The organism is Bradyrhizobium sp. HKCCYLS3070, from assembly GCF_051167575.1.
GTDB lineage: Bacteria > Pseudomonadota > Alphaproteobacteria > Rhizobiales > Xanthobacteraceae > Bradyrhizobium.
In genome coordinates this window covers 1,806,406-1,862,680 of the sequence record NZ_JBNPTI010000001.1, presented here as the reverse complement: position 1 = coordinate 1,862,680, position 56,275 = coordinate 1,806,406, and the positions used below count along the sequence as shown (strand labels likewise).

Below are 56,275 nucleotides of genomic sequence, written 5' to 3'. Positions count from 1 at the left end.
GTTCATGTCGACCACGCCGTAGAGCGAGGCAGGACCGTCACAGATCTTGCAAGGCACGGGCGCGTTCGTGACCGGTCGGAGCCCGAGTTGGGTAGAGAGCATGGTGGATCCCGTCAGTGGGGCAGTGGCGCCCGTCGCCGATGGGCCGCCTCGAGGAGGCGGGCCGCGAATCGGCAGGGACGAGCTTTCGCAATGATGAAGCGGTATCGGAGGATTTCCAGCATCTCTATGCGGCACCGCCACATGGGCAAGTCGCACTTGCAAGTAAGTTGCATTAAACGTCGGTTTCGTCCAGGATAGCGCCATGGACGCAAAATCGTCAGACCTTTCGCAGCTGCACGCCATGGTTCCGCCGAGCGACCGCCTGAACGGAGGCTGGCGCGGTGAGCGCGGCGATCCGTCTCTCGGCGACATGTTCGCGACGGTACGAACCGCGACAAAAGGGTCGCTCTGGCGCAAGCTGCTGGCCTTTCTCGGACCCGGTTACCTCGTCGCCGTCGGCTATATGGACCCCGGCAATTGGGCAACGTCGCTGGCCGGCGGTGCCAAGTTCGGCTACGTCCTGCTCTCGGTCGCGCTGCTGTCCAACCTGATGGCGATCGTGCTGCAGTCGCTGTGCACACGGCTCGGCGTCGCCACCGGCCGCGACCTCGCCCAGGCCTGTCGCGACTCTACCCCGCGCTGGGTCTCGGTGCCGCTTTGGCTGTCGGCGGAGATCGCGATCACGGCCACCGACCTCGCGGAAGTGATCGGTACTGCGATCGGTCTCAGCCTGCTGTTCGGGCTGCCGCTGTCGATCGGCGTCTGCGTCACCGCACTCGATGTCTTCCTGATCCTGGCGCTGCAGGCGTTCGGCTTCCGCTGGATCGAGGCGTTCGTGGTCGCGCTGCTCGGCATCATCGCGCTGTGCTTCGCGATCCAGATCGCGATGGCGCAGCCGGACTGGGCCGAGGTGGTGAAGGGCTTCGTTCCCAGCGGACAGCTGATCGCCAATCCGGAGATGCTCTATCTGGCGCTCGGCATTCTCGGCGCCACCGTGATGCCGCACAATTTGTATCTCCACTCGGGCCTGGTCCAGACTCGCGGCTACGGCGACAGCCCAGAGGACAAGCGCGAGGCGATCACGCTCTCCACGATCGATTCCACCATCGCGCTGTGCCTGGCGCTGACCATCAACGCCTCGATCCTGATCCTGGCGGCGGCGACGTTCCACCGCACCGGACAACGCGACGTCGCCGAGCTTGACCAGGCGTATTCCTTCCTGGCGCCGCTGCTCGGGTCGACGCTGGCGCCGACGCTGTTTGCGATCGCGCTGTTGTGCTGCGGCCTGAATTCGACGATCACCGCGACACTGTCCGGCCAGATCGTGATGGAGGGCTTTCTTCACTGGCGGATCGCGCCCTGGCTGCGCCGGCTGATCACCCGCATGATCGCAATCGTGCCGGCCGTGGTGGTGACGATCTGGGCCGGCGAGAAGGCGACCGGGCAGCTCCTGATCCTCAGTCAGGTCGTGCTCAGCCTGCAACTGCCGTTCGCCATCGTGCCGCTGGTGCTGCTCACCGCGAGCCGGGCCAAGATGGGGCAGTTCGTGGCGCCGCGCTGGCTGACGGCGATTGCGACCTTGATCGCGGTGGTGATCATCGCGCTCAATGCCAAGCTGGTGTGGGATCTGGCCACGGGATAGGGATGGCGCGCAGGGAGCAGCGAACCAGGGGATGTCGAAAGACCTCTACTCCCCCTCGCTATTGCCTCCCTCTAGTCCTGCGGCTCGGGCGCGATGTCGCCTTCGGCATCCACGCGCAGCCAGCCGGCAGCCGCGAGCCGTTGTTGCGGCAGATAGCGGCTCTTGTAGTCCATCTTCTTCGAACCCTCGATCCAATAGCCGAGATAGACGTAGGGCAGGCCCTGGCGCCGCGCCCGGGCGATGTGGTCGAGGATCATGAAGGTGCCGAGCGAGCGCGTGGTCTCCGACGGGTCGAAGAACGAGTACACCATCGACAGGCCATCGCTGAGCACGTCGGTCAGGGCGACCGCGACCAACTCGCCGCCCCTGGCGTTCGGACCGTTGCTCAGATTGCGGCGGCGGTACTCGATGATTCTCGTCTCGACATGGCTGTCCTCGACCATCATGGCGTAATCGAGCACCGTCATGTCGGCCATGCCGCCATGGCGATGGCGCTGATCGAGATAGCCGCGGAAGATCGAATATTGCTCGGAGGTCGGCACGGCGCTGCGCTGCTCGCCGACCAGATCGGAGTTGCGCGCGAGCACCTTCCGGAAGTTGCGCGAGGGGCGGAATTCGTTGGCGATCACGCGGACGGACACGCAAGCGCGGCACTGGTCGCAGGCCGGCCGGTAAGCGATCGACTGGCTGCGACGGAAGCCGCCATGGGTGAGAAGGTCGTTGAGATCGGTCGCCTTGTCGCCGACCAGATGCGTGAACACCTTGCGTTCCTGCCGGCCCGGCAGATACGGGCAGGGCGAGGGCGCGGTCAGGTAGAATTGCGGGGTGTCACGCGAATGCTGGGTCAAGGAACGTCGTGAGCCTCCGAGGCGATCATCAACAGAATTGCGCTCCGGAGGCGGCCGGTCAATCGCTTTTGCTGTGCCACCGGACGTCTCATCAGGTACGAGCCGGTTCAGTCAGTTGCGAGCGCACAGACGTGTTGATCACGACGGTGCCGAGCACGAAATCGTGCAGCAGCCGGCGGCGGCTGTTGAACAGTCCGACCAGCAGCACGAGCGGCGACAACACCGAGACCGAGATCCAGAAGCAGACTGCATGCACGGCACCGAGCACAAAGTAGCCCGGCGCGCCGTACCAGGTCCGCACCTCCAGATCCATCACCCGCATGCCGATCGTCGCCGAGTTCGGCCCGCCGATCGTTGCGCCGTAGTAGACGATGGCCCAGATCACTGAAGCCGGCGACACCAGCCAGAACAACGCCCAGCCGAGACCCAGCGTGACCACGCCGAATACGGCAATGAAGATCACCGCCAGGATCACCGGGACCGAGAGCACCAGGAGATCGATCAGGAATGCGATCATCCGCCGCGTCAGCACGCCGCGAAACAATTCCGGCTGCTGATAGGGATCGTAGGCGTGCGGCCGAGCACCGGGACCGTCATTGCTATCGCCTGAGCCCATATACGCCATGAATAAGCCCTCCGGATTGGCACCCAGCACATGGGAACCCGACTTGCGCTTGCAAGGGCCGTTCTTGCAGGAGGCGCGGCAAATTTCCGGCCATTTCGCGACTTCTGAGCCCTTTCCGCGACCCGGCGGTTCGCGCACGCGAAAGGATCGGCGTGCTCAAAGACCGGCGGGTCCCGAAAGATCCCAGCGCCTCCTCAACGCTGCTGCCGCAGCCGTTCGGCGGCTTGCGGGGCGAAATAGGTGAGCACACCGTCGGCGCCGGCGCGCTTGAAGGCCAGCAGGCTCTCCATCATCGCCCGATCGCCGTCGATCCAGCCATTGTTGGCGGCCGCCGCGATCATCGCGTATTCGCCCGACACCTGATAGGCGAAGGTCGGCATGCTGAACGTGTCCTTCACGCGCCTGACGACGTCGAGATAGGGCATGCCCGGCTTGACCATCACCATGTCGGCGCCCTCGGCGATGTCGAGCTCGACCTCGCGCAGGGCCTCGTCGCTATTGGCGCTGTCCATCTGGTAGGTGCGCTTGTCGCCGGTGAGCGTCTTGGCCGAGCCGATCGCGTCGCGGAACGGGCCGTAGAAGGCGGATGCATATTTGGCTGCATAGGCCATGATCTGCACGTCGAGGAAACCGGCTTGATCCAAAGCCTGGCGGATCGCGCCGACCCGGCCGTCCATCATGTCCGACGGCGCAATGATGTCGCAGCCGGCCTCGGCCTGGACCAGGGCCTGGCGCACCAGCACGGCGACGGTCTCGTCGTTGAGGATGCGGCCGTCCCGGATCAGGCCGTCATGACCGTGACTGGTGAAAGGGTCCAGCGCGACGTCGCAGAGCACGCCGATCTCCGGGAACTCCTTCTTGATCGCGCGCACCGCCTGGCAGACCAGGTTGTCCGGGTTGCAGGCCTCGGAGCCGTGCTCGTCGCGCAGTGACGGCTCGGTATAGGGGAACAGTGCGATGCAGGGGATGTCGAGCCTAACCGCGCGTTCGGCATCGCGGACGATCTCGTCGACGCTCAGCCGCTCCACGCCCGGCATCGAGGCGACGGTGCTGCGGGTCCGGTCGCCCTGCACCACAAACAGGGGCCAGATCAGATCGTCGGTGGTGAGCACGTTCTCGCGCACCAGCCGGCGCGCCCATTCGGCCTTGCGGTTGCGGCGGGGGCGGATGGTCAGCTCGAGCGCCGGTGTCGGTGCAGTGGCCGGGTTGCGCGCGGTGTCGCGCAGGTCGATCGGGCGGCCGAATTTGATCGCCATGGGGTGCTGGCTCCTTGAGCTGGCCGGCGAGCCGGATTTGATTTGTTGTAATTCCAACAATCTGTAGCACTTCGGCCGTCGCCCGTCACTTGACCTGACGCAAGCGGCCCGGTTGATTTCCTACCCGGTTGCTTTCACGGTGCCGGCCGGCCAAGAATCGCCATGCTCCTGGTCTTGAGAGGCCCCAATGACGACCATCCTGTTCTGCTCGAGCTGCCATGGCTGAGATTCCCTCGGCGCGAGATCTGGCACGTGACAACGCCGCCATGTCGATTGCCGCCATGTCCTCGGATCGGCGCGAGAGCGACGACAATGTCTGGACGCGGCGGCTCGTGCTGTTTTTGCGGGTCATGGCCATGCTCTCGATCGCCAAGGGCCTGTACCACTGGGCCCAGGTGACCGGCTTCATCGGCGGCGAGGACGACGCGTTCGAAAACCAGGCGATGGCCTGGCAGGCTGCGACGGTCTATTTCGCGGTCATCGAGCTCGTCGCCGCCGTGGGCCTGTGGCTGGCCACGCCGTGGGGCGCAGTGGTGTGGCTCACCACGGTGGTGTCGATGGCGGTGATCGAGCTGATGTTCCCGGGCATCTACGGCGGCAATCTGCTGGTGGTCGCGGGCGAGGCAATCATGCTCGCCGCCTACCTCGTGCTGGCCTGGATGGCGGCCCGGGAGCGGCCACCATAGGTCGTGCGGAAAATTCGTTGCACGCTGTAAATCTTTTCAGCGCCATGCAAGTAATGTTTCGAACACCTTAAGAGCGCCTGCCACAGCTGTTACAGAGACCTTAGCGGCGCTACCCAAGCGTGTTTTGGAATGCGACAGGTGGGTGAAACAGAGCGCGAACATCGCGCCTCGACCGTCAACGGACTATTGCAAAAGCCTCTGTAATTACTGAATTAAAAGAGGATTCACTCTCCGCGATTCATTCTCTCTTTATGCTCTTATTTAAGGCGATCTTCAAAGCACGCCCCTTAAGTTCGTTCTATCAGACGGGACAAAAGTTTCGTCGAATAAGTCGACAAAAACGACGACAGGGGAAGTGTCATGATGAAAGCCGTTGCGACGGCCGTGGAGACTGCTGCGCCGGGCCAGGGCGGCACCGTCCAGTCGCTCTATCTGGAAGCTCTGACGCTGGTGGAGCGGCTGCATCGCCGCCTGCTCGACGTCATCAAGGACGAGTTCGACCGCCGTGGTCGTTCCGACATCAATTCGGTCCAGGCGCTGCTGCTCTATAACATCGGCGACAAGGAGCTGACCGCGGGCGAGCTGCGCACGCGCGGCTACTATCTCGGCTCCAACGTCTCCTACAACCTGAAGAAGCTGGTCGAGCTCGGCTTCCTCGATCACCAGCGCTCGCGCGTCGATCGCCGCTCGGTCCGCATCCGCCTGACCCCGCAGGGCCAGGAGATCCGCCGCATCGTCGACTCGCTGTATCAGAAGCACGTCAAGACCGTGGAGCAGGTCGGCGGCATTTCCAGCGAGGAGTTCTCGACGCTGAACAAGTCGCTGCATCGTCTCGAGCGGTTCTGGACCGATCAGATCCTCTATCGCCTCTGAGCAGGCCTCATCGTCTCGGTTGAGCCGGCTCCGACCTCGAGAGCCAAGACCGGACAGTCGTTGATCGTCTGGAAGTCGTTCTTGCGCCGGCCCCTTCGGCCGGCGCTTTTTCGTGTTCGTTTGGCAAAATCCCCGGTCCGAATTGGAACCAATCAAGGCTCCTGGGCTTATGTCCTTGGACCGGAGGTCGGACCATGCTGCACGATGCCGGAATGCAAGTCATGAACGTGGCGATGGTCGGCGATGCTTATGCCATCGCCTCCAACTATCTGCGTCTCTCTGGCGAGATGCCGGAGGAGTTCACGCCGAACGAAAGACTTGTCGACATCATCGTTCAACTGATTCACCGCGGAGAATTCAACAAGCTCAAGCTCGCCAACAAGGCGATTTCGATGTTCAAGTCTGCCTGACGGCTGACGTTCAAGAGGGGATGATATGGAAGCCGCCATCGATCGCATCATGCACACCTACGACCTGCTGGCGAACCGCACCGCTGCGGCGAGCGACGAGGCGCGTCGCAAGGTGAGCGCCTACATCCAGACGCTGTTCGAAGCCGGCGAGCGCGATCCGCATCGTCTCACGGTGTGCGGCCTGACCTATCTTCGCCAGCTCGACGGCCGCGTCGATCCGGTGAAGGCGGGCTACACCGGCCTCTGATGTGTTCGGCGCGACTTTGCTCGCGCGACGCTTGCCTCATAATACCCGACAACCTGGATGAGACCTTCCGGTTTCATGCGGGTTGTTTGTTCTTGGGGGATCGATGCATTTGGTGTCCCGAGTCATCGTCATCGCGGGATTCTTGGTCATCGCGGATTCTTGGCCGTCGCGTGCGGTGAGCTGAGCCTGCCCACGAGGAGTATGGTTGAGACGGTTTGGTCCCAGAAGGGACCGAACAGTCGAGAAGCACGGGCCAGAATAGGCGCCTGGCTTGAGCAGGGCTTGCCCCGGACCTCGTCCACCATATCTGGCGCAAATATCCGGTTTGACCCGCAACCGCTTGGTCTGTCCCTTGGCCTGCCGCCGCCCATATGGTAAGGGCAGGGGTCTTTTCCGACCGCCTTCACTGAACCGACCGCAGGCCACCTAAGGCCTTGCGGACGTGGAGATATTCCGCCGATGACCGCTTCCAGCGCCAAGCCCGCCTCGTCAGTCGATTCCTTCTTCTCCGCCACCCTGGCCGAGGCCGATCCCGAGATCGCCGCCGCCATCAAGGGTGAGCTCGGTCGGCAACGGCACGAAATCGAGCTGATCGCCTCGGAAAACATCGTCAGCCGCGCGGTCCTGGAGGCCCAAGGCTCGGTGATGACCAACAAGTACGCGGAAGGGTATCCGGGCGCGCGCTATTATGGCGGCTGCGAATGGGTCGACGTCGCCGAGAACCTCGCGATCGACCGCGCCAAGAAGCTGTTCGGCGCCAATTTCGCCAACGTCCAGCCGAACTCCGGCAGCCAGATGAATCAGGCGGTGTTCCTGGCGCTGCTGCAGCCCGGCGACACCTTCATGGGCCTCGACCTCGCCGCCGGCGGCCATCTCACCCACGGCTCGCCGGTCAACATGTCCGGCAAGTGGTTCAGGGCCGCGCATTACACCGTGCGCCGCGACGACCACCTGATCGACATGGATGCGGTGGCGAAGCAGGCTGAGGAAGTGAAGCCGAAGCTGATCATCGCCGGTGGCAGCGCCTATTCGCGCCCGTGGGACTTCAAGCGTTTCCGCGAGATCGCCGATAGCGTCGGTGCGTACCTGCTGGTCGACATGGCCCACTTCGCCGGCCTCGTCGCCGGCGGCGTCCATGCCTCGCCGGTGCCGTATGCCCACGTCACCACGACGACGACCCACAAGTCGCTGCGCGGCCCGCGCGGCGGCCTGATCCTGTGGAACGACGAGCAGTTCACCAAGAAGTTCAACTCGGCGATCTTCCCGGGCCTGCAGGGCGGCCCGCTGATGCACGTGATCGCGGCCAAGGCGGTGGCGTTCGCCGAGGCGCTGCGGCCGGAGTTCAAGACTTACGCGAAGGACATCGTCGAGAACGCGAAGGCGCTGGCGGAATCGCTGCGCGCCCACGGCTTCGACATCGTCTCCGGCGGCACCGACAACCATTTGATGCTGGTCGACCTCCGGCCCAAGGGGCTGAAGGGCAACATCTCGGAGAAGGCGCTGGTCCGCGCCGGCATCACCTGCAACAAGAACGGCATCCCGTTCGACCCCGAGAAGCCGTTCGTCACCTCGGGCCTGCGGCTCGGCACGCCGGCGGCAACGACCCGCGGCTTTGGTGTCGCCGAATTCCAGCAGGTCGGCAGCCTGATCGCCGAGGTGTTGAACGCGATCGCGCAGTCCTCCGAGGGCAGCGCGCCGCTGGTGGAAGCCGCGGTGAAGGAGAAGGTGAAGGCGCTGACCGACAGGTTTCCGATCTACCAGTAAGGCTTGAAGCCACAATGCGCTGCCCGAGCTGCAACAGCCTCGATACGCAGGTGAAGGACTCCCGCCCCACCGAGGATTCCTCGGTGATCCGGCGGCGGCGGGTCTGCGTCACCTGCAATTTCCGCTTCACGACCTTCGAGCGGGTGCAGCTGCGCGAACTGACCGTCATCAAGCGCAACGGCCGTCGCGTGCCGTTCGACCGCGACAAGCTGATGCGCTCGGTGCAGATATCGCTGCGCAAGCGCTCGGTCGATCCGGAGCGGGTCGAGAAGATGGTGTCGGCGATCGTGCGCGAGCTCGAGAGCGGCGGCGAGTCGGAGGTGTCCTCGGAGGCGATCGGCGAGATCGTGATGGAGCATCTGCGCGATCTCGACGACGTCGCCTATGTCCGCTTCGCCTCGGTCTACCGCAATTTCCGCGAGGCCAAGGATTTCGAGGCCGTGCTCGGCGAGCTCTCGGCCGAGGACGAAGCACCGCGCCTCGCGCCGGTCCGCAAATGATCTTCCGGGTTCTGGTCGATCAGGTCGGCGAGAAGCTGAAGGCGCAGAAGGACGCCGACCGCCGCTTCATGCAGCTCGCGCTGTCGCTCGGCCGTCGTGGGTTGGGGCGGACTTGGCCCAATCCCGCCGTCGGCGCCGTCGTGGTCAAGGACGGCGTGATCGTCGGCCGCGGCTGGACCCAGCCCGGTGGACGCCCTCATGGCGAGCCCGAGGCCTTGAAGCGCGCCGGCGAGGCCGCCAAGGGCGCCACCCTCTACGTGACGCTCGAGCCGTGCTCGCATTTCGGCAAGTCGCCGCCTTGCGTGGACGCGGTCATCGCCGCCGGAATCAACCGCGTCGTCTCGGCGATCGAGGACCCCAATCCCGAGGTCGCAGGGCAGGGGCATGCGAAGCTGCGCGCCGCGGGCATTCAGGTCGAGGTCGGCCTCTGCTCGGCGGACGCCAAGCGTGATCATGCCGGCCATTTCCGCCGCATCCGCGACGGACGGCCGCACGTGATCCTGAAGCTCGCGGTCTCCGCCGATGACAAGATCGCAGCCGCCGGCAACAAGCCGGTGGCCATTACCGGCGAGGCAGCGCGGACCCGCGTGCATCTGCTGCGGGCCCAGAGCGACGCCCTCCTGATCGGGGTGCGCACCGCGATCGCCGACGATCCGCTGCTGACCTGCCGGCTGCCGGGCATGGAGGCGCGCTCGCCGGTCCGGATCGTGCTCGATCCGATGCTCCGCCTTCCGGCTGCGAGCCGATTGATGCAGTCCGCGCGCACGACGCCGCTCTGGCTCGTCGCGTTCGAGGTGGCCGAGCCGGCTACCGCGACCCGGCTGGGCGCCGCCGGTGCGCAGGTGATCCGTGTCCCGCCGCAGGCCGACCCGTCGGCGCTGGAGCCGCCGGCCGTGCTCAAGGCGCTGGCGGAACGCGGCGTCACGCGTCTGATGATCGAAGGCGGCAGCCGCGTCGCATCATCTTTCATGGCAAGCGGCCTGGTCGATGAGATCTGGCTCCTGCGCGGCCCCGGCGAGATCGGAGCTGACGGGATTGCTGCGCTGGACGCATTGCCGCTGACCGCAATCACGCAGTCGCCGGCCTATCGCGTTCGTGCTAGCGAAACGCTCGATCAGGACAACCTTACGATTTACGAGCGCGCCTAATGTTCACAGGCATCGTCACCGACATCGGCGAGATCGTCAGCCTGACGCCGCGGACCGAAGGAAAGCTGCATCGGCTGCGCATTGCCTGCCACTATGATCAGGCCGGCATCGCCGATGGCGCGTCGATCGCCAACAATGGCGTCTGCCTCACTGTTGTGCAGTCAGGCGTGGCCGACGGAAAGACCTGGTTCGAGGTCGATGCCGCCGCGGAGACCCTGGCGCTGACCACCGCCAAGCACTGGCGCGTCGGCACCAAGCTCAATCTGGAGCGGGCGCTGAAGATCGGCGACGAGCTCGGCGGCCACATCGTCGCAGGCCATGTCGACGGCATTGCGACCATCGTCAGCCGGGACGACCTGCCGGACATGGCGCGGTTCGTTTTCAAGACAACGCGGGATCTGGCGCGCTTCATCGCCACCAAGGGCTCAGTCACCCTCGACGGCGTCTCGCTCACGGTCAACACCGTCGTCGACGAACTGGCCTTCTCGGTGCTGATCATTCCACATACGCTGTCGGTCACCACGCTGTCGTCCTGGCAGGCCGGCAGCGAAGTCAATCTCGAGGTCGACCTGATGGCGCGCTATGCCGCGCGCCTCACGGAAATGAAGTAGCCTCGAAGGGGGCTTTCCGTCTTGGCTTTGCGGGCGCTCGCGCCTACAAGGCCAGCCCTCATGGCGAGGAGGCGCCGATGTGTCGTCTCGCAGCATGAGGCCGATTTCATCTCGCCCTTCGCGACGCGGCCGGATGGCCGCTCCCTTGGGGCGAGGCACCTGAAGACAATGGAAACAGAACCATGGCAGACGCACGGCGCGCGCCGCTCAAAGACCAGACCGACATCACCGGCGCACGGGCGCTGATCGTCGAGGCCCGCTTCTACGACGACCTTCAGGACGCCCTGCTGGAGGGCGCCACCGCCGAGCTGAAGGCGGCGGGCGTGGGCTATGATGTTCTCACCGTCACCGGCTCGTTGGAGATTCCGGCGACTATTGCCATTGCGCTCGATGCTGCCGCCAAGAACGGCAAGCCTTATGATGCGGCGATCGCGCTCGGCTGCGTCATCCGTGGCGACACCATCCATTTCGAGATCGTGTCGCAGGAATCCTCGCGAGCCCTGATGGATCTGTCGGTGGCGCGCGGCCTGCCGCTCGGCAACGGCATCCTCACCGTCAATAATGAGGACCAGGCGTGGGCGCGCGCCCGCGTCTCCGAGATGAACAAGGGCGGCGATGCCGCCCGCGCCGCGCTCGCCGTGCTGCGCATCAAACGCCGTCTGGCGCGAGGCTGACATGGCCGAGAGCAGCAACAAGCCAATCAAGGGCCCGGTCCGTGCCGGCGACCGCAAGGCCAATCGCCGTGGCGCCGCCCGTCTCGCCGCCGTGCAGGCGCTCTACCAGATGGACATCGCAGGCGCCGGCATCAACGACGTCCTGGCCGAGTTCGAGAGCCACTGGCTCGGCAACGAGGTCGAGGGCGAGCAGTATCTGCCGGCCGAGGCTGCGTTCTTCCGCGACATCGTCTCCGGCGTGGTGCGCGACCAGACCAAGATCGATCCGGTGCTCGATACGGCGCTGGAGCGCGGCTGGCCGCTGCAGCGGATCGAGGCGATCCTGCGCGCGGTGCTGCGCGCCGGCGCCTATGAACTGGAGCGACGCAAGGACATTCCGGCGCGGGTCGTCGTGTCCGAATATGTCGACATCGCCCATGCCTTCGTCGAGCGCGACGAGACCGGCATGGTCAACGCGGTGCTGGAGCAACTCGCCCGGCAATACCGCGCCGACGAGATGGGGCCGAAGTAGCGATGGGCGGCGCCGGAGCACGATCGCTGCGAACCGGCGCGATGCCAGTCTCTTTCCTCGACTGTCATCACCCGCGACGGCGGGTGATCCCGTATTCCACAGACGTTCAAGGGATACGGAAGGGCCGCGGCGTACTGGATCGCCCGGTCGAGCCGGGCGATGACAGCAGAGTGTGGGGGACGAGCGCGTGACCCGCGAAGCCTCCGGCGAAGATTCCCTGATCGCCCGCTACTTCAAGCCGCTGGCGACCGACCCCGGCGCGTTCGGCCTCCTCGACGATGCCGCGATCATTCCGGCCAATGGTGACGACATCGTCGTCAAGACCGACGCCATCGTCGAAGGCGTCCATTATCTCGCCAACGATCCCCCCGACACCATCGCGCGCAAGGCGCTGCGGGTGAACCTGTCCGATCTCGCCGCCAAGGGTGCGGTGCCCGCCGGCTTCGTCCTGACGCTGGCGCTGCGCGAGAAGGACGACGCGTGGCTGTCGGAGTTCGCGCGCGGCCTCGGCGAGGACGCGGCGGCGTTCGGCTGTCCGCTGCTCGGCGGCGACACCGTGTCGACGCCCGGTCCCGTGATGATCTCGATCGCGGCTTGGGGGAGGGTGCCCAGGGGCCGGATGGTGCATCGCTTCGGCGCGCGTCCCGGCGACCGGGTGATGGTGACCGGGACCATCGGCGACGCCTTGCTCGGCCTGCGCATTCTGACGGGCACAGCCGACGCCACGGCGCTGGCCGACGATGCCGCCGCGCGGGATATGCTGATCGGCCGTTATCGCAAGCCGCAGCCGCGCAATGCACTGGCCGCGGCCGTGAGAGACTGCGCGACCGCCTCGATGGATGTCTCTGATGGCCTCGCAGGCGACCTGACCAAGCTCTGCGCCGCCTCTTCCGTGAGCGCCGACATCGCGCTGTCCGACATTCCTCGATCGCTGGCAGCGGCGAAGCTGCTTGCTGTCGGGGCCGCGCAGCTTGAAGGCATGATCTCCGGCGGCGACGATTACGAGATCCTCTGCACTGTTCCCGCAGCGCAATGCGCAGCGTTCCGTGCTGCAGCCGAGACGGCGGGCGTTGCCGTCACCGACATCGGCGCCATCGTCGAAGGGGCGCGAGCCCCGCGCTTCCTGGACGGGCAGGGCCGTCCCGTCACACTGACGCGGTTGTCCTTCAGCCACTTCTGACACCTATTTGCACCGCACAATGCGACCAAAGAAGCGTCTGAATTTGGAGCGGTTCAGGCGTCGCGGCGTTGCGTCATCATGGCGATTTTGGCAAGCTTCATATGTTCGAGGCGGCTCCGCCCGGAGCGGCCTGACAGGGGGCGTGCGTCGCACCATCGCGGCGTGACGTAGTTAGAAAAAGCAAAGAGCCGAGGAAACTAAATGTCAGCTTTATGGGTGATCGTGCTCTGCGGAGCGCTGTCGATCGTCTATGCGATCTGGGCCACACAATCGGTGCTCAGCGCGGACGCCGGCAATGCGCGCATGCAGGAAATCGCGGCGGCGGTGCGTGAGGGCGCGCAGGCCTATCTTCGCCGCCAATATACGACGATCGGAATCGTCGGCGTCGTGATCTTCGTGCTCCTTGCGTATTTCCTCGGCATGCTCGTCGCGATCGGCTTTGCGATCGGCGCGATCCTCTCCGGCGCGGCCGGCTTCATCGGCATGAACGTGTCGGTGCGCGCCAACGTCCGCACGGCACAGGCGGCCATCACCTCGCTCGCCGGCGGCCTCGAGCTCGCCTTCAAGGCCGGCGCCATCACCGGTCTGCTCGTGGCCGGTCTCGCGCTGCTCGGCGTCACCATCTACTTCGGCATCCTCACCGGCTTCATGAAGCTCGCGCCCGACAGCCGCACCGTGATCGATGCGCTGGTCGCGCTCGGCTTCGGCGCCTCGCTGATCTCGATCTTCGCCCGTCTCGGCGGCGGCATCTTCACCAAGGGCGCCGACGTCGGCGGCGACCTCGTCGGCAAGGTCGAAGCCGGCATTCCCGAGGACGATCCGCGCAACCCCGCGACCATCGCCGACAACGTCGGCGACAACGTCGGTGACTGCGCCGGCATGGCCGCCGACCTGTTCGAAACCTACGCGGTGACCGCTGTCGCCACCATGGTGCTGGCGGCCATCTTCTTCGCCAAGTCGTCGCTGCTGACCAACATGATGACCCTGCCGCTCGCCATCGGCGGCATCTGCATCATCACCTCGATCGCCGGCACCTTCTTCGTCAAGCTCGGCGCCAGCCAGTCGATCATGGGCGCGCTGTACAAGGGCCTGATCGCCACCGGCGTTCTCTCGCTCGGCGGCGTCGCGCTGGCGATCGGGTGGCTGATCGGCTTCGGCAAGCTCGACGGCGTCGACTACACGGGCACGGCGCTGTTCATGTGCGGCGTCGTCGGTCTCGTCGTCACCGGCCTGATCATCTGGATCACCGAATACTACACCGGCACCGACTTCCGCCCGGTGAAGTCGATCGCGGCCGCCTCGGTCACCGGTCACGGCACCAATGTGATCCAGGGCCTCGCCATCTCAATGGAGTCGACTGCGCTGCCCGCGATCGTCATCATCGCCGGCATCCTGGTCACCTACAGCCTCGCCGGCCTGTTCGGCATCGCGATCGCGACCACGACGATGCTGGCGCTGGCCGGCATGATCGTCGCGCTCGACGCCTTCGGCCCGGTGACGGACAACGCCGGCGGCATTGCCGAAATGGCCGGCCTGCCCAAGGAGGTCCGCAAGTCGACCGACGCGCTCGACGCAGTCGGCAACACCACCAAGGCGGTCACCAAGGGCTACGCGATCGGCTCCGCCGGTCTCGGCGCCCTGGTGCTGTTCGCGGCCTATAACCAGGACCTGCAGTTCTTCATCGCGGATTCGGCGCACCATCCCTATTTCGCGGGGATCAAGCAGGACTTCTCGCTGAACAACCCGTATGTCGTGGTCGGTCTGCTGTTCGGCGGCCTGCTGCCGTATCTGTTCGGCGCGATGGGCATGACCGCGGTCGGCCGTGCCGCCGGCGCGATCGTCGAGGAGGTGCGCCGCCAGTTCCGCGAGAAGCCCGGCATCATGCAGGGCACCGACAAGCCGGATTACGGCAAGGCCGTCGACCTGCTGACCAAGGCGGCGATCAAGGAGATGATCATTCCCTCGCTGCTGCCGGTGCTGTCGCCGATCGTCGTCTACTTCCTGATCTACGCGATCGCAGGCGGTGGCGCGGCCGGCAAGTCGGCAGCGTTCTCGGCCGTCGGCGCCATGCTGCTCGGCGTCATCGTCACCGGCCTGTTCGTCGCGATCTCGATGACCTCCGGCGGCGGCGCCTGGGACAACGCCAAGAAGTACATCGAGGACGGCCATTTCGGCGGCAAGGGCTCCGATGCTCATAAGGCTGCGGTCACCGGTGACACCGTCGGCGATCCCTACAAGGACACCGCGGGCCCCGCGGTGAACCCGATGATCAAGATCACCAACATCGTGGCCCTGCTGCTGCTGGCGATCCTCGCGCATTGAGGCGCGCCGACGCGTCTTGACGAGCGAAGACCCCGCGGCGCGAGCCGCGGGGTCTTTTCATGAGGCTGTGTTGTTTGGTTGTTTGCTACTCGGCCGCGCGCTGCCGCGTCCGATAGCTCTGCAACGCGCTCTGCGCGGTCCGCGGCTGCAGCTGCGAGAAGCTCGCCAGATGCTGGTCGAGCTGCGGGCGCGCGCTGCCGCTGGCGCTGGCCTGCATGAACAGCAGCGTCGTCGTCGTGACCCACGACAGATCGAGCGCCTTGGCGAGCACCAGGAGCTGGTCCGGCTGGTTGCGCACGAAGGCGCGTTCGATCACGTCGAGCGGCAGCTTGCACATCAATGACAGCGCCAGCGTCACCTTGTCGACACTGGCTTCCTTGGCGAAGCCGTGCAGTTGCGCCTCGTGGAGCTGGCCGGTCGCGTGCAGGAGCTCGACATAGTTCTTGGCGGTGACGAAATCGGCCGAGCGTGTCCGCGCGGCAGCCTGCAGATGGTCCGAAGCCCGCGCCACGGCGAGCTCGACGATCTCGGTCCGCGCCGCGTCGGCGCGGGCGAGCTGGCTGCGTACCGCGTCGGAGGCTTCGACGAACAGCCGGACCAGCACCTCGCGTGGGCTGTCGGGCCGGCTCCAGAGTTTCAAGGCGAGGCCGGGATCGTCGGCCGCCTTCGTCACCAGGCCGGAGAAGCCGTGATCGGAGAAGCGCGCGCCGCCATTGTTGGCGGTGTTCGAGACGACGGCCTGATTGCCGCGATCGACCAGAACGTCGGTGACGGATTGGGTGAGGATCTTGCGGTCGGAGATCGCGAGCAGATGCTCCTGGCCCCGGGTCTGCGCGGTCGCAACCAGGATCTCGTCGTCGAGCCGGTCGCTCCGGCGCAGCACGGGGCCTGCCACCGCAATCGTCTCGTCGCTGGCGAGCAGCCGGAGCAGCCGCGGAGGTGCATCAGGCAGGACCGCGAGCCGGCTGCCGAGCTGCGCCCGCGCCGCAATGGCGACGTTGTCGAGCAGCTTGGACAGCACGTGGTCGAACAGATCGACATGTTCTTCGGTGAACTTGCCCGAGCCCACCACGAACAGGTCGGTGACGCGCTCCAGGATCTCGGCGCGCCGGGAGACGTAGCGGCTGGCGAGAATGTCTTCGAGCTGATGGAGGACGCTGTTGGGCAAGGCACGGCTCACGCGATGGACGACGCCGACGCCTGCCCCTCGGACGATGATCGGACCGCATCCACGCGAGGTTGTCGGCCCGGCATCCGCCGACGGTATCTCGCAACCAGATCAAAGACACGCGGCCGCCATCTATCGCATCATCCCGCTTAAGGTGCCGTTACACCACGAACCCCCATTCCAATGCTCCGCCGAGACGCGGCGCCGCCGGGCCCAGGGCTATTTCACGTCCATCTGCAGGCCTTCCTTCTGGATGATCGACGCGAATTTGGCTGTCTCGGTTTGGACGAAGTCGCCGAACTGCTGCGGCGTGCCGTAATCGGCCCGCGCGCCCATCGCGGCGATATTCTTGCGGATGTCCTCGCGCTCCAGCATCGCCTTGACCTGCAGGTTGAGCGCGCTGACGATCTCGGGCGGGCAGGCCTTGGGCAGGAATACGCCGAACCAGGACGAGACGTCGAACTTGGCCAGCTCCGGCGCGCTTTCGCGCATCGTCGGCAGGTCAGGCGCATTGGCGCTGCGTTCCGGCGTGGTGACGCACAGGCCAGTCAGCTTGCCCTCCTGCACCTGCGGCAGCGATGGAAACAGATTATCGAACAGAATCTGAATGTCGCCGGCGAGGGCGGCCTGCAGCGCCGGGCCGGCGCCGCGGAACGGAATGTGCGTCATCTTCAGCCCGGTGAGCTGCAGGAACCAGGCGCCGGTCAGATGCGGGCTCTGGCCGACGCCGGACGAGGCGTAGTTCAGCTTGTCGGGATTGGCCTTCAGAAAAGCGATCAGCTCCGGGATCGACTTGAGGCCGGTCGAGGGATGCGCCGAGACGATGTTGGGGATGCGGATCATGTTGGAGACCGCCTGCAACTGATCCGGCTTGTAGGCGAGGTTGCGGAAGATCGAATAGGCGATCGCGTTGGGACCGGGGTTGCCGATCAGGACCGTATGGCCGTCGCCCTTGGTGTTGCGCGCGACCTCGGCGGCGCCGATCGTGCCGCCGCCGCCGGAGCGATTCTCGACCACCGCCGATTGTCCCCACGCCGTCTGCAGATGCGCGGCCAGCAAGCGTCCCATCACATCGGTGCTGCCGCCGGGCGCGGCGGGCACGATCAGCTTGACCGTCTCGGTCGGACGCCAGTCGGCGAGACTCGCGCGCGGCAGGATGGCGGCTGTGGACAGCGCGGCGGCTCCGGACAGCAGCTTGCGGCGCGACAGCGCGATACGAAGAGCCAATGATTCCTCCCTGCCTGTGTTTTGCGGCAGGGTAGGGAAGATTGCGGCGCCAGAGCAAGCAGGCGAATGGCGCACGAGCTGCGCCAATCAGCGCAGTTCACCGGCTTTGTGCCGTCACCCGGAAACATATTCCGGACCGCGGCGATCGGGCCCGGATCAGTTGAAGCTGAGCAGCTTGAACAGCGGCGTCAGGTAGCTGAGCTCCTGGCCGGAGGTCGGCGTCGTGCGGCTGACGAAGTCGAAGATCTTGCCGTCCTTCATGCCGTAATTGGCGAGGCGGCGGACCTGGCGGTTCTTGTCGAAATAGATCGCAATGACGCGCTGATCGACCACCTTCTGGTTCATGAAGGCAACCGGGCGCTCGGCTCGCTGGGAGATGTAGTAGAATACCTCGCCGTCGAGTGTCGCCACCGTCGAGGGCGTGCCCATCACGATCAGCACCTGGTCCTGGCTGGCGCCGATCGGGATCTGCTCCAGCGCGCCCGGCGGCATGATGTAGCCCTTCTGGAACTGCTCGCCGGTGCAGGCGCCGAGCGCCAGGCAGGTCAGCGCGATCGCACCAAGGGTGCGCAGACGGGAGCTCAAGCCACGGGAGAGCAGGCGGGCAGTCGTTCGCATTGTCTGGGTCATCTTCTTCAGATCGGATCCCGTCCCCTTGCGTCGGGCAGGGCGTTGACGTACCGGGCAAACTTGCGGATTGCAACATGCCCCTGAACAGGGTCAGGGAAACTCGACCGCGGAACCGTCATGCTCTGGCCATTCAACCATCTCAGGAAATCCCGACCGTCCCCGCGCGGGACCATCGAGCCGATCTATGGCACGATCGTGGCACAAACCCGAGACCCGTTGTTTTATAGACACTTGAATGTCCCTGACACGGTCGACGGGCGGTTCGATCTGCTGATTCTGCACCTCTGGCTGGTGCTGCGGCGGCTGCGCGGGGTGGGATCGGACCTGTCGCAGGCGCTGTTCGACCGGTTCTGCGACGACATGGACGACAATCTGCGCGAGATGGGGGTGGGGGATCTCACCGTGCCCAAGCGGATGCAGAAGTTCGGCGAGGCGTTCTATGGCCGCACCGCCGCCTATGACCTTGCCTGGTCCGAGAGCGAGGCCCGGCTGGCGGACGCATTGCAGAAGAATATCTTGAACGGGGAGCATCCGGACAGCGCGGCCGGACTTGCCGCCTATGCGGCGCGGGTGGCCGCGCACCTCGCCGCTCTCGACGACAACAGGCTGCTCGGCGCCGGCTGGAGCTTCCCGCGGCCGGTTCAGCAGGACTAGCGACATGACCAGAGACAGAGACACCTCGCGCGAAACGGCGCGAGACCCTTCCAAGGACCCCTGGCGGGCACCGCCGGTGATCGTGGCGCAGATTCCGGATGCCGGCCTGCATCGCGAGATCGAGGCCGACGAGGCCACGCGCAACGCGCTCGCCGCGGTTGCCGATCTGCGCGAGGTCATCTCGGCCCATGCCTCGTTCGACGTCGTCCAGAAGCGGGACGGCAAGGTGCATGTCGAGGGCCGTGTGCAGGCCCGGATCGGTCAGACCTGCGTCGTCACGCTGGATCCGATCGAGATCGAGATCGACGAGCCGATCGACCAGATGTTCGCCCCGCCGGAGCAGATTCCGGAGCTTGCCGATCTGGTCGAGGACGATCCCAACAGCGAGGTGGAGACGGCCGATCCGCCGGAGCCGATCATCGGCGGGCAGATCGATCTCGGCCGGCTCGCCGCCGACGCGCTGCTCCTGGGGATCGATCCCTATCCGCGCAAGCCGGGCGCCGTGTTCGAGCAGCCGGTGGCTGCGGCCGCCGAGCCGGAGGCCCATCCCTTCGCGGCGCTGAAGGCGCTGAAATCGGCAGATGCCGCCGGGCCGGGCGCGGTCAAAGCGAAGAAAACGGGTGAGGATTGACGCGCCGTTGGGCAGGCCGGAAACGATCGATCCTGTCACAAAGCCTCTCGAAATCCTCTCAAGCTGCTGATTTCGATGGCAAAGGCGGGTCCCTGCCGGCCCCGGCCCGGCGCGGCGGTTGCAAAATGCATCGCTCCCGGGAGGTTGTTTCGACACGGAGAGACGCTATTGTCGCGCCCGGGTCGGGGTGCGACGAAAAGGCCCGGACGGCCTCTGGCCCGTCCATCGGCCGCGCAATGCCTCTGAACGACCGCCAAACACGGCCAACCAAGTCACGGCCAAGACGAGACAAAGCTCGAGATCAGGTTTCCGGGACGTCATGCCTCAAAAGGTTCGAATCGCGCTGGACGCCATGGGCGGGGATTTCGGCGCGGCCGTCGTCATCCCCGGTGCCGCGATCGCGCTGAGCCGCCATCCGGATGCGGAGTTTCTGCTCTTCGGCGATAGCGCCAAGATCGTACCCGAACTCGACCGGCATCCGCGGCTGAAGGCGGTCTCGCGGGTCATCCACACCGACGTCGCCGTCAGCATGGAGGACAAGCCGAGCCAGGCGCTCCGGCGCGGCCGAAAGACCTCGTCGATGTGGCTCGCGCTCGAGGCGGTGAAGAAGGGAGAGGCCGACGTCGCCGTGTCCGCGGGCAATACCGGCGCGCTGGTGGCGATGGCGCGCTTCTGCCTGCGCACGCTGGACGGGATCGACCGGCCGGCTCTGGCCGCGATCTGGCCGACCGCGCGCGGCGAATCGGTGGTGCTCGACCTCGGGGCAACGATCGGCGGCGATGCCCACCACCTCGTCGCGCTGGCCGTGATGGGCGGCGCGCTGGCGAGCGTGCTGTTCAACAAGCCGAGGCCGACCGTCGGCCTTCTCAACATCGGTGTCGAGGAGATCAAGGGCCATGAGGAGATCCGCGAGGCGGCCGAGCAGCTGCGCGCGATGAACCTGCCGCAGCTCGACTATATCGGCTTCGTCGAGGGCGACGGCATCGGGAAGGGCGCCGCCGACGTGGTCGTGACCGAAGGCTTCAGTGGCAACATCGCTTTGAAGACGGCCGAGGGCACCGTCCGCCAGGTCACGGATTTCCTGCGCGGCGCGATCCAGGCGAGCTGGCTTGCCCGGATCGGCTATCTGTTGGCCCGCGGCGCCTTCGCCGCTTTGCGGGCCCGGCTCGATCCGCGCAAATCCAACGGCAGCGTGGTGCTCGGCCTCAAGGGCATGGTGGTCAAGAGCCACGGCGGAACCGATGCCGAGGGCTTTGCCTCGGCGGTCAGGGTTGGCTATGAGATGGCCCGCTACGATCTCCTGACCAAGATCAATCAAACACTCAATCCCGACGGCGGCGCGCCAGCGTCCGAACCCGTCGCCCAGGAGGCTGTCTCGTGACAATTCGTTCGGTCGTGCTCGGCTGTGGCTCGTACCTCCCGCAGCGGGTCGTGACCAATGCCGAGCTGGCAAGCCGCATCGAGACCTCGGACGAGTGGATCGTGCAGCGCACCGGCATCCGTGAGCGCCACGTCGCAGCCGACGGCGAGTTCACCTCGCATCTGGCGATCAACGCGGCTCGTGCCGCGTTGGCCGCGGCCGACGTCGATCCGCAGTCGATCGATCTGATCGTCTTGGGCACCTCGACCCCGGACAACACCTTTCCGGCGACTGCAGTGGCCGTGCAGAACGGCCTCGGCATCCATCATGGCGCGGCGTTCGACCTGCAGGCGGTGTGCTCGGGCTTCGTCTATGCGCTCGCGACCGCGGACAATTTCCTGCGCAGCCGCTCGTTCAAGCGCGCGCTGGTGATCGGCGCCGAGACCTTCTCGCGCATCCTCGACTGGAACGACCGCACCACCTGCGTGCTGTTCGGCGACGGCGCCGGAGCGCTGATCCTGGACGCTCAGGAGCAGGGCGGCACGGCAGCCGATCGCGGCGTATTGACCACGCATCTGCGCTCCGACGGCCGTCACAAGGCCAAGCTCTATGTCGACGGCGGTCCGTCCTCGACCCAGACCGTCGGGCATCTGAGGATGGAAGGCCGCGAGGTGTTCAAGCACGCCGTCGGCATGATCACCGACGTGATCGTCGACGCCTTCGATGCCACCGGCCTGTCGGCCGAGACCATCGACTGGTTCGTGCCGCACCAGGCCAACAAGCGAATCATCGACGCTTCGGCGCACAAGCTGCACATCGCGCCGGAGAAGGTGGTATTGACGGTCGATCGGCATGGAAATACCTCCGCTGCCTCGATCCCGCTGGCGCTCGACGTGGCCGTCAAGGACGGCCGCATCAAGAAGGGCGACGTGGTCTTGCTGGAGGCGATGGGCGGCGGCTTTACCTGGGGCTCGGCTTTGGTGCGCTGGTGAGCCTGCCGCGCGGCGGGATTACGCCTGAGATTGGCACTACGGCCTGTACTTCTATTCACGCTGCTGTTGACCACCGCCGCTTAACCTCTTAATTTCCGGAGCGAATTATTCGCCGTGAGTTTGGGGCAGGCGATGGCGGGAACCGGAAAAACAGTCACACGCGTCGATCTCTGCGAGGCAGTCTACCAGAAGGTGGGGCTGTCGCGGACGGAGTCGTCTGCGTTCGTCGAGCTGGTCTTGAAGGAGATCACCGACTGCCTCGAGCGCGGCGAGACGGTCAAGCTATCGTCCTTCGGGTCGTTCATGGTGCGCAAGAAGGGGCAGCGCATCGGACGAAACCCGAAGACCGGCACGGAAGTGCCGATCTCGCCGCGGCGGGTCATGGTGTTCAAGCCGTCCGCGATCCTGAAGCAGCGCATCAACGGCCAGCAGGGCAGCGGCAAGATGAACGGCGAGGCCAGTGCCGAGTTCGGCGCCGAGCCGGATTAGGGCCGAGGCCGTCGTCCCGCTGCTTTGCCGGCAGGGCCGTGTCGAACGCGTATCGTTCGTCCCGCGTATAGTTCGTCCAATCTTTTCAGCGTAGTCTCCCACTTTCTTGTCAGCACGGTCGAAGGGGAACGGGCATTTGGACAAGGCGCCGGATGCGTTTCGGACGATCAGCGAGGTCGCGCAGGAGCTCGACATTCCGCAGCACGTGCTGCGGTTTTGGGAGACCCGGTTCGCCCAGATCAAGCCGATGAAGCGGAGCGGCGGCCGGCGCTATTACCGGCCCGACGACGTCGACCTGCTCAAGGGCATCCGGCGTCTGCTCTATGGCGAAGGCTACACCATCAAGGGTGTGCAGCGCATCCTGAAGGAGCACGGCGTCAAATCGGTCCAGGGACTGGCCGACAGCTCGGCCGCGGTCTCGTTTGGCGCGATGGAGGAGACGCTCGGCCAGGCGATGATGGAAGAGGAGCCGATCGGCGAGGCCGAGGTCGAATCGGAGGACGAGGAGGAGGAGGCTTCCGACGAGGAGGGCATCGACTTCCGCTTCGTCGACACCGAGGACGACATTCTCGACACCTTTCGCGTCGGCCCACCGACCCGCGCCGGCATGAAGCCGGAGGAGCGGGAGAAGCTCCAGGGCGTGCTCAAGGAGCTGGTCGACTGCCGCGCGCTGCTCGACCGGGCGATGAGGGAAGTCTGAGGGCGGGGCTGGTCGTCAGAATGCGCCAGCATGGCGGCAGGTGTCCGTTGCATTGAGCCACGCCGAGCGCCGCGAGTCGGCTGTGCACTCTCCACCGTTCTGGAAGGGGGCGGAGGGCCACGATCTCCGCTCCATCCGATCACACTATGAAACCCTCCCGCCGCGCCTTGCATCCCGCCCCGATCACGGCTAGAGGAACGGCCATCGGAGCGTGGCGCAGCCCGGTTAGCGCACTAGTCTGGGGGACTAGGGGTCGTGGGTTCGAATCCCGCCGCTCCGACCATTTTTCTCAAATCGCTGTATTTGACGTCGGCCGATGCGGTTTTGCGCGCACCTGCCACGACCGCTTCGTCCGTGAGATTGGCTTTTCAAGCTGCAGACCGCCCCCTAAACTCCCCGAACTGGGCGCCGCTGGACACTGTTCGAGCCGGCTCGTTTCATTTGTGAACTTTGTTGCCGAGACTTCCCTCATGGACGCCGCCGTCGCCGACATCTCCTTTGGGCATTTCGAGAACGCCGAGCAGATCGCCTTCTGGAACGGTGCGGGCGGCGGGCGCTGGGTCGCGCGCCGCGCCGAGATCGATGCGCTGCTGGCGCCGGTGCAGGAGGCGCTGCTGGAGCGCGCGGCAATTCAGGCGGACGAACGGGTGCTCGACATCGGCTGCGGTTGCGGGGCGACCTTGATCGCGGCGGCCGAGAAGGTCGGCCCCGGCGGCAGCGTGCTCGGCCTCGACGTGTCCGCAGCCATGCTGACCGCGGCCCACGAGCTCGCCCCTGCCGATGCGCCGGTGAGCTTCGTGCAAGGCGACGCCATGGTGCACCACTTCAAGGCCGCGAGCGCCGATCTCGTGATCTCGCGCCTCGGCGTCATGTACTTCGCCAATCCGGTGCGCGCCGTGCTCAACATCCGCAATGCGCTGCATTCGGAGGGGCGCGTCGCGTTCGCCTGCTGGGGCGAGCTGCGCGACAACCCGTGGGCGCTGGAGCCGCTGCAGGCGGCCTATGACCACGTGCCGAAGCTGCCGGGCTTGCCGCCGCACGCGCCGGACGATTTCGCGTTCGGTGCTCCCGAGTGGATGGAGAAGGTGACGACCGATGCCGGGCTGCGGCGCATCCGGCTGGAGCGTCACGACGTCGCGCTCGACTTCGGCGCGGGCGCCGGCCTCGATAGCGCGGTGCAGACGGCTCTCGCGATCGGGCCCGCCGGCCGTGCCGTGGCCGGGCAGTCGTCCGAGGCGGTGGAGGCCGCGACGGCCGCCGTGAGGAAGGCGTTGGCGCGCTACGCCAAGGGCCCGGGCGTCATGGTGCCCGCTTCGTTCTGGACCGTGACGGCCGTCGATCCGTGAAAGTCGGTCTTGATCACTGCGTCCCGTGACAAAGTCGCAAGATCGGTCGAGCGCGTCATGTCCGCCTGCGCTTAGCTGCAGCCGCCACGGAGCACGGAACGATGAAGGCGGCGCTGCGAAACTACCATGCGCGGATGCAGCGGGTGCTGGATCATATCGACCGGCATCTGGAGGATGATCTCGATCTGGACGCGCTGAGCAGCATCGCGGCCTACTCGAAATATCATTTCCACCGGCAGTTCACGGCGACCTTCGGTCTGTCCGTGAATCGCTACATCCAGCTCGCCCGCATGAAGCGGGCGTCCTATCAGCTGGCCTACAGCGATGCCCAAAGCGTCACCGAGGTCGCGATGGAGGCCGGCTACGATGCGCCGGACGCCTTTGCCCGCGCCTTTCGGCAACGGTTCGGGCAATCGCCGTCATCGTTCCGGAAATCTCCCGACTGGGAGCCGTGGCTTGCGGCCTTCGGGCCTCTCGACGACGCAAGGAGCAAGCTGATGCGGACGACCTATACCCCTGACGACGTGACGATTCGCGAGGTGCCGACCACGCCGGTGGCGATCATGGAGCATCGCGGCGACCCGGCCACGCTCGGCGCCACGATCCAGCGCTTCATCGCCTGGCGCAAGGCCGCCGGCCTACATCCCCGAGCCAATCCAACCTTCACGGTCTGGCGCTCCGAGCGTCGCCCGGCCTCGCCTGCCGACTACAGCGTGGACCTTTGTGTCGGGACCGACCAGCCGGTCGAAACGCAGGACGCGACAATCAGGGCCGGCGTGATCCCCGGCGGACGCTGCGCGGTGCTGCGCGTCGTCGGCAACACCCACAATCTGGAGCCGGCCGCGCTGTTCCTCTATCGCGACTGGCTTCCGGCCAGCGGCGAGGAGGCGCGTGACTTCCCGATCTATTGCCAGCGGCTGAACTTCTTCCCGGAGGTTCCCGAGCACGAGATGGCTGCGGACCTGTTCCTGCCGCTGAAATAGCGCCTGACGGCCGGATCCATCCTGAAAACTTGCAGCCAGGAGCCTTCTCAACCTTCGAGCCCCGCAGAAGGCGGCTCTGAGGGGGAGAGGGGCCTACGTTGGAGCGGTTCCAGTTCCATTCGGGAACCGCGATCGGCCATCTCCGTTAACGATCGAGCAGCTCAATTGAGGCCCTACACCCTGACATTGAACCTTTGCGCGCACGCGCGCACCAAACCTGTGTTCGGCTCGTTGTGGAGCCAGTTCCAGGAAATTTCAGACTGACATCGGGGTTCACCCCGATGTGCTGTTCATTGTCGTTGAAGGAGGCGCGTATGGTCCTCAGGACTTTGAAAGTTTCGCTGTCCGTTTTCGCCGCTGCAACCTCGGTGGTATCGCTGTTTGCCGTCAGCTGGGTCGGTCTCGCATTGCTCGGCTACTGACAATTCACGCAACAAGGATCGAGGCGCATCTGTGCCTCGCGAGACGGAAAGCGCGCCCGGATCGAGACTGATCCGGGCGCGCTCGTTCTTGCCGATGCGAGAGGCGTTATGCGAAGGCCTTCTCCATCGTCTCGATCAGCACGCGGAACGACTTGTCGTGGCGCGTGATCGGCGGGATCGCCCGGGTGATGCCGAGCAGCTGATAGACCGCCATCTGCGCCGCGCGCACCGAGTATTCCACCGTGAACACGACGTCGTCGGGGATCTCGACGAACTGGCTGACGAAGGCGAGGTTCTTCGAGTTCGCCGGCACCGGCAGCGGCCGGTCCGCCTTGTTGCGCGGCATGAACATGCTGGTGATGTAGGGCAGGCGGCAGGGCACGCAGGTCGCCTGGTCGAACACCGAGAGGTCGAAGTTGAGGTGGCCGCAGAGCTCCTTGAGAATGTCGGCGCCGCCGCAATCGGCCATCGCCTTCGGCACAAAATTGCCGATGCGGTCGGGATGCAGCGCGTAGCCCCAGAACACCTGCGTGTCAGCAGGCTGACCGGCGAAATGCGGCTGGTGATACAGCACGACCGACATCAGCCAGTTGGATTCCGCGAAGGTGACGAGCCCGCCGGTGCCGGCGGCGTTGCCGCTGAACGCCTCCATCGCGTCGAAGAAGCGCCGATTGCGGCAGGTGACGGTGAACGATTCCCAACAGGATTCCGGGATCGATGAGTTGAACGCGGCGGGATTGCCAAACTCGGGGCGGCCCTTCGCGATCTTCTCCCACAGCGTCCAGCCCTGGCTGTCCTGCTTGGTGAGCCGCGGCGGCGGTGCATCCTGGGTGCCCAGGCTGGTCGCGTCCGTCATCGAGCCGTTCTGCAGGAAGACGAGATCGTCGCTCGACAGCGCGATCGTTTCCGGCTGGCCGCTGCGATCCAGCATCAGGCGCTTGACGACGTGCTTGCCGGCTTCCGTCGCGATCTCCATGTCGGTGACGTCGACGCCGCCGGCGAAATTCACGCCACGGCCCTCCAGCCATTTGACGAGCGGCACGACGATCGCGTCGTACTGATTGAACACGGTGCGCTTGACGCCAGCCAGCGTCTCGATGCGCGGAAACTCGTTCATGAAGCGATGCAGATAACGCTTGAACTCGACCGCGCTGTGCCAGGGCTGGAACGCGAACGTCGTCTGCCACATGAACCAGAAGTTCGTGGTGAAGAACGGCGGCGACAGCCAGTCGGTGATGCGGGAGTTGCCGAGCTTCTCCTCGGAGGCCTCGGTCAGCCGCACCAATTCGAGACGGTCCTGCATGGTGAAGCCCATGGTGGAGACGTCGACCTTGTGCCGGTTGCGGTCGACGAGGCGCGCCTGCGAATGCGCGACATGGACCTTGTTGAAGGCGATCGTCTCGTCGCGCACGGTGCGGTTGGGATCGCCGGCATCCGGGATGGTGGAGAGCAGGTCCCACGTGCACTCGTAGTGATCGGTCGTCAGCATGCGGCCGCCGCGCAGCGAATAGGAGCCGTCGGGCAGCCGCGCACCATCGAGGCTGCCGCCATAGGGCAGGTGCTTTTCGAAGATCGTGATGTCGCGGCCTTCGACGCCGCCGTCACGGATCAGGAATGCCGCGCCGGCCAATGCGCCGATGCCGCTGCCGATGAAATACGCCTTCATGATGGTCCACCCGGGATCGTGTGCTACGATCCGGGGCTTAGCCGCTGTGTTCCCTCGTGGAACTGATCCAGGTCAAGCGCTGCGACGCGCGGTGATCACGATCTCGCGTGGTCCGTCAGGCGAATGATTTCACCACCGACTGCAGCAGCACCTTCAGCGATTTGTCGTAGGGCGTCACGGGCGGAATGGCCCGGTCGATCTTCAAGAGCTGATAGACCGCATGCATGGCCGCGCGCACCGAATATTCGATCGTGAAAACGGCGTCCTCAGGCAGCTCGACATATTGGCCGATGAAGGCGAGATTCTGCGAGGTGAGCGGCACCGGTAGCGGCCGGTCGCCATAGCTGCGCGGCATGAACATGCTCATGATGTAGGGCATCCAGCACGGCACGCAGGTCGCCTCGTCGAACACGGCGAGCGGGAAGCGCAGATGCCCGCACAGCTCCTTCAGGATTTCGGCGCCGCTGCACTCGGACATCGGCTTCCCCACGAAATTGCCGACGCGATCGGGATAGAGCCCATAGCCCCAGAAGATCCTGATGTTGTCGGGTTGGTCCGGAAAGTATGGCTGGGTGTAGAGCACGATCGACATCCGCCAGTTCGAATCCTTGAACGTGACGAGCCCGCCGGTGCCGGCGACATTGCCGGTGAAAGTCTGCATCGCATCGAAGAAGCGCGCATTGCGGCAGGTCACCGTGAACGACTCGAAGCTCGATTCCGGAACCGATGAATTGAACGCGGCCGGATTGCCGAACTCGGGGCGGCCGTGTGCGAGCTTCTCCCACAGGGTCCAGCCGTGGCTGTCGTCCTTGGTGAGCTGTTGCGGCGGAGCCCCGTGGCTGCCGAGGCTGGTCGCATCCGTCATGGAGCCGGCCGTGTAGAACACCAGATCGTCGTCGGCGAGATCGATCGTGCGGCTCGCGCCGTCCTGCGTCAGAGCAAGCCTGACGGCGCGGTGCTTGCCGCTGATGGTGACGAGCTCGATATCGGTGACATCCGTGCCACCGACGAAGTTGACGCCGTGGCCTTCGAGCCAGCGGACCAGCGGCTTGACGATCGAGTCATTCTGGTTGTGCACCGTCCGCTTGACGCCGCCAAGCGTATCCATCATCGGGAATTCGTTCATGAAGCGGCGCAGATAGCGCCTGAACTCGACCGCGCTGTGCCAAGTCTGGAAGGCAAACGTCGTCTGCCACATGTACCAGAAATTGGTGGTGAAGAAAGGCGGCGACAGCCAGTCCGAGATCAAGGAATTGCCGAGCTTCTCCTCGGAGGCCTCGGTGAGCCTGGTCATCTCGATGCGGTCCTGCATCGAGAAGCCCATGGTGGAGACATCGACCTTGTGCCGGTTGCCGTCGACCAGCCGCGCCTGCGCGTGGGTGACGTGGAGCTTGTTGAACGCCACGGTCTCCTGGAGGATGGTCTCCTGAGCGTTGGTTTCGCAGGGAATGGTCGACAGCAGGTCCCAAGTGCATTCGTATTGCTCGGTCGTCAGCATCCGGCCGCCGCGCATCGAGTAGGAGCCGTCCGGAAGACGCGTGCCGTCGAGGCTGCCGCCATAGGGCAGGCGCTTCTCGAAGATGGTGATGTCCGATCCGGAGATGCCGCCGTCGCGGATCATGAATGCTGCGCCTGAGAGCGAACCGATGCCGCCGCCGATGAAATAGGCCTTCATGAAATCGACCTGCAATTTAAATGTTTGAGATGAAGGAAGAAAAATGTCGGCCGGGACGGCCAGGCGGCCGCAACCAGCACGCACTCGCGCGATGTTACCTCAGCGGGATGAATTAGTCGTCAACAGCCTGAAGTCGTTTATCCCCGGTTTGGTGCAATGTCCCGCGGAGCGGGCCCAACTCTCTCCACGGTCATTGCGAGCGCAGCGGCGCAGCGAAGCAATCCAGGGCCGAGCAAGGGCAGCCGGCTGGTTTCGTAGTCCGGTGCAGTCGACGTCGGCCTCAATGCCCGGCCATGTGCCGGCCGATCTCGGTGAGATCGGCACCGCTTGCCCGGGTCTCGTAGACCAGCTGGCCGTGGAACATCACCACGAGGCGGTCGGACAGTTCGAGCAGCTCGTCGAGGTCCTCGCTGACCAGGAGCACGGCTGCGCCGCGGTTGCGGGCGGCCATGATCTCGGCATGGATCTGCGCCACCGCCGCGAAGTCGAGGCCGAAGCAGGGATTGGCGGCGATCAGCACCTCGACGTCGTGGCCGAGCTCGCGCGCCAGCACGGCGCGCTGCACGTTGCCGCCTGAGAGTGCCGAGATCGGCGTGTCCGGCGTGCGGGTCTTGATCTTGTAGCGGTTGATCTTGGCGGTCGCGTCCTTTCGGAAGGCGGACTTGTTCAGCCAACAGCCGCCGCGCGCGAACGGAACGCGGTCGAACTCGCGGAGCGCGATGTTGTCTGCGACGCTCATGCCGCCGACGCAGGCGTTCCTCAGTGGCTCCTCGGGGAGCAGCGACATCTTGTGCCGGCGCATCTCGTCGCGCGTGGCGGAATAGGCTGCGCCGGAAACTCTGACAGCGCCGCTCTCGGCCTCGCGCTGGCCGGCGAGCACCTCGACCAGCTGGCGCTGGCCGTTGCCGGAGACGCCGGCGATGCCGACGATCTCGCCGGCGCGTACGGTCAGCGACAGGTCATGCACTGCCAGGCCTCCGGCGTCGTCGCGGGCGACCAGCTTGTCGATCGCGAGCCTGATCGCACCGGCCTCGCCGGTGCGCGCCGGCTGTACGGTGAGCTGCTCGGCGCCGATCATCATCCGCGCCATGTCGTCGGGGGTGAGCTCGCCGACCTTGCCGCGGCCGGCGAGCTTGCCGCGCCGGAGGATCGTTACCTCGTCGGCGAACGCCATGACCTCGCGGAATTTGTGGGTGATCATCAAAATGGTCAGCTCGCCGGCCTCGACCATCTTGCGCAGCATGCCCAGGACTTCATCCGCCTCGCCCGGCGTCAGCACCGAGGTCGGCTCGTCCAGGATCAGGAAGCGCCGCTTCAGATAGAGCTGCTTGAGGATCTCGCATTTCTGCCGCTCGCCGGCGGAGATGTCCGACACTTTGGCGTCGAGCGGCACGCGGAACGGCATGCGCGCCAGGAAGGCCTCCAGCTCCTTCTTCTCCTTGGCCCAGTTGACCACTGCCGGTACGTCGTCACGCGCCAGCACCAGGTTCTCGGCCACCGTCATCGCCGGTACCAGCGTGAAGTGCTGGTAGACCATGCCGAGGCCGAGCGCATGCGCATCCCTGGGGTTGTCGATTGCGCGCTCGCGCTCGGCGATCAGCACGTCGCCCTCGGTCGGCCGATAGTAGCCCATGATGCATTTGACCAAGGTCGACTTGCCGGCGCCGTTCTCGCCGAGCAGCGCGTGGAACGAGCCGGGCCTGACCTTCAGCTCGACATTGTCGAGCGCGGTGAACGCGCCGAAGCGCATCGTCATGGCGATGGCCTCGACGCCGAACGCGCCCGCAGGCGTCGGATCGTCGCCGATCACGACAGCGCCTCGATCAGCGCAGAGGAGGTCGCGACCGCGCCGAACACGCCGCCCTGCATCTTGATCATCTTCAGCGCGTGATCGTGATTGCCCTTGTCGGTGGCGCCGCAGCAGTCCGACAGCAGCACGCATTCGAAGCCGCGGTCATTGGCTTCGCGCATCGTGGTGTGGACGCACACGTCGGTGGTGATGCCGGTCAGCACGATGTTCTGGATGCCCTTGAGGCGCAGGATCAGCTCGAGGTCGGTGGCGCAGAACGAGCCCTTGCCGGGCTTGTCGATGATGATCTCGCCGGGCAGGGGCGCGAGATCCGGGATGATCTCCCAGCCGGGCTCGCCGCGCACCAGGATGCGGCCGCACGGCCCGGGATCGCCGATCCCGGCGCCGATCTGCTGCGAGCGCCAGCGCTTGTTGGCGGGCAGGTCGGAGAGATCGGTGCGGTGGCCCTCGCGGGTGTGGATGATCAGGAAGCCCTGCGCGCGCATCACCGTCAGCAGCGTCTTGATCGGCTCGATGGGGGCGCGGGTCAAGGAGAGGTCATAGCCCATCTTGTCGACATAGCCGCCGACGCCGCAGAAATCGGTCTGCATGTCGATCACGATCAGTGCCGTGTTCTCTGGACGGAGATCGCCGTTGTAGGGCCAGGCATAGGGCTCGGAGCGGATGGTGCGCGCGGTCATGATGGACCTCCGAAATCAGCGGGTGATGGACAATTCAGCCGGCGCGCCGCTCAGGGTGCGTTTCGGCGAGCAGGTGATGATCATGATCAGCAGCGTCAGGATATACGGCGCGGCATTGAACAAGTGATAGCCGGAGGTGACGCCGACGGATTGCAGCGCCGGTCCGAGCGCCGCAGCACCGCCGAACGCCAGCGAGGCCCACAGGCACAGCATCGGGTCCCAGCGTGCGAAGATCACCAGCGCGACCGCCGTGATGCCTTGTCCCGACGACAAGCCCTCGTTCCAACTGCCGGGATAGAACAGCGACAGGAACGAGCCGCCGATGCCGGCGAGGAAGCCGCCGGCCATGGTGGCGCGCAGTCGGATCATCAGCACCGAATGGCCCATCGCCCGCGCCGCGTCGGCGCTCTCGCCGGCAGTGCGGATCAGGAGGCCCCAGCGCGTGGTCTTGAATGCCCACAGCAGCAACGGCGCGAGTCCCACGCCAAGCAGGAACAGCACGTTGATGCGCAGCGCGGCGCGAACCTGCGCCACGTCGCTCCACCAGCCGAAATCGATCGCCGGCAGCCGCGCGGCGGTGGGCTCGATCAGCGGCTTGCCGAGGAAGAAGGCGAGGCCGGTGCCGAACAGCATCAGCGAGATTCCTACCGCGACGTCGTTGACGCGCGGCAGCGAGCAGATGCCGGCGTGGAGCGCGCCGAGCAGCGCGCCGGTGAGGCCAGCGGCGAGCACGCCTGCCCACGGCGATCCCGTGAGATAGGAGATGCCATAGGCGCTCATTGCGCCCATCACCAGGGTGCCCTCGAGGCCGAGATTGATGCGGCCCGAACGCTCGGTGATGCATTCCCCTAGGCTCACGAACAGGAACGGCGTGGAGACGCGGATGGCGCCGCCGAGCACCGCGAGCGGCACGGTCCAGAGCCCGATATTGCCGTCAGCCATGGATCAGGACTTTCCCTTGAGGAAACCGATGCGGCCGTAGAGCGCGTCGCTCGCCAGCACCGAGATGAAGATGATGCCCTGAAGCACCAGCACCGAGGCGTCGGGCAGGCCGAGCCGGCGCTGCAGCAGTCCGCCCGACGCATTGATGCCGCCGAGCAGGATCGCGACCGGAATGATGGCGAGCGGATTCTGCCGCGCCAGGAACGCCACCAGGATGCCGGTGAAGCCGTAGCCGACCGCGAGGTTGGCGTTGGTGCGGCCCTGCACGGCGGCGACCTCGACCATGCCGGCAAGGCCGGCGCAGGCGCCGGCGAGAAAGCAGACGGTGAGGATCAATTTGCCGACCGACAGACCGACGATCTTGGCGGCGCGGATGTTGCCGCCGGCGACGCGCGCGGCAAAGCCGAAGGTGGTATGGTAGATCAGCACATAGGCCGCGATGGCGGCAATCAGGCCGAACACCAGGCCCCAATGCACGTCGGTGCCGGGAATGCTGCCGATCATGTTGGCGGCGCCGATCTCGCGCGTCGACGGCTTGTTGAGGCTGGCCGGATCGCGCATCGCGCCTTCGACGAGATGGTTGAGGATCGCGAGCGCGATATACACCAGCAGCAGGCTCGAGATCGTCTCGTTGACACCGCGATACTGCCGCAAGGCCCCGGACAGCAGGATCCACAACCCGCCGCCGGTCATGCCGGCGATCACCATCGCGATCTGCACCACCAGCGGCGGCATCCCCTGCAGCGCCAGTGCCGCCGAGGTTGCCGAGAGCGCGCCGATCAGGAGCGCGCCTTCGCCGCCGATGATCACCATGCCCAATTGCGCGGGCAGGGCGGTGCATAGCGCTGTCAAAATCAAGGGAGCTGCCCGCGTCAGCGTGTTCTGCCAGGAGAACCAGGTGCCGAACGCGCCGTAATACATGTACCAATAGAGATCGAGCGGGTTCTTGCCGAACAGCGCGACGAAGATGCCGAACACGATGAGCGCGGCGACCAGCGCCGCGCCCGGGATGAGAATGTATTCAATGCTCGCGCCATGGCGTTGCAGGAAACCTGCGTCGGCGGCCGGCGCGATGGCGGCCGCATCAACCGGATCGGCCGCCTCTGATGTCACGATGTGGCTCCGATCACGCCCTCGACCAGGTAGTCCATCTTCTCGAGCTCAGGATCCTTCTGGCCGCGCTCGGTGCCGGCGGTGATCACGGTGTTGCCCTTGTTGTCCTTGATCGGGCCCTTGAAGATGGTGTAGCCCTCACCGAGGAACTTGCTCTTGATGTCGTCGGCATGCTTGCGCGCCTGCTCGGACACCGCCTCGCCATACGCCGAGATCTTGACCACTTCTTCCTTGAGGCCGCCGCGATAGAAGTTCGGAATGCTCTCGCCAGCCTGGAGCATCTTGACGAACTTCGGATACAGCGCTTCCCAATTCCATTCTGCGCCGGTGAGATACGCTTTCGGTGCCAAAGGCGACTGGTTGACGTGATAGCCGGTGACGAAGGCGCCGCGGCGCGCGGCATTCTCCACCATCGTCTTGGGGCCGTCGACATGGCAGGTCAGGACGTCCACGCCCTGGTCGATCAGGCTGTTGGTGGCCTCGGCCTCCTTGACCGGCATCGACCAGTCGCCGGTGAAGATCACCTGCGTGGTGGCCTTGGGATTGGCGAGCTTGGCGCCGAGCGTGAAGGCGTTGATGTTGCGCAGGACCTGCGGGATCGGCTTGGCGGCGACGAAGCCGAGCTTGCCGCTCTTGCTCGTATAGCCGGCGACGATACCGGCAATGTACTGCGCCTCGTCGATATAGCCGAAATAGGAGCCGGCGTTCTTCGGGTCCTTCTCGCTCCACAGGCCGCCGCAGTGCTCGAAGCGCAGCTTCGGATACTTCGCGGCCATCTTGATCATGTGCGGATTGTAGTAGCCGAACGAGGTCGGGAAGAGCAGGGTGGCGCCGTCGAGATTGATCATCGACTCGATCGTCTTCTCGACCGCGTCGGTCTCCGGCACCTTCTCCTCTTCGATCACCTTCAGCCCGGGCAGCTTCTTCAGCGCCGCCGCGCCTTGCGCATGCGCCTGATTGTAGCCGTAATCGTCGCGCGAGCCGACATAGATGAAGCCGATCGTCGTCTCCGCTGCGAAGGCCGGCCGCAGGCCCGCGGCTGCGCCGAGCGTCAGCGCCGCGCCACCCTGCAACAGGTGCCGTCGTGAAATCCTGCCAAAGTCCATTGGTGAGCTCCCTCGGCGGGTCGGTCCGCCCGCGCTGTCATCTCGGCTTCACCGCCACGGCGGAGCCTTGAAGGGAGTGATCGCAAGCTTTGTGCCAGCGGCGCGCGGGAAGGCAGGCGCACCAAGCTATTGAAATGGCACGATTTTGCAGATGATCGCAGCTTAGGCAGACGAATTTCCCGCCCGATATCAGCCTAAAATTTAGTCAATTGACTTTAATTGTATGCAACGAGTTCGACCGGATGGAACCTGTACCGCTGCCTGCGACGCGGCGGCGGCCTCCAGCTCAAAGCGGTGCAGAACGAACGTCGCGGCGAGGAGGAGCGGGGGCGCAATCGTCCTGCGCAGGCTGATCGCCGGCGGCGAGCCTTTTCATATCTGCTGCAGACCGTCTCGGGTCTCAGATCCCGAGCAGCCACACCGCGACGATGGTGCCGATCACTGCGAGCCCGCTGATCGTCCAGCCCGTCACATAGGCGCCGTCGTCAGATCCCGCGGGATCGACCATCGTGTCGCGCCAGCCTTCGTCCTGCCAGTGCCCCTGTTGGTACGCCATGCGAACCTCCTCGAGCCTGCCTCCCCGTGGAATAAGTCGGACGCCCCTCGAGAAGGTTCAACCCCAAGCTGAAATCTTCGTTGCATGCGCTGCAACGCAAATCCCCGACATCCCCTCTGGTCAGGCCGGCGAAACGTCCTAAGCTCGGAACGCGTTCCGCGAAGAGAACGAGCAGGTCGCCGGGACGGCATGGCCGTCCCGCAGCAGGGAAGGAAGACCATCCAATGAAGGATTTCGCCGGCAGGATCGCCGTGATCACCGGGGGCGGCACGGGCATGGGCCGCGAGCTCGCGCGCCAGCTCGTTGCCGAAGGCTGCAACGTCGCCATGTGCGACGTCTCGGCCGAGGCGATGGCCGAAACCAAGCGGCTGTGCGAGGCCGAGAAGCTGCCGCAGGGCCTGCGTGTCACCACCCATGTCGCCGACGTCTCGATCGAAGCCCAGCTGCAGCGCTTTCGCGATGAGCTCGCCGAGCAGCAGGCCACCGACAGGATCCACCTGCTGTTCAACAATGCCGGCATCGGCGGCGGCGGCAGCCTGTTCACCAACTCCCGGGAGCAGTGGGAGCGCACCTTCAACATCTGCTGGGGCGGCGTCTATCTCGGCGTCCGCACCTTTCTGCCGATGCTGCTGAAGGCAGACGAGGCCCATATCGTCAACACCTCGAGCGTCAACGGCTTCTGGGCCTCGGTCGGCATGGGCGTCTCGCACACCGCCTACAGCGCCGCGAAGTTCGCGGTGAAGGGATTTACCGAAGCGCTGATCAACGACCTCCGCCTCAACGCCCCGCACATCAAATGCTCGGTGGTGATGCCCGGCCACATCGGCACCTCGATCGTGTCGAACTCGCGCAAGGTGCAGAGCGGCACCGAGTCCGACGAGCTGAGCGAGACCGAGATCGGGCTTGCGCGCCAGCGCATGAAGGGCATGGGCATCGACGTCGCCGCCATGAGCGATGCCGACATCCAGGCTGCCGCCCGCGAGCGCGCCCGCAGCTTCCTCGAGGACGCGCCGACCACGGCGGCACAGGCGGCCAAGATCATCCTCGACGGCGTCAAGGCGGAGCAATGGCGCATCCTCGTCGGCGAGGACGCCAAGCTGCTGGACCTGCGCGTCCGCCAGTCACCGGAGCAGGCCTACGAGCCCGAGTTCTTCCAGCGCTTCGCGCAGGAGGCTGGGTGGAAGCTGGGGTAGGGCGGGTCCATTGGTGTAGTTGGGACGGGATCTCTCCCCCCGAGACGGTGAGCTCCCCTCCCCGCAAGGGGGAGGGGAGACGAGGCCGCCGCGCCGTCCCCGCAAAATGCGGAGACTAGGCAAAGCGTGAAAGCCATTAGGCCCGTAGGATCTTTGCTACGCCGCCCTCATTACCTCGACGACGCCACCCGGTACGCCATCCGCGTGTGGCTCGGGCAATACGGCAGCCCCTCGATCGGCTTCGATCCGCAGAAGCAGAAATCATCCGCGCCGGGCGTCGAGATCGGCCAGCGGCAGCGTTCCTTGGAGAGCTCGAACAGCGAGCAGCCATTCACGACGGTGCCGACCGGTTCCTCGACGATCGCAGGCGGCGGGTCGTTCTGGACCGCGCGCAGGATGCGGCGGCGCAGCTTCGGCACGGGACGGCGTGCGCCATCGCGTGTCGTCTCGCCGCGCACCACGCGCCTGGTGTCGCCGCCATTGTCGCGCGTCAGCGCCAGGCGGGAGATCTTGCCGATCACGGCGTTGCGGCTGACGCCGAGCTCGGCGGCGATCTCTCGGCAGGTCAGCCCGGCCTCAAAGTGCTGCTTCAGGGCCTGGAGCCGTTCCTCGGTCCAGGTGGGGAGTGTCTGTCGTTCGGCGGGCATTGTTGTCGCTTCCAAGTTTGATCCGTCCTGGATCGTCCTGGCCGACGGCTGCACCGAAACTGTTGTCCGCGTTGCGTGTCCCTAGCTTACGCCCGTCCGTTGTCGCGAATCGACAGCAGCCCATCCTTGATGGCGAGCCGGATGCCTTCTTCAATCAACGTTCTGCAGACACCCGGAACGCTGGTGCCGTGGGTTCCCTGTTTCACGAGCTTTTCGAGATAGCCGATGGTTGCCAGGGCTAGGGTTACGGGGATGCGGTCAGTTTCGGCTTTTTCCGTCGCCATGCCTAAAAGCTAGTCCGTAACCGGTGTACAGAAAAGTAACTTTTTAGACTCTATTAGGAATCCAATAGGTTGTACAGCGGCTTGGGGATAACTGGTTAAGATATTGAATTTTATCGAAATATGACGAATCGGCGAGGTCGCGACGGTGACTCTCCGCCCGCTCGGCGAGTCCGGGGCCGGAATGGTACGGGGAAGCACGGGCCGGGAAGATTCGCGTGAGCCGCGGTGCCCGATGGTCGCTTCAACCACCGCCGTGCCGCGGCGCCTGCTTCGGGATCCCCTTGGTGAATTTTCAGCAGAGCAGGTAGACGGGTCATCACGGTCACGGCGAGAAAAGTTCGTCATTCCAGAAATAACGCTTTCGCTTTTCCGGAAATTGTGCTTTAGTGCCGCCATCCCGCCTCGGCCGGAGGGGCGTTGCGCGCGATCGTCACGACACGCGAGGCGGGGAGCGATGGCCGTGATGGAGCCGCAGCGTATCCTCTCGGGTGCGCGGACGAACGGCTCGGCGCGGACGTGAAGTCGCAGCGTGCTGACACCCCGACGCTGGTGTTATCCGCGCAACGCGCTCTGCGCGTTGTCGCGATCGCGACGAGGCTTCGCCTCGCGCGGAGGTGGCCAACAAGCCCGGCGCACCAGGCAGACTGCGTATAAGCGTGAAGACCATCGCGCAGGGAAGGCCGGGCGTTCTCGGCTGCACCTGTGGTACCTGCCGCCTGCATTTTTTCTCGCAGGCGGGCCGCAGGCGCCAGCCGGCGCCTGGCCTTCCCTGCGCCCTCCGACATTTCAGAGGGTGAGATCTGCAGCATGACCCGGGCAGGATCTGCCGCGGCAGCGCGACGTCACGCGTCGTTCGATGCGCTCCCTCGCGCGGCATCAATGGCGTCGTCCCCGCGAAGGCGGGGACCCATAACCCCAGGGAGCAGTTGGCTTGCGCAAGTCCAACCACCTCGCGTCACGACTTGGTTCGGTGGTTATGGGTCCCTGCGTTCGCAGGGACGACAGCAGTGTGTTTGGCCCGACGCTCAGCCCTGTCTTCTCACCCGTGCACCACCGCCTTCGCGATCATACAATGAATGCCCTTGGAGCCGTTGACGGTCTGGGTCACCCGCAGGTCGGCGGCGAGGCTGCACAGCGTGTAGGCGTCCTCGCGCGACAAATTGCGCTTCTCGCCGAGCAGCACGATCATGTCGCGCAGCGCCTTCACCGCGCACTGGTCGAGGTCAGGGTCCATCGCCATCGTCATGTAGTGGGTGGCCGTCTCGGCGCGCGGATAGTCGAAGTTGAGATCCTTGCGCACAGTGAGACGGAAACGCCCCTGCAGCGCGGTCTCGATCGCGGTGACGCAGACCTCGCCGTCGCCCTGCACGCCGTGGCCGTCGCCGCAGGAGAACAGCGCGCCCGGCACGAACACCGGCAGATACAGCTTGGCGCCGGCGCCGAGCTCCTTGTTGTCGAGATTGCCGCCCATCGCACGCGGGATCAGCGAGGTGATGCGGCCCCAGGCCGGCGGCGGCGCCACGCCCATCACGCCGAAGAACGGCGCCAGCGGCAGCTCCAGGCCCCACGGCAGCTTGCCGACCATCCGGTCCTTGTCGAGCGGGATGTTCATCAGCCGGCTCTCGTGGAAATCGTCGGGCAGGGTGCCCGCCAGCGGCCGGATGAAATTGTAGCCCCAGTCCTGCCGCAGCTGGACGTCGAGGATCTCGACCTCGAGCACGTCGCCGACCTCCGCGCCCTTGACCGCGATCGGGCCGGTCAGGATGTGGCCGGGCACCATGCGCTCGCTGCGGGCGTGGACGTCGAACAATTCCGGCGGCACGTGGAATTTGCTGGTGTCGGGCACCACGTCGGGCCCGCCGCTGATCGAATCGATCGTGACCTCGTCACCGCTGTCGATCGTGAGCACCGGCTTCAGCCGGGATTCGAAGAAGCCCCAATGGCAGGTCTCGGGGCTCGCGTGCAGATGGTGATGGGCCATGGTCCTCTCATTCGTACCGGTTCGGGACCGAGCATAGCGCATCCGCTGGCCGCCGCAGAGAGATGGCGACGCATGGCCGCTGTCGTGTATGAGGGCGGCCGTGGCACCTCACTCCGCGCCGGAGTTCGCAATGTTCTTTGTGCTGTCGAAGACGCTCGGCCTGCTGGCACTGCCGACCAATTTCATGATCGCGCTGGGCCTCGCAGGCGCCATCCTGATGCTGACCCGGTTTGCCGTGCTGGGGCGCAGGCTGGTCGTCTCGGCCATGCTGCTGCTGGCGATCGTCGGCCTGACGCCGCTCGGCAGCCTGATGCTCTATCCGCTGGAGAGCCGGTTTCCGAAATGGGACCCGGCTAATGGCGCGCCCGACGGCATCATCGTGCTCGGTGGTCCCGTCGATTCCGACCTGTCGGTCATGTACGGCATGCCGGTGACGGTGGCGGGCGCCGACCGGGTGATCCAGGCCGCCGCGCTGGCGCGGCGCTATCCGAATGCGCGCATCCTGTTCACCGGCGGCAGCGCCAACCTGATCGCGACAGAGGCCAAGGAGGCCGATGTCGGCGCCGAGATCCTGCTCAGCCTCGGCGTGCCGAAGGAGCGGCTGCTGCTGGAGCGGCAGTCGCGCAACACCTACGAGAATGCGATCTTCTCCAAGGCGATGATCTCTCCGAAGCCGGGCGAGCGCTGGCTGCTGGTGACCTCGGCCTATCACATGCCGCGTTCGGTCGGGCTGTTCCGCAAGGCCGGCTTTCCGGTCGAGCCCTATCCGGTGGACTGGCGCGTCGGCCGCGTGCTCGACTTCGACGGCATCTCGCTGCTCGGCCTGCGGCGCGCCGACATCGCCGTGCGCGAATGGGTCGGGCTCGTGGCCTACCGCCTGCGCGGCCGCATCGACGATCTGTTTCCGGGACCGGCCTAGGCAATCGTCTTGCTGAAGCCCGCCGCTTTCGCCGCCAGCTCGCCGCGCACGCGCGCGACGACCGGCTCGTAGCGGCAGCTCGAATCCTGCCGGAACAGCCGCGCGCTCGGATACCACGGGCTGTCGTCGCGATCCCTGAGCCAGCGCCAGTCGGCGAGGTGGGGCAGCATGATCCAGGTCGGCCGTCCGAGCGTCGCGGCGAGATGCGCGACGCTGGTGCAAACGGTGACCACGACGTCGAGACAGGAAATCAGCGCCGCGGTCTCGACGAAGTCGGTCAACTCGACGGTAAGGTCGCGGATGCCGCTCTGCTGCGCCAGCACCGCCTTGTCGGCTGGCCGCAGCTCTTTTTGCAGGCTGATGAAATCCGCCCCGAGATCGAGCAGCGGCAGCAGGGTCGCAAGCGGCATCGAGCGGTTGCGATCGTTGCCCTGATGCGGATTGCCGGACCAGACGAGGCCGACCCGCAGCCGGTCATGCGCTCCGAGCCGCCGCTCCCAGGCCGCGATGCGCTCGGCCGGCAGTGGCGGGAGATAGCTTGGCGGTGGAATGGTATCGAGCGTGGTGCCGAAGGCCAGCGGCAGGCTCATCACCGGGCAGTGCATGTCGAAGACCGGCCGCTGCAGGTCCGGCGCGTAGGCGAGGCATTGCGTCACACCGTCGATGCCGGCCATCAGCGGCCGCAGCGCCTCGCGCACCACCAAGATCACCTTGGCGCCGCGCGCGGCGACCATCGGCACGTAGCGGGCGAACTGGATGGTGTCGCCGAAACCCTCGTCCTCCTCGATCAGGATGGTCTTGCCGGCGATGTCCTCGTGGCCCAGCCATTTGGACTCGGCAAAGCGCGGATAGTCGATCGAGAAATCCGGCATGGCCCAGCGCGCCTCGCGCCGGGCCCAGCCGGAGACGAAGTCGCCGCACTGCAGCTCGATATGCGCGAGCTGCCACGCCGCCTTGGGATGATCGGGGACGAGCGCGAGAATCTGCCGGTAGACGGCAGCAGCATCCTCGAAACGCAGGAGCTGCATCAGCGCAAAACCCTTGTTGAGCAGCACCTCGACGAAGTCCGGCCGCAACGCCAGGGCCTGATCGAACCACGGCAGCGCCTCCGCGCTGCGGCCGAGACAGACAAAGGCATCACCGAGATTGTTGCAGACCATCGCCTCGGTCGGCGCCAGCGCATGCGCGCGTTCACAATCGGCCAGATACGCGTCGTAGTGTTTGAGCTCGCGGAGGCACCGGGCGCGCATCTGCAGCGACTGCAGGTCATTCGGCTGCTGCGTCAGGCAGATGGTGAACGCCTGGGCGGCTTCCTCATAACGCTGCTGCTGATGCAGCAGCAGGCCGCTCTGGAACGCGGCCTCGCGGTGCGAAGGATCGATCGTCAGCGCGTGCTGATAGCTCAGCAGCGCCTCGGCGCCACGGTCGAGCGCCAGCAGCACGCCGCCCATATGCTTCCACAACTCGGCCTCGTCGGGCTTGAGCTGGATCGCCTTGTCGAAGACGGCGAGGGCGTCGTCGAGCCGGCCCATCTGCTTCAGGGTGAAGCCGAGGCTGGTGAGATAGTCGATCTTCGGCGTCTGTCGGATCGCGCGCGAGAACCACGCAACGGCATGGTCGTGCTGGCCGGTCTGCAGCGCGATGATGCCCATCAGCGCAAGGCTGTCGGCGTGGGCCGGGTCGGCCGCCAGCGCCTGCTCGCAGCACATCTGGGCATCGAGCAGACGCCCTCCGCCGAGGTGATGCAGTCCCGCCTCGTAGAGCGCGGCGGGCGACAGCACGAGCGTTCCGCCGGGGCCGGCCGTTGCGCTCTTGGCGCCTTCCTTCCGGTCGCTGCGGGTCATCGACTGATCCTGTCCGAGGATCGAAAATTCATAAGTGATTCCCGTAATATCGAGAAGGATCATGGTATGGCGGGCGAGCCCGGAGGGCGGAAATACTGGCATCACGCGGTGCGAGGGTCTAACAAGCGCCCCGAAGTCGAACCACGCATTGGACCGGCAGGCGGTGCGGTAGGGAGGGAGCGCCACATGCAACAGCCGAACGGGACGGACAGGCTGGATCTGGCGGCCATGGTGGCCGATCTCAACGGCCTGCTGCGGCTGAAGACGACCGTGATCGGCATCAAGATGTTCGCCCGCGTCGAGGACATGGAAGAGGTGGAGAAGATCCGCCGGCCCAACGCGGTGCACACCACCGACCAGATCGTCAGCATGGCCTCGCGGCTCGGCTGGACAGTCGGCATCACCGGAGATGATCTGGTCGGCGCGCAGTGCCGCGCGGTGATCGGGCTCGGCCCGCAGGACGACACCTGGCTCGAGGGCGCGAACTATGTCGGCGTCTGGCACGGCACGGCGGAGGACGCGCGCAAGCGACAGGAGGCGCTGGATGTCGTGCCGTTCGGCCGCTACCAGGCCATGGCCGTCAGCCCGCTGTCGAGCGGCCGGCTGGATCCGCCGGACATCTGCCTAGTCTATGCGACGCCGGGACAGATGATCATCCTGATCAACGGCCTGCAATATGTCGGCTACAAGAAGTTCGAATGGGGCGTCGTCGGCGAGACCGCCTGCGCCGACTCCTGGGGACGCGCGCTGAAAACCGGCGAGCCGAGCCTGTCGCTGCCATGCTTCGCCGAGCGCCGCTATGGCGGCGTGCCGGACGAAGAGATGCTGATGGCGCTGAAGCCATCCGATCTCGCCAAGGCGATCGCCGGCATGAAACAGCTTGCCAGGAACGGCCTGCGCTACCCGATCGCCCCCTACGGCATCCAGAACGACGTCCGCGCCGGAATGAATGTGTCTTATGGAAAAAAGTAGACCCGCAAACTCCGTCATTGCGAGCGCAGCGAAGCAATCCAGGGCTGAGGACGGGACTCTGGATTGCTTCGTCGCTGCGTTCCTCGCAATGACGGGGCACTAAAATCGCAGCTGATCGCTAGGGAACAAGAATGACGTCATCCAAGTTCGATATCATCGTCTATGGCGCGACCGGTTTCACCGGGCAGCTCGTCGCTGAATATTTGGCCACGCAATATCGCGGCGACAGCTCGCTGCGCTGGGCGATGGCTGGTCGCAGCCTCGACAAGCTCGCGTCCGTGCGCGATGCGATCGGCGCGCCCGCCGATACGCCGCTGATCGCGGCCGATGCCGCCGATCCTGCATCCCTAAAGGCCATGGTGGCGCAGACGAAGCTGGTGCTGACCACCGTCGGTCCCTATCAGCTCTATGGCAACGAGCTCGTCGCGGCCTGCGCCGAGACCGGCACCGACTACGTCGATTTGTGCGGCGAGCCGGTGTGGATGCGGCAGATGATCGACAAGCATCAGGCCACCGCCGAGAAGAGCGGCGCGCGCATCGTGTTCTCCTGCGGCTTCGATTCCGTGCCGTTCGAGCTCGGCGTCTATTTCGTGCAGCAGCAGGCCAAGAAGGTGCTCGGCGCCGCAGCGTCGCGTGTGAAGGGCCGCGTCCGCGGCATGAGCGGCACGCTCTCGGGCGGCACCGCGGCGAGCGCCAAGGCGACCTTCGATGCGGTCGCCAAGGATCTGAGCCTGGTCGTGATCCTCAAGGACTCGTTCGCCCTGACGCCCGGCTTCAAGGGTCCGAAGCAGCCGTCGGGCAACAAGCCCGTCTATGAGGAAGATCTGCAGTCCTGGACGGCGCCGTTCATGATGGCGCTGATCAACACCCGCAATGTCCACCGCTCCAACATGCTAATGGGTTTTCCCTACGGGCAGGACTTCGTCTATGACGAGATGGTGCTGACCGGCCCGGGCGAGAAGGGCGAGGCCAACGCCAAGAAGGTGATGGCGGCGAATGCCGAGAAAACCGGCCCCAACGCGCCGAAGCCGGGCGAGGGTCCCTCGAAGGAGGAGCGCGAGAACGGCTACTACAATCTTCTCTTCGTCGCGATAGCCCCCGACGGCCGCCAGGTCCGCGCATCCGTGAAGGGCAACCGCGATCCCGGCTACGGTTCGACCTCGAAGATGATCAGTGAATGCGCCGTCGGCCTGTTGCGCGACGGCGCCGGCGTGAAGGGCGGGTTCTGGACCCCGGGCGCGGCGCTCCGCGACAGCCTGATCCAGCGGCTGGTGGACCACGCCGGCCTGATGTTCACGGTGGAGGGCTAAGAGCGGTGGAATCCATCCGCCGCGGCCCAGAGAGCAACCATGACGTCGGCTAAATTCGACATCGTCGTTTATGGTGCAACCGGTTTCACCGGCCAACTCGTGGCCGAGTATCTCGCCGCGCGCGGTAGCGGCGAAGCCAAGCTGACCTGGGCCATGGCTGGGCGCAGCCGCGACAAGCTCGCCAAGGTGCGCGATGCGGTCGGAGCGCCGCCTGATCTGCCGCTGATCGTGGCCGATTCCAGCGACCCCGGCTCCATTCGCACGATGGTCGATCAGGCTAGACTGGTGTTGACTACGGTCGGACCCTATCAGCTCTACGGGGCCGATGTGCTCGCCGCCTGCGTCGCTGCGGGGACCGATTATGTCGATCTCTGTGGCGAGCCGCTGTGGATGCGCCAGATGATCGAGAAGCATCGAGATGAGGCGGAGCACAGCGGTGCAAGAATCCTGTTCTCGTGTGGCTTCGACTCGGTGCCGTTCGAGCTCGGCGTGCTGTTCGTGCAGCAGCAGGCAAAACAGGTGCTAGGTGCGCCACAGCCGCGCGTGAAGGGGCGCATTCGCGGCATGAGCGGCTCGCTGTCGGGCGGCACTTCGGCGAGCGCCAAGGCAACAGCGGCGGCATTGACCGCCGATTTGAGCCTTGTGGCGATCATGAAGGACCCGTTCGCGCTGACGCCGGGATTCACCGGCCCGAAGCAGCCACCGGCCAACCGACCGATCTATGAGGAGGATCTCCAGTCTTGGGCCGCGCCGTTTGCAATGGCGCTGGTCAACACACGCAACGTCCATCGTGCCAACGTGCTGATGGGTTTTCCGTACGGGCAGGACTTTGTCTACGACGAAATGGTGCTGACGGGCGATGGAGAGGAAGGCCAAGCCAACGCCAAGTTGGTCATGGCGGCAAATGCCGAGAAGACCGGCCCGAATGCGCCCAAGGTCGGGGAGGGGCCCTCGAAGGAGATGCGGGACAACGGATACTTCGACCTGTTGTACGTCGCAGTGTCTCCCGACGGACGGCGCGTTTGCGCGTCGGTGAAAGGGAAGGGCGATCCCGGCTACGGTCTGACGGCGAGGATGATCAGCGAATGCGCCATCGGCCTGCAGCGCGATGGTGCCGTTGTGAAGGGCGGTTTCTGGACGCCCGGCGCCGCGCTCGGCGACAGCTTGATCAAGCGGCTGGTCGACCACGCCTGCCTGACGTTCACGGTGGAGGATTAGTAGGCTGCGATGTGCGGGCCGATCCCTGCGGATCGGTTCGCCTCGGCCTGATGGGCGCGCGTGGCGGCGATCATGCCCCACATCGTGCCGAGCATCAGGAAGAAGTGTCGCCAGTGGTCGGTGTCGATGATGAAGCTTTCGCCGACGGTGCCGAGGAACGCCGAGAACACCGCGATGTAGGTGCGCTGCCAGGGCACGCGCACGAACAGATAGCGGAAGCCGAGAATGACAGTGGTGAACACCAGCGCGGGATAGCAGATGCCGGACAGCCAGCCGCCCGACATGAAGGCGTTCAGATAGGAGTTGTGGGTGTCCTCGGGGAAGTAGTTGTGGAACTGCAGCGGCCCGATCCCGAACGGCAGGTCGAGCGCCATGTCGGCGCCGAGAATGTGGCGTCCGAAGCGTCCGAAGCGGCCCTCGTCATAGCTCTGGTCGAAGCTTGCCCGCTGCTTGAACATGTCGGCGATGGAATCGATCGAGAGCAGAACGCCGATCAGGACGATGCCGGCCACGACGGCCGCCAACGTCATGAAGATGATGCGGGAGCGCTCGCCCCGCGTCTGGCTGGTGAGCACCATCATTGCCAGCATGAAGGCGGCGGTGAGGACGAGGCCGCCCCAGGCCGCGCGCGAGAAGGCGAGCAGGATGGCGAGCGCCATCACGCCGAGCGCAAAGCTGGCGCGCAATGTCGCGGCGAAGCGGGCGGTCACGACGTTCTGCAGCGCGAGCAGCGCCGGCAGGATCAAGAACGCGCCGAGCACGTTGGGGTCCTTGAACGTGCCGCGCGCGCGGCCATACAAGGTGAGGAGATCGTAGCCTCCGGGCACCAGATGGAAGTAGCCGGCGACACCCGCGAGGGCCGCGATCGCGCCGCCCATCACGAGGCCGCGCCGGAGCATGTCGAGCCGCGCTTCGGTGTCGTCCGACGTGAGCATGGCAATGAAGATCGCCGTGAACGCCATGTACCAGGAGGTGGCGATCCAGGTCGCGATCTTGGAATCGTCGAGCAGCGGTATCGCGCTGATCGTGTAGCCGAGATTGACCAGGACCAGCAACAGGAGGAGCGGCAGGAAGACGAGGCGCAGCCTCATGCCGGTCGCGAAGAACACCGCGGCGGAGGCGAGCGTGACAAGCTCATAGGGGCTCGGTTCGATGAACACGATGGCGCCGGAGACCCCGACCAGCCAGACCAGCGCGCGCTGCAGGGCGACGACGCCCGGAGGGGCCATCGGCCTGGATGCGAACTCTTCGGCTGCTGCCGTCACGGCCATCGCGAACTCACACTCATACGCAACGCACGGCGGGATCGGCCAGACACGCGCGCGAAGCGGACGTGGGCCCGCTCCGGATCCCCGCAATCAATAGGCGTTCTCGCTCTTGGTCATCAGCGCCAGCGGCGTCTTGAGCAGGATGTAGAGGTCGAACAGCACGGACCAGTTCTCGATGTAGTAGAGGTCGAACTCGACTCGCTTCTGGATCTTCTCCTGGTTGTCGATCTCGCCGCGCCAGCCGTTGATCTGGGCCCATCCAGTGATCCCCGGCTTGACGCGGTGGCGGGCGAAGTAGCCGTCGACGGCCTCGTCGAACATCCGGTTCTGCAATTTGCCCTGCACGGCGTGCGGCCGCGGACCGACCAGCGAGAGGTTGCCCTTGAACACCACGTTGAACAATTGCGGCAGCTCATCGAGGCTGGTCTTGCGGATGAAGCGGCCGACGCGGGTCACGCGTGGATCGTTCTTGGTGACGACCTTGGACGCCGTGGGATCAGCCTGATGGTGATAGAGCGACCGGAACTTGAAGACGTCGATGCGCTCGTTGTTGAAGCCGAACCGCTTCTGCCGGAACAGCACCGGTCCCGGGCTGTCGAGCTTGATCGCAAGCGCAACCAGCGCCATCACCGGCAGTGCGAGCAGCAGGATGAGGCCGCCGACCAGTCGATCGAACAGCATCTTCATCACCAGGTCCCAGTCGGTGATGGGAGCCTCGAACACGTCGAGCGTCGGGACCGCGCCCAGATAGGAGTAGGAACGCGGGCGGAAACGCAGCTTGTTGGTATGGGCCGAAAGGCGGATGTCGACCGGCAGCACCCACAGCTTCTTCAGCATGTCCAGGATGCGGGTCTCCGCCGAGATCGGCAGCGCGAACAGCACCAGGTCGACGCGGGTGCGGCGGGCAAACTCGACGATATCATCGACCTTGCCGAGCTTCGGCGCACCGGCGCAGGCCTCGAGCGATCGCGAGTCGTTGCGGTCGTCGAACACGCCGAGGATCTCGATCTCGGAGTCGTCCTGCGCCTTCAGCGCACGCACCAGGTCCTCGCCGCTCTGGTCGGCTCCGACGATGATGGTCCGTCGATCGAGACGTCCTTGCCTAGCCCAGCTGCGGATCAGGTTGCGCAGCACGACGCGGCTCGCGATCAGCGCGCCGAGCCCCACGAAGAAGAACGCGGCGAGCCAGAGACGGGAGACTTCGCTGCCGATCTTGGCGAAGAAGGACAGTCCTATGAACAGCAGGAACACGAAGCAGTAGGACGAGACCATCCGGGTCATCTGCCGCACCTGGGCGCGGAAGACCTGGATCTGGTAGATGTCGGCGGCCTGGAAGCACACCACCGTGCTCACGGCGAGGCCGACGATGGCAACGAGATACTCCCAATGGAAGCCGCTGAGCGGCACCACGTAGCCGAAATAGACGGCGCTGCCGACGACGCTCAGCAGTACGAAATCGGTGATGCGGACGATGCCGGCGAGGACGATCGGAGAGTAGGCGCGGTGAACCTTCTGATTGGCGACCGCCAGGGCCGCCGGCGACAGGCGGCGACGCCGTTCAACGGCCGGCTTGCCTGCCGCGGCCGTCGATGCGGCCGTGGCCGCAGCAGCATCCAACATCGAGCGAGCGTTGATCGGTTCCACAGTCGTACAAGCCCGGATTATGTTTGTTAGTATTTGTGGTCATGTAAGCGCTGATAGCGCCGGGGGAAATTCCCCACCGGCGGGATTAAGGGCCAAATCGGAAGAAACGGTTAGCGATGGTAAATGACGTCAGGTCTTGGTAAACGCCTCGCGGTAGCTGTCGAGCACGCCCTCGACCATCGCCTTCTGCGAGAAATGCTGGAAGATCCGCTCGCGCAGCGCCTTGGCGCGCAGCTGCGCGGTAGCCGGATCGTCCAGTGCGGCTGCAATGGCGTCGGCCAGCGCGGTCGCGTTGCCTGGCATGAACATCGCGTCGTCGTGCGCCCCGAAGATCTCGGGGATGCCGCCGACCCTCGCCGCGATCATCGGAACCCCAGCGGCTCCCGCCTCGATCACGACATAGGGCATGGAATCGCCGCGCGACGGAACGACGAGCAGTCGTCCTTTGGAAAATCCGTCGCGGGCCTTCACATGGCCGATGAAACGCACCGCGGCCGCAAGACCGAGGCGTTCGACCTGGGCTTTGAGCTTCGACATCTCCTCGCCGTCGCCGCCCAAGGTCAGCGTCAGCGGCCGGCCACGGGAGCGCAACTGCGCGACAGCGTCGATCAGCAGATCCGTGCCCTTGATGTGCCTGAACTCGCCGACATAAGCCAGGTCGGTCTGGTCCTGAGCCGGCGTGACCGGGTCGAATTCGCCTGCAGTGACGCCGTTGAAGACGCAATTCACCAATCCGTTGGGATGGCCGATCATGCGCTCATAGGTATCGCGGGCGAAGGCGCTCTCGAACAGGAAGAGATCCGTCCGGTTCATCAGCGCACGTTCAAGCCGGCCATACAGCGCGCCTTTGAGCGTGTCGAGCGGGTAGTGCAGCGAGCCGCCGTGAGGCGTGTAGATGCGGATCGTTCCTGGCCGATGCGGCAGCAGGCGTACGAACGCGCCGGCTTTGGCGCCGTGGCCGTGCAGCACGTCGGGGGCGAGCGCGCGGGAGAGGCGATGGAATCGGCTGAGTGCCAGAATGTCGCTCGGCCAAGGCTCCCGATGAATGGGAACGCGGTGCACGCCGAGTGTCAGGCGAGGCGCGATCTGGGCCAGCGCGGCATCGGCGCGTTCGCCGCCGGTCAGGCTGTCCGCAATGATGCCCACGTCATGCCCGCGATCGACCTGGCCGTTGGCAAGGTCGAGGATGTGCCGAAAGATGCCGCCGACGGGAGCTCTGACCGCGTGAAGGATTTTGAGAGGTTTGTTCTGCGACGGTGCCATGTCGAACTCGCCCGCGCCATCGGCCTGCGCGTGGTTTAGCCAGGCGTCGCTGCGCGAGCTGATCTGACGACTGGCGGATAGAGGAAGCACGGGCGCCTCTCGTCGCTGAATATTGATAGCTCCAACCTCGATAGAGGCTTGATGGTTAACAAAGTCTCACTTGTCGTCACTGCCGGGCAGGTTCGCTCCAGCATTGTGACGATCTGGCGCAAGCCTACGTGTTGCAAGCAGCATTTGGCGAAGGATGACGATTGTTCGATAGGGCGAGGTTGCAGGCGCTCCGGTTAACCCGTCAGCAACCTTAATGGAGTGTAATTGTACCACGTATGGTAGCGGCGTGGCGTAGGTCTCGCGGGAGTGGATGATGCGGTTGGCGTTCTGGCGTGCCGGCGAGAAGACACAGGTTGACGGAGCCTCCGTCCGACCCGTGACAGGCTCGCCATCGTCGGCGGAGCCGGGCCCGGCCGGCGATCTCGATCTCCGGCTGGTCGGCCGCGCCTTGGCACGAAAGCGTGGCTTCATTCTTTTGCCGACGCTGCTCGCTCTCGTTCTGTCGATCACCGCGGTCAACATGATCACGCCGCGCTACAAGTCCGAAGCGCGGATCCTGATCGACGGACGCGAGAACGTGTTCGTGCGGCCGAACGGGGAGCGTACCGAAGAGCGGACGGCACTCGATGCCGAGGCGGTCACGAGCCAGGTGCAACTGGTCCTGTCGCGAGATCTGGCGCGCGACATTATCGCGAAGAACAGGTTGGGCGAGCTGCCGGAGTTTGATCCCGTCCTGCGCGGCGTGTCGCCGCTGAAGTCGGTCTTGGCGATGGTCGGGCTCGTGAAGGACCCGCTTGCCATGACGCCGGACGAACGCGTCATGGATGCCTATTACGAACGCCTGACCGTCTACGCCGTCGACAAATCGCGCGTCCTCGTCGTCGAGTTCCAGTCGCAGGATCCGGCGCTTGCGGCGAAGGTCGCGAATTCGATCGCGGACGGCTATCTCGTTGTTCAGCAGAACGCTCGGCAGGCGCAGGCGAAGTCCGCCAGCCAGTGGCTGGCCGGGGAGATCCAGGGCCTGCGCAAGAAGGTCGAGGAGGCGGAATCGCGGGTCGAGGAGTTCCGCGCCAAGTCGAATTCGTTCATGGGGACCAACAACACCTCGCTGTCCAACCAGCAGATGGGCGAGGTCAATACCCAGCTCAACAATGCGCGCGCCTTGAAATCGGATGCCGAGACCAAGGCGCGGCTGATCCGCGAGATGCTGCAGAGCGGCCAGCCGATCGAGGCGTCCGAGGTGCTCAATTCGGAGCTGATGCGGCGCTTGTCGGAGCAGCGCGTGAGCCTGCGCGCGCAACTTGCGGAACAGTCGTCGACGCTGCTCGACAATCACCCGCGCATCAAGGAACTGAAGGCGCAACTGGCTGATCTCGACCGCCAGATCCGCGACGAGGCCGGCAAGATCTCCCGCTCGCTCGACAGCGACGCGCGCATCGCCGACGGGCGGGTGCAGATGCTGAGCCAGAGCCTCGATCAGGCCAAGAAGCAGGCCACCTCCACCAATGGCCTCGATGTCCAGTTGCGGGCGCTGGAGCGGGATGCCAAATCGCAGCGCGACCTGCTGGAATCGTATCTCGCCAAGTACCGCGAGGCGAACACCCGTGAGTCGCTCGACACGCCGCCGGCGGATGGGCGGATCATCTCGCGGGCGGTGGTGTCCAACACGCCGGCGTATCCGAAGAAGCTGCCGATCGTGCTGATCGCGACATTGGCGACCTTGATGCTGACCTCGGGCGTGGTCATCACCGGCGAGCTGCTGCGCCTCACGGCTCCGCGTGCGGTGGGCCCGGCCGCCCCGGCCATGAGCAGCATGGCCGATGTCATGGTGCTCGCGGCGCGGGTCGAGCCGATGATCGCCCCGCGTACGGTCTCCGCATCGCCGGCCGTTGCACCACCTTCGACGTCGGCGCCGGTTGAGGCCGCGCGTCCGGCTTCGGTACCGCCGCCCCCCACGGCCATGCAGCCAGCCGAGGCGCCGTCGGCCGAGCCGGTCAAGCCTGCGCCGCCACCGCTGAACGAGTTCGAGCAACTCGCCGCCGATCTGCTCGGCGCGAGCGAGGGCGCCCGCAAGGTCACCGTGCTCGGCACGGCCGGCGGCGAGGCCGTCACGTCCACTGCGCTCGCGATCGCCCGCACCATGGCGGCGCAGGCGCGCGTGGTGCTGGTTGACCTCGCCGGCAGCCCGCAACTGCTTGCGGGCGTCTCGGTCGATCCGGCCGCGCCCGGGCTGATCGAGCTGATGCTGGGCGAGGCATCGTTCGCGTCCATCATCACCAAGGACCAGGCCTCGCGGCTGCACATCGTCAATGCTGGCCGTCCCGGCGCCGACCGCAGCCAACTGCAATCGCCGCGGCTCGCGCTCGCGATCGACGCACTGTTGCGCGTCTACGACCACGTCCTGCTCGACGCTGGCAATGCCTCCGACCTGCCGGCCGAGCTGCTGACCGCGGGCGCGCGCGCCGTCGTCGTGCCCGATCCCAAGATGGCTGCCGAGGCGCGCAGCCAGATGAGCGAGCAGCTGCGCGAGGTCGGTTTCGGCGCCGTCACCATGCTGAAGGCACCGGCCGGAGGCGCCAACCGCAACCAGCCGGGGCCGCGCGGCGTCGCCGCCTAATCTTCGGCCCTCTCGTCAGCCTTGGCGGCGCCGCCGCGCGATTGCAGCGCGCCACGCAGCTGTTGTGCCAGACGGAACAGGGCAGGGCTGTGCTTGACGGCATGCTTGGCCCGTCCAACCGCAGCCATCGTCGTCGCGGCGACGCGCCCCCGCGCGGTCAACGACATGAAGCTGTCGAAGATCGGCTCGTCATTCTTGCAGAACATCCGCTTGTAGTCGTCCGATCCGATGCCGAGATCGAGGGCACGAAAATCCTGTTGCGCGTAGTGATCGATGATCGAGCGCATCAGGATCAGTCCGGGACTCCAGCGCGCATTCTCCGACAACGTGTAGGTGTTGAACATCATCGAGAAGCGCGCCCCGTCGGCCACGCCGGCAAACAGTGCGATGATCTCGGCGTCGCAGCGCAGTGCGTGGATATCGATGGCGCGATGCCCGCAGTCGAGCTTTGCCATACAGGCGCTTCGCACGAAGGCCTCGATGCAGGGCTCGGCGAACACGTTCGGCAGCCTCTGCTCGGCCATGCGGATCGGCTTGGTGCGGAAGAACCAGTCGAGCAGTTCGGCGATCTCGGCGTCGCTGCTCGCGACCATGTAGCGGTAGCCGGGCAGCGTCTGCAGCTTCTTTTCCTTGCTCTTCAGCCGCTTTCGGAACGAATTCGACAACAGCGCCGTCGGCGCAGCCCCCGGCGGCATCAACAGCACCGGACAGTCGTTCACCGACGGCTGGTGCGGCCATTGCGCCAGCGGATTGGCGAGATCGCGCCAGCGCTCCGGCTGCTGTGTCAAGGCGAGCAGGTCGACACCGCCGCGATCGCGCAGCCCTGCGAGCAGGACGTCGAGATCGCCGGCGCTGGCGCGCGCGGCGAATTCGCGATCCATCAGCGGCATGTTGAAGGTCGTATGCTTGCCGCCCATGAAGGTGGCGATGCGCACGCCGCAGGCGTGCCGCAACGTCAGCGGCAGCAGCAGCAGCGGGCGTTGCTCGGCATCACGCCCGATGACGATGAACGGCGTCGCATGTTCGCGCGCGCCGACGTCGCGCTGCCATGCGCCGAGCAGATCGAAGCGCTGGTAGGGCGTCGAGACATGTTCGGGGACTTCGAGCGCGCGCCAGACCGGCTCGGCGGCAGCCAGATCGGACACGATCTCCACCCGCGCGAGCCCCGACGGCAGCCGCCGCGCGGGCGCCTGCGCCGTCCGGCTCTCGATCACGGCGGCCATGGTCATCGCGCAGCTCGCGTTGTCGTGGAATTTTGTTGCTTGACGTCAGGAGACCCTCGCAAAGAAGTCTCAACAAAAGGTAATGGCAATGACGTCGTCCCAAATCGGGAATGGCACAAACAAAGACCTGTTCAAATCGGCAGCGGCCACGCGATCTTGACGGCGGACGATCGCTATCATCGGATGGCGGTGATCATGACGCGATCGCGCCACGGTCTGTCCGCATCAGGTGGGCGCGGACGGTCTGGTTTCAAGTGGGATTCGGGGAAGGGGCGCGGGAATTGTCGTCGGACAACAGGTGGCTGCGCAGCGCCCGGCTCGAGCTGGCCTATTTCAGCGGTGGCACGCTGCTCGCGTCGCGCGCCACGGGTGGCGCGGGCGCCGTGCTGCGGTTCGAGCGCGTGCGCCCGCGGCGCAAGGGCGCGTTCCAGCCGCTGAAATGCGCGGAGATCACCCCCGTTTTCCTCGACAAGGTGATCCGGGCGCTGAGGCGCTGGGGCTATGACATCGTCTCGCTCGACGAGGCCTGCGACCGCGCCGTGCGCCTTCCCCAAAGCAGCCGCTTCGCCTGCCTGAGCTTCGACGGCACCGCGAAGGACCTGATCACGCACGCCTATCCGGTGCTGGCGCGCCACGGCGTGCCGTTCACCGTTTACGTGCCCTCGGCCTTCCCCGATGGGCTCGGCGAAGCCTGGTGGCTGGCGCTGGAGGCCGTGATCGCGCGCGAGGCCCGCATCAGCCTTGTGATCGATCATCGTGAGCAGCGCTTCAACGTGGTCACGCCGGCCGAAAAATATGAGCTGTTCGCGTATCTTTCGGCGTGGCTGCGCAAGCTGCCACCGGCCGAGCTGTCGATCGCGATCCGCGACCTCTGCTCGCGCCATTCGGTCGATCTCGCCGCCCTCAGCCGTGAGGCCTCGATGGACTGGGCCGACATCGCCCGTCTTGCCGCCGACCCCAACGTCACGATCGGCAGTGCCACCGTGCACTATCCCGTGCTCGCCAATCTCCGGGATGCCGACGCCCAGCGCGAGATCACGATGGGCAAGGCGGTGCTGGAGACGGCGCTGCGCCGCCCGGTCCGGCACATGGCGTATCCGTTCGGCGACCGCTATTCGTTCCGCCGCAGCGACGTCGTGCTCGCCGAGCAGGCGGGCTTCGTCAGCGCGGCCTCGACGATGCCAGGCGTCGTGCAGAGCGAGGGCCGCACGCATCTGCACATGCTGCCGCGGATCGCCTGGGACGGCCGCTCGCGCTCGCTGCGCGCATTGAAGGTGCTGATGGCCGGCATCACCCTGCCGCGGGAAAAATCCGCGCCGCCGCCCAAGCTCGATCTCGGCTGATCAGCCCTGCTGCCGCTCCGGATCCGGGCGCAGCATCCAGCTCACGATCGGCATCGCCGGCAGCACCCAGCCCATGCCGACGACGACGTAATACACCGCCTGCAGCCAGCCGGAATTGGCGATCAGGGGGAATTGCGCCATCACCATGCCCATCATCGACCAGGCGAAGGCGAGCAGGAGCAGCGCGACGGCGCCGATCAGTTTGCGGGTGCGGATCGTCATGACGGGATTGTCAGCCTCGGCTGGGGGCGGCGCGGCTTGCGCGCGATTTCCCCGGGATTATAAGGGCCTGTCAGCCCCGGTTCAATCGAGCGTTCAACGTCCATGACCACGGTTCCCCGCACACGAGATCTCGCCGCGATCCGCATCTGGCTGCTCGCCGTCGCCGGCCTGATCGCGCTGATGGTGCTGGTCGGCGGCGCCACGCGGCTGACCGAATCCGGGCTCTCGATCGTGGAATGGAAGCCGGTCACCGGCACCCTGCCGCCGCTGTCCGCGCAGGCCTGGACCGACGCCTTCGAGGCCTACAAGACCATTCCGCAGTATCGGCAGATGAACGCCGGCATGACCCTGCACGAATTCAAGACCATCTTCTGGTGGGAGTGGAGCCACCGGCTGCTCGGCCGGGTCATCGGCATGGTCTACCTGCTGCCCTTCCTGTGGTTCCTGTGGCGCGGCGCCGTCTCCGGGCCGCTCGGCCGCAGGCTGTGGCTGATCTTCGGCCTCGGCGCGCTGCAGGGCGCGGTCGGCTGGTGGATGGTGGCCTCCGGCCTCACGGAGCGCACCGAGGTGGCGCCGGTCCGTCTCGCGACGCACCTCTCGCTGGCGCTGTTGATCTATGCGTCGATCGTCTGGACGCTGCGGCGGCTCGCGCCGCGCGAGGAGGCCGAGGTGCCGGCGCGGCTGCGGCTGACGGCCTGGGTGCTGGTCGGCGTCACCTTCGTGCAGCTCTATCTCGGCGCGCTGGTCGCCGGCCTGCGCGCCGGCCTCGTCTACAACACCTGGCCCG

The 56,275-nt window shown here is 65.7% G+C and carries 54 protein-coding genes and 1 tRNA gene (2 of these 55 running past the window's edge); 31 read left to right on the top strand and 24 right to left on the bottom strand.

Features of this window, described 5'->3' with window-relative positions:
- Positions 1-102, bottom strand: the beginning of a protein-coding gene (locus tag ACQR03_RS08665; protein ID WP_316172059.1) for a class I SAM-dependent methyltransferase. 690 nt of this gene lie to the left of the window's left edge; only the first 102 of its 792 coding nucleotides appear in the window; it begins with the start codon at positions 100-102; its stop codon lies beyond the left edge, outside the window.
- 202 nt (positions 103-304) lie between these two features.
- On the opposite strand from ACQR03_RS08665, the gene ACQR03_RS08660 reads away from it, so the two are divergent.
- Positions 305-1,684, top strand: a complete 1,380-nt coding sequence (locus ACQR03_RS08660; RefSeq protein WP_315827210.1) for an Nramp family divalent metal transporter — start codon at positions 305-307, stop codon at positions 1,682-1,684.
- Between the two features lie 71 nt (positions 1,685-1,755).
- Here the strand turns inward: ACQR03_RS08660 and ACQR03_RS08655 are convergent, their stop codons facing one another.
- The 3 genes from ACQR03_RS08655 to hemB all read right to left on the bottom strand — a co-directional run bounded on the left by ACQR03_RS08655 (position 1,756) and on the right by hemB (position 4,413).
- Positions 1,756-2,532 (bottom strand): arginyltransferase, encoded by a 777-nt coding sequence (locus ACQR03_RS08655; protein WP_315711431.1) that lies wholly within the window; start codon positions 2,530-2,532, stop codon positions 1,756-1,758.
- A 91-nt stretch (positions 2,533-2,623) separates the two neighbouring features.
- On the bottom strand, positions 2,624-3,157 hold the full coding sequence (locus ACQR03_RS08650; protein ID WP_315827208.1) for an RDD family protein: 534 nt from the start codon (positions 3,155-3,157) through the stop codon (positions 2,624-2,626).
- A gap of 194 nt (positions 3,158-3,351) precedes the next feature.
- The gene (hemB, locus tag ACQR03_RS08645; protein ID WP_315752921.1) at positions 3,352-4,413 is read right to left on the bottom strand and encodes a porphobilinogen synthase; all 1,062 of its coding nucleotides are present in this window, start codon (positions 4,411-4,413) and stop codon (positions 3,352-3,354) included.
- A 218-nt stretch (positions 4,414-4,631) separates the two neighbouring features.
- Here hemB and ACQR03_RS08640 point away from each other — a divergent pair, with 218 nt between their 5' ends.
- The 12 genes from ACQR03_RS08640 to ACQR03_RS08585 all read left to right on the top strand — a co-directional run bounded on the left by ACQR03_RS08640 (position 4,632) and on the right by ACQR03_RS08585 (position 15,339).
- Positions 4,632-5,099: a DUF6163 family protein gene (locus tag ACQR03_RS08640; RefSeq protein WP_315711435.1), complete on the top strand. Its 468-nt coding sequence runs from the start codon at positions 4,632-4,634 to the stop codon at positions 5,097-5,099.
- Between the two features lie 360 nt (positions 5,100-5,459).
- Positions 5,460-5,972 carry a transcriptional regulator LdtR gene (ldtR, locus tag ACQR03_RS08635; RefSeq protein WP_008962376.1) on the top strand — a complete coding sequence of 171 codons (513 nt, stop codon included), beginning with the start codon at positions 5,460-5,462 and terminating at the stop codon, positions 5,970-5,972.
- A 194-nt stretch (positions 5,973-6,166) separates the two neighbouring features.
- Positions 6,167-6,382 carry a hypothetical protein gene (locus ACQR03_RS08630; RefSeq protein WP_315711436.1) on the top strand — a complete coding sequence of 72 codons (216 nt, stop codon included), beginning with the start codon at positions 6,167-6,169 and terminating at the stop codon, positions 6,380-6,382.
- Positions 6,383-6,407: 25 nt separating this feature from the next.
- A complete protein-coding gene (locus ACQR03_RS08625; protein ID WP_315711437.1) occupies positions 6,408-6,629 on the top strand; it encodes a hypothetical protein in 222 nt (73 codons plus the stop codon).
- 459 nt (positions 6,630-7,088) lie between these two features.
- Positions 7,089-8,393: a serine hydroxymethyltransferase gene (glyA, locus tag ACQR03_RS08620; RefSeq protein WP_434841197.1), complete on the top strand. Its 1,305-nt coding sequence runs from the start codon at positions 7,089-7,091 to the stop codon at positions 8,391-8,393.
- A gap of 14 nt (positions 8,394-8,407) precedes the next feature.
- Complete coding sequence (gene nrdR / locus ACQR03_RS08615; protein ID WP_006612773.1) at positions 8,408-8,893, top strand: transcriptional regulator NrdR; 486 nt, start codon at positions 8,408-8,410, stop codon at positions 8,891-8,893.
- Entirely contained in the window at positions 8,890-10,041 is a 1,152-nt protein-coding gene (gene ribD / locus ACQR03_RS08610; RefSeq protein ID WP_434841196.1) for a bifunctional diaminohydroxyphosphoribosylaminopyrimidine deaminase/5-amino-6-(5-phosphoribosylamino)uracil reductase RibD, read from the top strand. Before nrdR ends, ribD begins: the two co-directional genes overlap by 4 nt.
- Positions 10,041-10,652 (top strand): riboflavin synthase, encoded by a 612-nt coding sequence (locus tag ACQR03_RS08605; protein ID WP_434841195.1) that lies wholly within the window; start codon positions 10,041-10,043, stop codon positions 10,650-10,652. Before ribD ends, ACQR03_RS08605 begins: the two co-directional genes overlap by 1 nt.
- Before the next feature lie 182 nt (positions 10,653-10,834).
- Positions 10,835-11,326, top strand: a complete 492-nt coding sequence (gene ribH / locus ACQR03_RS08600) for a 6,7-dimethyl-8-ribityllumazine synthase (protein ID WP_316193073.1) — start codon at positions 10,835-10,837, stop codon at positions 11,324-11,326.
- Position 11,327: 1 nt separating this feature from the next.
- Positions 11,328-11,837, top strand: a complete 510-nt coding sequence (gene nusB / locus ACQR03_RS08595) for a transcription antitermination factor NusB (protein ID WP_315752916.1) — start codon at positions 11,328-11,330, stop codon at positions 11,835-11,837.
- Between the two features lie 187 nt (positions 11,838-12,024).
- Positions 12,025-13,017, top strand: a complete 993-nt coding sequence (gene thiL / locus ACQR03_RS08590) for a thiamine-phosphate kinase (RefSeq protein ID WP_434841194.1) — start codon at positions 12,025-12,027, stop codon at positions 13,015-13,017.
- Between the two features lie 201 nt (positions 13,018-13,218).
- Positions 13,219-15,339, top strand: a complete 2,121-nt coding sequence (locus tag ACQR03_RS08585; protein WP_434841193.1) for a sodium-translocating pyrophosphatase — start codon at positions 13,219-13,221, stop codon at positions 15,337-15,339.
- Between the two features lie 85 nt (positions 15,340-15,424).
- Here the strand turns inward: ACQR03_RS08585 and ACQR03_RS08580 are convergent, their stop codons facing one another.
- The 3 genes from ACQR03_RS08580 to ACQR03_RS08570 all read right to left on the bottom strand — a co-directional run bounded on the left by ACQR03_RS08580 (position 15,425) and on the right by ACQR03_RS08570 (position 18,352).
- On the bottom strand, positions 15,425-16,507 hold the full coding sequence (locus ACQR03_RS08580) for a DUF2336 domain-containing protein (RefSeq protein ID WP_434841192.1): 1,083 nt from the start codon (positions 16,505-16,507) through the stop codon (positions 15,425-15,427).
- 219 nt (positions 16,508-16,726) lie between these two features.
- Complete coding sequence (locus ACQR03_RS08575) at positions 16,727-17,734, bottom strand: Bug family tripartite tricarboxylate transporter substrate binding protein (protein ID WP_434841191.1); 1,008 nt, start codon at positions 17,732-17,734, stop codon at positions 16,727-16,729.
- 156 nt (positions 17,735-17,890) lie between these two features.
- A complete protein-coding gene (locus tag ACQR03_RS08570; RefSeq protein ID WP_315711452.1) occupies positions 17,891-18,352 on the bottom strand; it encodes an outer membrane protein assembly factor BamE in 462 nt (153 codons plus the stop codon).
- 129 nt (positions 18,353-18,481) lie between these two features.
- On the opposite strand from ACQR03_RS08570, the gene ACQR03_RS08565 reads away from it, so the two are divergent.
- The 9 genes from ACQR03_RS08565 (at position 18,482) to ACQR03_RS08525 (ending at position 25,519) form a co-directional block, all read left to right on the top strand.
- A complete protein-coding gene (locus ACQR03_RS08565; protein ID WP_315711454.1) occupies positions 18,482-19,018 on the top strand; it encodes a ubiquinol-cytochrome C chaperone family protein in 537 nt (178 codons plus the stop codon).
- A gap of 4 nt (positions 19,019-19,022) precedes the next feature.
- Positions 19,023-19,649, top strand: coding sequence for a YceD family protein (locus ACQR03_RS08560; RefSeq protein ID WP_434841190.1), 627 nt, complete (start codon positions 19,023-19,025; stop codon positions 19,647-19,649).
- Positions 19,650-19,968: 319 nt separating this feature from the next.
- Positions 19,969-21,030 (top strand): phosphate acyltransferase PlsX, encoded by a 1,062-nt coding sequence (gene plsX, locus ACQR03_RS08555; protein WP_315752912.1) that lies wholly within the window; start codon positions 19,969-19,971, stop codon positions 21,028-21,030.
- Positions 21,027-22,001: a beta-ketoacyl-ACP synthase III gene (locus ACQR03_RS08550; RefSeq protein WP_315711459.1), complete on the top strand. Its 975-nt coding sequence runs from the start codon at positions 21,027-21,029 to the stop codon at positions 21,999-22,001. The genes plsX and ACQR03_RS08550 overlap by 4 nt, the downstream gene beginning before the upstream one ends.
- Positions 22,002-22,133: 132 nt before the next feature.
- Entirely contained in the window at positions 22,134-22,490 is a 357-nt protein-coding gene (locus ACQR03_RS08545) for an integration host factor subunit alpha (RefSeq protein WP_315711462.1), read from the top strand.
- A gap of 136 nt (positions 22,491-22,626) precedes the next feature.
- Entirely contained in the window at positions 22,627-23,190 is a 564-nt protein-coding gene (locus tag ACQR03_RS08540) for a MerR family transcriptional regulator (RefSeq protein WP_315752911.1), read from the top strand.
- Positions 23,191-23,395: 205 nt separating this feature from the next.
- Positions 23,396-23,473 (top strand) — tRNA-Pro (locus tag ACQR03_RS08535).
- A 187-nt stretch (positions 23,474-23,660) separates the two neighbouring features.
- Complete coding sequence (locus ACQR03_RS08530) at positions 23,661-24,536, top strand: class I SAM-dependent methyltransferase (protein ID WP_315711465.1); 876 nt, start codon at positions 23,661-23,663, stop codon at positions 24,534-24,536.
- A gap of 101 nt (positions 24,537-24,637) precedes the next feature.
- On the top strand, positions 24,638-25,519 hold the full coding sequence (locus tag ACQR03_RS08525; RefSeq protein WP_315752910.1) for an AraC family transcriptional regulator: 882 nt from the start codon (positions 24,638-24,640) through the stop codon (positions 25,517-25,519).
- A gap of 528 nt (positions 25,520-26,047) precedes the next feature.
- Here ACQR03_RS08525 and ACQR03_RS08520 read toward each other — a convergent pair.
- From ACQR03_RS08520 to ACQR03_RS08485, 8 genes are all read right to left on the bottom strand, one after another.
- Positions 26,048-27,607: an oleate hydratase gene (locus tag ACQR03_RS08520; RefSeq protein WP_434841189.1), complete on the bottom strand. Its 1,560-nt coding sequence runs from the start codon at positions 27,605-27,607 to the stop codon at positions 26,048-26,050.
- A 115-nt stretch (positions 27,608-27,722) separates the two neighbouring features.
- The gene (locus tag ACQR03_RS08515) at positions 27,723-29,282 is read right to left on the bottom strand and encodes an oleate hydratase (protein WP_434841188.1); all 1,560 of its coding nucleotides are present in this window, start codon (positions 29,280-29,282) and stop codon (positions 27,723-27,725) included.
- A gap of 280 nt (positions 29,283-29,562) precedes the next feature.
- Positions 29,563-31,038 (bottom strand): ABC transporter ATP-binding protein, encoded by a 1,476-nt coding sequence (locus ACQR03_RS08510; protein ID WP_316203382.1) that lies wholly within the window; start codon positions 31,036-31,038, stop codon positions 29,563-29,565.
- A gap of 50 nt (positions 31,039-31,088) precedes the next feature.
- Complete coding sequence (gene biuH / locus ACQR03_RS08505; protein WP_316202682.1) at positions 31,089-31,772, bottom strand: biuret amidohydrolase; 684 nt, start codon at positions 31,770-31,772, stop codon at positions 31,089-31,091.
- A gap of 15 nt (positions 31,773-31,787) precedes the next feature.
- Complete coding sequence (locus ACQR03_RS08500) at positions 31,788-32,714, bottom strand: ABC transporter permease (protein ID WP_315711472.1); 927 nt, start codon at positions 32,712-32,714, stop codon at positions 31,788-31,790.
- Between the two features lie 3 nt (positions 32,715-32,717).
- Positions 32,718-33,827, bottom strand: a complete 1,110-nt coding sequence (locus tag ACQR03_RS08495) for an ABC transporter permease (protein WP_434841187.1) — start codon at positions 33,825-33,827, stop codon at positions 32,718-32,720.
- Positions 33,824-34,933 (bottom strand): BMP family ABC transporter substrate-binding protein, encoded by a 1,110-nt coding sequence (locus ACQR03_RS08490; RefSeq protein WP_315827194.1) that lies wholly within the window; start codon positions 34,931-34,933, stop codon positions 33,824-33,826. Before ACQR03_RS08490 ends, ACQR03_RS08495 begins: the two co-directional genes overlap by 4 nt.
- 400 nt (positions 34,934-35,333) lie before the next feature.
- Positions 35,334-35,489, bottom strand: coding sequence for a hypothetical protein (locus ACQR03_RS08485; protein ID WP_315711478.1), 156 nt, complete (start codon positions 35,487-35,489; stop codon positions 35,334-35,336).
- Between the two features lie 224 nt (positions 35,490-35,713).
- Here ACQR03_RS08485 and ACQR03_RS08480 point away from each other — a divergent pair, with 224 nt between their 5' ends.
- Complete coding sequence (locus tag ACQR03_RS08480) at positions 35,714-36,682, top strand: SDR family NAD(P)-dependent oxidoreductase (protein ID WP_315711480.1); 969 nt, start codon at positions 35,714-35,716, stop codon at positions 36,680-36,682.
- A 170-nt stretch (positions 36,683-36,852) separates the two neighbouring features.
- Here ACQR03_RS08480 and ACQR03_RS08475 read toward each other — a convergent pair whose 3' ends face one another.
- The 3 genes from ACQR03_RS08475 to ACQR03_RS08465 all read right to left on the bottom strand — a co-directional run bounded on the left by ACQR03_RS08475 (position 36,853) and on the right by ACQR03_RS08465 (position 39,594).
- A complete protein-coding gene (locus ACQR03_RS08475; protein WP_316165185.1) occupies positions 36,853-37,329 on the bottom strand; it encodes a GcrA family cell cycle regulator in 477 nt (158 codons plus the stop codon).
- An 86-nt stretch (positions 37,330-37,415) separates the two neighbouring features.
- Positions 37,416-37,613, bottom strand: a complete 198-nt coding sequence (locus tag ACQR03_RS08470; RefSeq protein WP_006614936.1) for a hypothetical protein — start codon at positions 37,611-37,613, stop codon at positions 37,416-37,418.
- Positions 37,614-38,652: 1,039 nt separating this feature from the next.
- On the bottom strand, positions 38,653-39,594 hold the full coding sequence (locus tag ACQR03_RS08465) for an acetamidase/formamidase family protein (RefSeq protein ID WP_316203327.1): 942 nt from the start codon (positions 39,592-39,594) through the stop codon (positions 38,653-38,655).
- A 130-nt stretch (positions 39,595-39,724) separates the two neighbouring features.
- Here ACQR03_RS08465 and ACQR03_RS08460 point away from each other — a divergent pair, with 130 nt between their 5' ends.
- A complete protein-coding gene (locus ACQR03_RS08460; RefSeq protein ID WP_315755032.1) occupies positions 39,725-40,513 on the top strand; it encodes a YdcF family protein in 789 nt (262 codons plus the stop codon).
- On the opposite strand, the gene ACQR03_RS08455 is transcribed toward ACQR03_RS08460, so the two are convergent.
- Positions 40,510-42,357: a tetratricopeptide repeat protein gene (locus ACQR03_RS08455; protein ID WP_434841186.1), complete on the bottom strand. Its 1,848-nt coding sequence runs from the start codon at positions 42,355-42,357 to the stop codon at positions 40,510-40,512. The two genes, ACQR03_RS08460 and ACQR03_RS08455, sit on opposite strands and share 4 nt — an antisense overlap.
- Positions 42,358-42,543: 186 nt before the next feature.
- On the opposite strand from ACQR03_RS08455, the gene ACQR03_RS08450 reads away from it, so the two are divergent.
- From ACQR03_RS08450 to ACQR03_RS08440, 3 genes are all read left to right on the top strand, one after another.
- Positions 42,544-43,329: a DUF169 domain-containing protein gene (locus ACQR03_RS08450; protein ID WP_315755029.1), complete on the top strand. Its 786-nt coding sequence runs from the start codon at positions 42,544-42,546 to the stop codon at positions 43,327-43,329.
- Between the two features lie 131 nt (positions 43,330-43,460).
- Positions 43,461-44,639: a saccharopine dehydrogenase family protein gene (locus ACQR03_RS08445; protein ID WP_315755027.1), complete on the top strand. Its 1,179-nt coding sequence runs from the start codon at positions 43,461-43,463 to the stop codon at positions 44,637-44,639.
- A 39-nt stretch (positions 44,640-44,678) separates the two neighbouring features.
- Complete coding sequence (locus ACQR03_RS08440) at positions 44,679-45,857, top strand: saccharopine dehydrogenase family protein (RefSeq protein ID WP_315755025.1); 1,179 nt, start codon at positions 44,679-44,681, stop codon at positions 45,855-45,857.
- Here the strand turns inward: ACQR03_RS08440 and ACQR03_RS08435 are convergent.
- The 3 genes from ACQR03_RS08435 to ACQR03_RS08425 form a co-directional block, all read right to left on the bottom strand.
- On the bottom strand, positions 45,854-47,128 hold the full coding sequence (locus ACQR03_RS08435; protein ID WP_315755022.1) for an O-antigen ligase family protein: 1,275 nt from the start codon (positions 47,126-47,128) through the stop codon (positions 45,854-45,856). The genes ACQR03_RS08440 and ACQR03_RS08435 overlap by 4 nt on opposite strands.
- Positions 47,129-47,215: 87 nt before the next feature.
- A complete protein-coding gene (locus ACQR03_RS08430; protein WP_315755021.1) occupies positions 47,216-48,745 on the bottom strand; it encodes an undecaprenyl-phosphate glucose phosphotransferase in 1,530 nt (509 codons plus the stop codon).
- A gap of 153 nt (positions 48,746-48,898) precedes the next feature.
- Positions 48,899-49,969: a glycosyltransferase family 4 protein gene (locus ACQR03_RS08425; RefSeq protein ID WP_315712597.1), complete on the bottom strand. Its 1,071-nt coding sequence runs from the start codon at positions 49,967-49,969 to the stop codon at positions 48,899-48,901.
- On the opposite strand from ACQR03_RS08425, the gene ACQR03_RS08420 reads away from it, so the two are divergent.
- Entirely contained in the window at positions 49,919-50,071 is a 153-nt protein-coding gene (locus ACQR03_RS08420) for a hypothetical protein (protein WP_315755033.1), read from the top strand. The genes ACQR03_RS08425 and ACQR03_RS08420 overlap by 51 nt on opposite strands.
- Positions 50,072-50,396: 325 nt before the next feature.
- Positions 50,397-52,700: a GumC family protein gene (locus ACQR03_RS08415; protein ID WP_315755019.1), complete on the top strand. Its 2,304-nt coding sequence runs from the start codon at positions 50,397-50,399 to the stop codon at positions 52,698-52,700.
- Here the strand turns inward: ACQR03_RS08415 and ACQR03_RS08410 are convergent.
- The gene (locus ACQR03_RS08410; protein ID WP_315755017.1) at positions 52,697-53,929 is read right to left on the bottom strand and encodes a GNAT family N-acetyltransferase; all 1,233 of its coding nucleotides are present in this window, start codon (positions 53,927-53,929) and stop codon (positions 52,697-52,699) included. The genes ACQR03_RS08415 and ACQR03_RS08410 overlap by 4 nt on opposite strands.
- A gap of 275 nt (positions 53,930-54,204) precedes the next feature.
- Between ACQR03_RS08410 and ACQR03_RS08405 the strand changes: the two genes are divergently transcribed.
- Positions 54,205-55,266, top strand: a complete 1,062-nt coding sequence (locus tag ACQR03_RS08405) for a polysaccharide deacetylase family protein (RefSeq protein ID WP_315755015.1) — start codon at positions 54,205-54,207, stop codon at positions 55,264-55,266.
- Here ACQR03_RS08405 and ACQR03_RS08400 read toward each other — a convergent pair whose 3' ends face one another.
- Positions 55,267-55,488, bottom strand: coding sequence for a DUF2842 domain-containing protein (locus ACQR03_RS08400; protein ID WP_315711497.1), 222 nt, complete (start codon positions 55,486-55,488; stop codon positions 55,267-55,269). It lies immediately after the preceding gene.
- A gap of 102 nt (positions 55,489-55,590) precedes the next feature.
- Here ACQR03_RS08400 and ACQR03_RS08395 point away from each other — a divergent pair, with 102 nt between their 5' ends.
- Positions 55,591-56,275 carry the 5' portion of a COX15/CtaA family protein gene (locus ACQR03_RS08395; protein ID WP_315755012.1) on the top strand. 404 nt of this gene lie beyond the right edge of the window, so the window shows 685 of its 1,089 coding nt (coding positions 1-685); its start codon is at positions 55,591-55,593; its stop codon lies off the right edge, out of view.

Excerpts from the sequence above, each read along its gene's own strand:
- ACQR03_RS08455 (WP_434841186.1), bottom strand. The coding sequence starts at position 42,357 with ATGACCCGCAGCGACCGGAAGGAAGGCGCCAAGAGCGCAACGGCCGGC.
- ACQR03_RS08460 (WP_315755032.1), top strand. The coding sequence starts at position 39,725 with ATGTTCTTTGTGCTGTCGAAGACGCTCGGCCTGCTGGCACTGCCGACC.
- ldtR (WP_008962376.1), top strand. The coding sequence starts at position 5,460 with ATGATGAAAGCCGTTGCGACGGCCGTGGAGACTGCTGCGCCGGGCCAG.
- nusB (WP_315752916.1), top strand. The coding sequence starts at position 11,328 with ATGGCCGAGAGCAGCAACAAGCCAATCAAGGGCCCGGTCCGTGCCGGC.
- nrdR (WP_006612773.1), top strand. The coding sequence starts at position 8,408 with ATGCGCTGCCCGAGCTGCAACAGCCTCGATACGCAGGTGAAGGACTCC.
- ACQR03_RS08525 (WP_315752910.1), top strand. The coding sequence starts at position 24,638 with ATGAAGGCGGCGCTGCGAAACTACCATGCGCGGATGCAGCGGGTGCTG.
- ACQR03_RS08400 (WP_315711497.1), bottom strand. The coding sequence starts at position 55,488 with ATGACGATCCGCACCCGCAAACTGATCGGCGCCGTCGCGCTGCTCCTG.
- ACQR03_RS08500 (WP_315711472.1), bottom strand. The coding sequence starts at position 32,714 with ATGGCTGACGGCAATATCGGGCTCTGGACCGTGCCGCTCGCGGTGCTC.
- ACQR03_RS08660 (WP_315827210.1), top strand. The coding sequence starts at position 305 with ATGGACGCAAAATCGTCAGACCTTTCGCAGCTGCACGCCATGGTTCCG.
- ACQR03_RS08530 (WP_315711465.1), top strand. The coding sequence starts at position 23,661 with ATGGACGCCGCCGTCGCCGACATCTCCTTTGGGCATTTCGAGAACGCC.
- ACQR03_RS08445 (WP_315755027.1), top strand. The coding sequence starts at position 43,461 with ATGACGTCATCCAAGTTCGATATCATCGTCTATGGCGCGACCGGTTTC.
- hemB (WP_315752921.1), bottom strand. The coding sequence starts at position 4,413 with ATGGCGATCAAATTCGGCCGCCCGATCGACCTGCGCGACACCGCGCGC.
- ACQR03_RS08490 (WP_315827194.1), bottom strand. The coding sequence starts at position 34,933 with ATGGACTTTGGCAGGATTTCACGACGGCACCTGTTGCAGGGTGGCGCG.
- ACQR03_RS08560 (WP_434841190.1), top strand. The coding sequence starts at position 19,023 with ATGACCAGAGACAGAGACACCTCGCGCGAAACGGCGCGAGACCCTTCC.
- ACQR03_RS08485 (WP_315711478.1), bottom strand. The coding sequence starts at position 35,489 with ATGGCGTACCAACAGGGGCACTGGCAGGACGAAGGCTGGCGCGACACG.
- ACQR03_RS08585 (WP_434841193.1), top strand. The coding sequence starts at position 13,219 with ATGTCAGCTTTATGGGTGATCGTGCTCTGCGGAGCGCTGTCGATCGTC.
- ACQR03_RS08625 (WP_315711437.1), top strand. The coding sequence starts at position 6,408 with ATGGAAGCCGCCATCGATCGCATCATGCACACCTACGACCTGCTGGCG.
- ACQR03_RS08420 (WP_315755033.1), top strand. The coding sequence starts at position 49,919 with ATGCCCGCGATCGACCTGGCCGTTGGCAAGGTCGAGGATGTGCCGAAA.
- ACQR03_RS08520 (WP_434841189.1), bottom strand. The coding sequence starts at position 27,607 with ATGAAGGCGTATTTCATCGGCAGCGGCATCGGCGCATTGGCCGGCGCG.
- ACQR03_RS08435 (WP_315755022.1), bottom strand. The coding sequence starts at position 47,128 with ATGGCCGTGACGGCAGCAGCCGAAGAGTTCGCATCCAGGCCGATGGCC.
- ACQR03_RS08640 (WP_315711435.1), top strand. The coding sequence starts at position 4,632 with ATGGCTGAGATTCCCTCGGCGCGAGATCTGGCACGTGACAACGCCGCC.
- ACQR03_RS08470 (WP_006614936.1), bottom strand. The coding sequence starts at position 37,613 with ATGGCGACGGAAAAAGCCGAAACTGACCGCATCCCCGTAACCCTAGCC.
- glyA (WP_434841197.1), top strand. The coding sequence starts at position 7,089 with ATGACCGCTTCCAGCGCCAAGCCCGCCTCGTCAGTCGATTCCTTCTTC.
- ACQR03_RS08605 (WP_434841195.1), top strand. The coding sequence starts at position 10,041 with ATGTTCACAGGCATCGTCACCGACATCGGCGAGATCGTCAGCCTGACG.
- ACQR03_RS08630 (WP_315711436.1), top strand. The coding sequence starts at position 6,167 with ATGCTGCACGATGCCGGAATGCAAGTCATGAACGTGGCGATGGTCGGC.
- ribD (WP_434841196.1), top strand. The coding sequence starts at position 8,890 with ATGATCTTCCGGGTTCTGGTCGATCAGGTCGGCGAGAAGCTGAAGGCG.
- ACQR03_RS08440 (WP_315755025.1), top strand. The coding sequence starts at position 44,679 with ATGACGTCGGCTAAATTCGACATCGTCGTTTATGGTGCAACCGGTTTC.
- ACQR03_RS08565 (WP_315711454.1), top strand. The coding sequence starts at position 18,482 with ATGCTCTGGCCATTCAACCATCTCAGGAAATCCCGACCGTCCCCGCGC.
- ACQR03_RS08650 (WP_315827208.1), bottom strand. The coding sequence starts at position 3,157 with ATGGCGTATATGGGCTCAGGCGATAGCAATGACGGTCCCGGTGCTCGG.
- ACQR03_RS08570 (WP_315711452.1), bottom strand. The coding sequence starts at position 18,352 with ATGCGAACGACTGCCCGCCTGCTCTCCCGTGGCTTGAGCTCCCGTCTG.
- ACQR03_RS08415 (WP_315755019.1), top strand. The coding sequence starts at position 50,397 with ATGCGGTTGGCGTTCTGGCGTGCCGGCGAGAAGACACAGGTTGACGGA.
- ACQR03_RS08480 (WP_315711480.1), top strand. The coding sequence starts at position 35,714 with ATGAAGGATTTCGCCGGCAGGATCGCCGTGATCACCGGGGGCGGCACG.
- ACQR03_RS08430 (WP_315755021.1), bottom strand. The coding sequence starts at position 48,745 with ATGTTGGATGCTGCTGCGGCCACGGCCGCATCGACGGCCGCGGCAGGC.
- ACQR03_RS08465 (WP_316203327.1), bottom strand. The coding sequence starts at position 39,594 with ATGGCCCATCACCATCTGCACGCGAGCCCCGAGACCTGCCATTGGGGC.
- ACQR03_RS08545 (WP_315711462.1), top strand. The coding sequence starts at position 22,134 with ATGGCGGGAACCGGAAAAACAGTCACACGCGTCGATCTCTGCGAGGCA.
- plsX (WP_315752912.1), top strand. The coding sequence starts at position 19,969 with ATGCCTCAAAAGGTTCGAATCGCGCTGGACGCCATGGGCGGGGATTTC.
- biuH (WP_316202682.1), bottom strand. The coding sequence starts at position 31,772 with ATGACCGCGCGCACCATCCGCTCCGAGCCCTATGCCTGGCCCTACAAC.
- ACQR03_RS08450 (WP_315755029.1), top strand. The coding sequence starts at position 42,544 with ATGCAACAGCCGAACGGGACGGACAGGCTGGATCTGGCGGCCATGGTG.
- ribH (WP_316193073.1), top strand. The coding sequence starts at position 10,835 with ATGGCAGACGCACGGCGCGCGCCGCTCAAAGACCAGACCGACATCACC.
- ACQR03_RS08410 (WP_315755017.1), bottom strand. The coding sequence starts at position 53,929 with ATGACCATGGCCGCCGTGATCGAGAGCCGGACGGCGCAGGCGCCCGCG.
- ACQR03_RS08475 (WP_316165185.1), bottom strand. The coding sequence starts at position 37,329 with ATGCCCGCCGAACGACAGACACTCCCCACCTGGACCGAGGAACGGCTC.
- ACQR03_RS08510 (WP_316203382.1), bottom strand. The coding sequence starts at position 31,038 with ATGACGATGCGCTTCGGCGCGTTCACCGCGCTCGACAATGTCGAGCTG.
- ACQR03_RS08515 (WP_434841188.1), bottom strand. The coding sequence starts at position 29,282 with ATGAAGGCCTATTTCATCGGCGGCGGCATCGGTTCGCTCTCAGGCGCA.